Consider the following 56,905-nt stretch of genomic DNA (forward strand, 5'->3'; position numbering starts at 1 on the left):
CGTTCAGGCGAGCCTTGACCAGCTGGAATCCTGCCGGGTGGAAATCGCGGATCTGATTGACGAGGGCTCCGGAACCGGAAACCTTGGTGATGTAGGTGACCGTCTGACCCGCGGCGACCTTGCCATCGCCGACAACCTCCTTGCTGACGGTGTACGGCGTCCCGAGGGAACCGGCCCAACTGTCGGTGACCGACTGGTTGAGCGCGCATGCCGGTGCTGCTTGCGCCACCGAGGCTCCAAGTCCAACAGTGACGCCGGCGGCGATGAGAACGAGGGATGTAGTGGTTGCTACTGCGTGGCGAAGTGAGCGGCGGGCCATGTAGAACTCCATTCAGCGGGGTGCGTGACGGTTTGAGCAAAACTGTAACTAGTTCTACTGGACTTTCGTCCAAATTGTGGGGATTTCAGAAAATTGTCACGGTTCGGGCCGCCGTTGGTGTGTCGCGCTGCCGAATTCCACAGGTTCTGAGTTGTCAACAGGTTGTTTTCGGGTGGCTTGGTTTTGTGGTGGTGGGTCGAGGGTGGTGGTTGGGACGCGATTCGTAGGGGCACAAGAGTCCAGAGACTTTGATGTGCCCCGGAAACTCCGGTGCGATTCACAACGACAGCGGCGAGACGATCAAGAACTGGGGGAGTCCGTTCTTCAGCTGCGAGACACACTGCGATTGGAATGAGATCGAAGACCTCAACGTGCGGCGAGGGGGACCGTTGGCATTCGTTGGTGGTTACGGCAATCTTCTAATCCAAACAGCAGGGACCGGAGCGAACCTTCGTTTCAACGACTGCCCACGTCCTGAGTGCTGGCGATGACTACATCGACCAGCGCAGCGAGAACCCACCTGAGCTAGTCCGTAACGTCTAGATCGAAGACTTCCCTGGATCAGTGCGTCGTTAACACGGTCTGTGTGACGTGCGATACACCAGCATGATCGGAAACGTGGCTGACATTCCCGAAGAAGTCTTGTTTTGGTACCCGTTCCTGAGACCGCTCACAGCATGGTGGAACCCGTTTTGAGGAGATGACGATGATTGGAAGCTTGCCCGACCTAACCAACCCGTTTCTCGATACTTTGCTCTTTCCGGGCTCGTGGTGGATCGAGTTCATCAACTGGTGGAACCCGTTCTGACTCGGTGACTAAAGCCGTTCTTTGCACCGCATTTAAGGCGAAATCCTGTTCGGCGGTACCACTCCGCCTTCAGGCGTTCGGTAACACCGTCAGGCATGGTCGAGCAAGAGTTCTCACGGCGCTCTTTAGCGTGGTCAAGTGCGGAGTCGGTAATCCCCACCGTCGCAACAGTGCTCTTCCAACCGCCGAACGCAGCGATCCGGCCACGGTTGAACCTCGCGGCGATGTCCATCTTGTCAATCGCGAGTTGATCAGCATCGGTCCGCGGTAGATCCCGCCAGCTACTGCACGTTCGATGTACAGCACTAGGCCCAGGCTCAACGAGCGCTCTTGTCTGGTTCCGTCTACAGAGAGGTGTTTGCCTGCTCCACCCAATTACTGCTCACCGCGTTGCTAGCATGATCGCCGCCTTGTCCTCCCGTTCGCACTTGATGACGTAGCCCATCTTCTCTTCCTCTGCGGCACCAAGTACTGAGCAGGTCCACCCGTCGAAACGGTAGGTTCGATCATTTACGTTGGGATCGTTCAGGTATTCACTCATGACAGAGACAGCTTCTGTGCAGTCGATGACCGCGTTGTCGTTCAAGACCGTCGCGGTCTTGCCGCGACGGTCGGTAACGGGACCGCACTCTTTGGGCGCGTAGTCAGCAGCGGGTCCACTACTGCTCGGGGCTGCACTGATTTCGCCTCCATTGGACTCACCTCCGACTCGCGACACTTTCCATGTTGCGCTATTGGGTATGTTGTCCAGCCCGAACTTCGCACTAAAGTCATATATCTTCGACACCGCAACTCTGCTCAGGACGAATGAAATGGCAGTCGATCCGAATTCTTTGCCGCAATTGGCCGCGGTCTGAACTGCGTCGAGAAGATTGTTTATCTCTGAGGAGCAACCGACTAGAACCTTGATCACCTTTGCTGGCGGGAACAGTGCGGAAGAGATATTTTCGAGAGCGTATGCATACCCCCACGACGAGAAAGCAGCGTTATCAAGCTTGGGGTCGCGTGTTAGTGTGCCCGACTTAGGTGAGCCGACGTATTGCTTAAAGTCGAGCGTCAGCGCATCGCCTGGACCGAGGAAACTGACGTCTGAACCCATAAGCTGCTCGTAAGCTATCGAAAGTGAGCGGTTCTGGCTGTCTGTTTTCGTTTTGTTAATAGCAAGCGGGGAAGGATCGCTAGAAATCACCCAAGGCACTGGAGAGTTAGAATGCAGCTCGACTGTTTGAGGGGAGTCGAGCGTGCCTGTCCAGGTTGATCGGAGGCATGTCCACGCTACATCGTCCGCTAGTGCTGATATTTGAACGCTGTACGTCGAATACTTGATCTGATCTCCAACGCAGGCAGGCTTGGTGAACCCGGTTCCCAGGACTTCCTTGATCCCCTGTCCTGCTTTGTTCAAGAATTCATTGGTGTTGAAGATGACAGCTTGGAACCAGCTGAGATGGTCTACCGTTGCCGTCACCGTGGAGTCATTGGGGTTGAACTGTGCATCTACCATCGATGGGGTATCTGCACCTGCTGATTCTGAGAGGACCACCACCTCACCCCCGGAATCTATTGCTCTCTGCACCGCTTCACCATCGACGCGGAAACGCAGGGTGATAGGGGCGTTCGGTTGCCCATCGGAATCCTCGATGACGACCTGGTATCGGTCGCTGATGGTTATGAGCATGTTCTGATCACCCTGGATGGTGCTGACGCCGTCCTGATCAACACTAGCGCTTGCCCCCACATCACCGCTGTTCCCGGTTCCTTCGACAGTCAATTCGTCATACTGTATGTGAAAACCCTCGTCAGATATTTGCGCAGATGCTGGAACCTGCTCATTAGTGCCCGGCGAATCAGTACTACAACTCGGCAATATTATCGTGAGTATGCCGAAAAGAAGGACTAGCCGGAATGTTGTCCTTTTTCGATTCCCAATTCCCATCGGCGGATAGTAGCATCTGTGGGTTGCCTAGACTGTCGTCTATTTGAATGACACTGGATGCTAAATGCGATGTATGTTTAGTCGAGGTCGGATGCGGTGCATTACCACGCCGAACAAGGCAGAGAGTTGAACCCCGCCGAGGCTATGAGGTCCTGGGGCTTCACTGATCCGGTCGCAACGACTGGGAGAGCGGACGGCGGAATTGATGGTCGATCATCACATGCCCTGACACAGGTGAAGTGGAAGGTCGGCGCCGCGGTCCGGACCGAGATGCAGCAGCTTTACGGTGCGCGGGAGACTGACGCCAAGAAGGCATTGTTCTTCTTTGCGGCATCGAGTTGCAGCAAAGCTGCGGTTGCGTATGCCGATGAAGTGGGGATCGGGTTGTTCACGTACGACCCGGTTGGCCTGATGGCAGCAGTGTATGCACACGCAGCATTGGTGTTGAAGCAGCCGAAGGTTTGGTGACAGTTCCAGGGCTGGGTCTCTGGCTTATCGCCGCACTGATCTCCGCCATGATCGTCTTATTAATATTCATTTTCGCAATCTGATATATCTTCAGAAGAGAATATGAGTACGACGCTTCAAGTAGATTTATTCAGTCCAAACAGAATCCGTGAACGCACGTCCTTGGTCGAGGGCGTTCCTGAGGGTGCGACTGGAATCAAGGTCGCAACTGGGTGTGAAATCGGTCCGATTATTTACGTGGGTGAGCTGGCTCGCGAGCAGTGTGAGAAGGCCGTGGTCGAGTCTTTTACTGAAGACATGACTGTCATACGGTTTCTCCACTCGAACCCCCGCACGCCGCGTTAGCTGATGTCGCGGGCGTACTTAGCGACCTGGTTCACTGCTGTCGAGAGGCCGAACGTGGACGGGAAAGTGCCGGCTGACTGGCATTTCCGTGGTTTCGAATTCTTTTGTTGGAGCATGTATTTCAACGCGATGGGGAAGGAGGAGACAACGCACGCTGACGGTGACGCTCGGCGCGGCCGAGACTGGGGCAAAATTGCTCACTCGATGGGATCCGGGCCGAGGCAGGATTCACGACGACTTTCAACCTGAACGACAGCCTGATCTTCCAGTATCGACAATCGGCGCAGAGCGAGTTCAACACTGCGCTTGGCTCAGTCTACGCGGTGCCATTCAAGCCCGTCCCTGAAATCATTCCGCACTCTGACGAAGAAGCTTGTAGCGGGGATGCTGCTTTAAACGACTTGTGGCGAGTTATCTTCGCAGGCCGGCATCAAGCTGAAAGACGTATACACGTGGATCCACGTCTAACAGTACCGAGCAGACAACCTGCGTCGAAGAGGACCACACTTCGGTTGAAGTAGCCGCGAGGCCGGTCTGTGCTCGGTGGCCAGTGCATGTTGAGTTTGTCAACAGGTACGGAGTTGTCAACAGGTGGGTTTTGGGTGGCTTGGTTTTGTGGTGGTGGGTCGAGGGTGGTGGTTGGGACGCGTTTCGTATGGGCGGGCGCGGGGTGTGAGTGGTGGGGGCTGCGATGGCGAGGAATATGGCGTTGGGGGCTCGGGGCGAGGATGTGGCTGTCGAGTTCCTGGTTGATGCGGGTTTGGAGATTGTCGAGCGCAATTGGCGTTGTCGGTACGGCGAGTTGGATGTTGTTGCGACGTCCGGTGATCGGATTGTGTTCGTGGAGGTGAAGACTCGGTCGGGTGTCGGGTACGGGAGTCCGGCGGAGTCGGTGACGTTCGCGAAGCAGCGTCGGATTCGGGTGTTGGCGATGCAGTGGCTCACTGATTCGGGTCGGTCGTGGTCGAGGGTGCGTTTCGATGTGGTGGCGGTGTTGATCGGCCGCGACGGCGTGCCTTCGGTCGAGCATTTTGTGGATGCGTTCTGATGGCGTTGGGGCGGGCGCATTCTGTTGCGGTCAGTGGCGTGGACGGGCAGATCGTGGAGATCGAGGCGGATATCGGGCGCGGGTTGCCTGCGGTGCATTTGGTGGGGCTGCCTGATACGGCGTTGCACGAGTCGCGTGATCGGATTCGGGCCGCGGTGACCAATTCTGGTGAGGAGTGGCCGGACAGCAAGGTGATTTTGGCGTTGTCGCCGGCGACGTTGCCGAAGGTGGGCAGCGTTTACGATTTGGCTCTGTCGTTGTCGGTTCTCGATGCGGCGAAGAAGTTGCCGCGGAAGTTGTTGCGGGAGACTGTCTTTTTGGGGGAGTTGGCACTCGACGGTCGACTGCGGACGGTGCGTGGTGTGTTGCCTGCGGTGCTTGCGGCGAAGCGGGCGGGATGGGGGACTGTGGTGGTTCCAGCTCGGGCGTTGGCTGAGGCGGGCCTGGTGAAGGGGATCGAAGTGCTGGGCGCTGACGATCTGTCCGCGGTGATCGGGTGGTTGCGTGGTGAGTTGGCGCTGGCTGTTCCTGATGTTTTCGAGCGTGCTGACGTGGTGACGGTGCGGGATCTGAGTGAGGTTGTCGGGCAGACGGATGCTCGGTGGGCGATCGAGGTTGCTGCGGCGGGTGCGCATCATTTGATGTTGACGGGTCCGCCGGGGATCGGGAAAACGATGTTGGCGCAGAGGCTTCCGGGGATTCTTCCGCCGTTGACGGAGGGGGAGTCGTTGGAGGTGACGGCGATTCATTCGGTGGCGGGGGTGTTGCCGGAGGATCGGCCGTTGATAGATATGCCGCCTTTCATTGCGCCGCATCACAGTTCGTCGGTCAGTTCGCTGGTGGGTGGTGGTAGTGGGATGGCTCGTCCTGGTGCGGTCAGCCGGGCTCATCGCGGCGTGCTGTTTCTCGACGAATGTGCCGAGATCGGGGTGAAGGTGCTCGAAGCGCTACGCACGCCACTCGAAGACGGGGAAGTGCGAATCGCCCGGCGGGACGGAGTTGCCCGATACCCGGCGCGGTTCCAGCTGATCCTGGCCGCCAATCCCTGCCCATGCGCGCCGCCGCGAGACGCGGACTGCGTCTGCGCACCTGCGGCGCGTCGCCGTTACCTGGGGAAATTGTCCGGTCCACTCTTGGACCGAGTCGACATCAGGGTCCGGATGCAGGCCGTTGCAACCGGAGCGCTGATCGACGAAGTAGGGGAAAGTACCGGCGATGTTCGTGCGCGCGTGGCGGCGGCTCGAGACACTGCAGCCCAGCGGTGGAGTGAGTACGGGTGGCGGACCAACGCGGAAGTACCAGGGCCGGCGTTGAGACAGAAGTTCAGACTCTCGCGTGCGGCGCTGGCGCCGGTGGAACGGGCGCTGCGTAAAGGTGTGATCACTGCTCGTGGGGCGGACCGAGCGTTGCGGGTTGCCTGGAGTGTCGCCGATCTGGCAGGTGAGGCGATGCCCGGACCAGACCAAGTTGTCACCGCACTCGACTTCCGAGACAGGGGATTCCAATGACTGCGCACGATCCGCGACTACTCGCTTGGGCATATCTGTCCCGCGTCGTGCAGGGCCCAAGCGCGTATATGTCCATGTTGATCGACGAGCTCGGGGTCGAAGAAACTGCGAGGGCGGTCCGCAACGGCGATCTGCCACCCGCGATCGAGGAGAAGACGCGAGCCCGCGCTCACATCGACACAGCCCAACGAGACCTCGACCTGATGGAGGCGATGGGTGGCAGACTCGTAACAGCGAACTGCGCCGATTGGCCGGCGTGGCGAATGCTTTCCTTCGACGGACTCGATGCCTCCGGGGGTGAGACGGCGCCATTTGTGTTGTGGGTGTTGGGGTCCGGGGATTTGGTTGATCTGACCGAGAGATCGGTTGGGATTGTCGGTACGCGAGCATCTACTGCGTACGGCGAACACGTGACGGCAGAGATTGCCGGTGACCTCGCTGTCGACGGATGGACCGTGATTTCCGGGGCGGCCTTCGGTATCGACGGGGCCGCGCACCGCGCTGCATTGGGCGTAAGTGGAAACACACTGGCTGTCTTGGCCTGTGGGGTCGATCGAGCGTATCCGTCAGGGCATGCGCGACTACTCAAATAGATAGCGAGTTCGGGTGCAGTGATAAGTGAATATCCACCGGGCACAACACCTGCAAAGTTCCGGTTTCTGGCAAGGAATCGACTGGTAGCTGTGTTGTCGGACGGAGTAGTGGTGGTCGAGGCGGGTTGGCGCAGTGGTGCTCGCAATACCGCCAATTGGGCCCGGAAATTGGGCCGGCCGGTAATGGCGGTGCCCGGGCCGGTTACTTCGGCATCGTCGACCGGATGTCACCGGATGATCCGCGAAGGTGAAGCGCAACTCGTTTCCAATGCCGTGGATGTAGTCGAAGCGTCAGGTCCATTTGGTGTCGGGGAATCCGCGGAGGATGCAGCCGCTACACGTGACATCGATGCATTGCGGGGCAATTCTCGATTGGTATACGAAGCATTGCCGGGAACAGGTTCACGTAGTACGCGTGAGCTGTCCGAGGAATCGGGATTGCTCATAACGCAGGTTCGTGCAACTCTTCCTCTGCTCGAACTCGAGGGGTTTGCGAGTTCGGATTCGAGTGGATGGTTTCGGACGCGGTAGCGCGTGAACTTGATTGTGCTCGTCCGGTGGGCGGGTGGCGATGCCCACTAACCGTTCCGGCGAGAACGAAACTCGAATACCCTCGCGATGCTGGTAATTGCACGTCAGGACTGCTTTTCGTGAACTCGATCGGCCTGTGTGCAGCGTTATTCTCGACCCAGCTTTGCAGACTTGGCCGTGAATTTAACGGGCCTCAGGAAAGTCTCAGGTCAATGTGCTTTGAAGTCTGATTAGTCTGGTTCCCCTGAGTGCGGGTATTGATTGGTTCGTCGTTAACCCGCTGCTAATTCGGACCATTGAGTCTGTTCGGAAATGGCACAGGTTTCCGGACTTCTTTTGTTCATCAACGCTCTATCTGTGTATTGTGAAGGAGAATTGAATCGATCATTGAAAGAGGAGTGCAATGGCTGAGAAGCTGATTCGGCAACTCATCGACGACCTTGACGGTAAGCCGATTGACGATGGATTCGGTGATCGAATTGAGTTCTCTTACCAGGGAACGGATTACGTGATCGATCTGCGCGCCACCAATGCAGAGAAGTTCGACGCTGCGGTGAAGCCGTTCGTCGAGGCGGCGGCGAAGGTGAGCGGGAAGCGTGGCAAGAAGGCGCAGGCTGCATCTCCGCAGGCCACGTCGGGTTCTGGCCGCTCCAAGGAGACGCTCCAGGCCATTCGTGATTGGGCGGGTAAGAACGGTTACGAAGTTGCTCCGCGCGGGCGTATCAAAGCGGAAATCATCGACGCTTTCGACGCTGCACACTAGGTTGAATTAATACCTCCTCTGGCCCCTGGCGAACCTCGCCGGGGGCCAGAGGCGTATTTTACTATTGCTTTGCTGAATTTCTCCGATAGCGATGTGCTGCCTGATCATGCACGAGTCCTGATTCGGAAATTTGGCTGCCACCGACGAATTTACCCGGCAGAGTGGTCGGTTTATTTCGTTGAGCACCGTGGTCTGTCGCGCGCGGGGCGGATGTACCGGGGGAGGCATTTTGTCCATGCGCTGCAATTGTCGTGTACCTTAGTTAGGTAACACTAACTTTTGGAAGGACCTTTCTGTGGCCAAGCCGACAACTGCATTGACGGTTCTGCGGACCGAACAATTGACTCCCCATATGGTGCGAGTGTTTCTCGGGGGACCGGGCTTCGAGTCCTTCACTCCCAGTGAATACAGCGATTCCTATGTAAAGATCGAATTCGGCACTCCTGATCAGCCGATACTGCGCACCTACACGATTCGTTCGTACGATCTTGATGCCAAAGAGATTGCAATCGATTTTGTCGTCCACGGCGACATGGGAGTTGCAGGTCCGTGGGCCGCGTCCGTTCAGCCGGGCGCTGAGATTACCCTGCGTGGACCGGGTGGCGCGTTTTCGCCGTCACCATCTGCTGACTGGTATCTCTTCGTCGGAGACGAGACCGCAATACCTGCTATTACTGCTTCGATAGCGAGATTGGCGCCGGATGCGGTCGGCTACGCCGTCGTCGAAGTCGGGGGGCCGGAAGACGAAATCGCGCTCGATGCCCCAGAAGGTATTGCCGTGACCTGGCTGCATCGCGGAGCATCGTCCGATGCTGTCGGCGAAGAATTAGCTGGCGACAACGCTCCGGTTGTCGCCGCGGTCACGGCACTCGAATGGTTGCCGGGCGAACCGCACGTGTTCATTCACGGTGAAGCACAAGCCGTCATGCACAACCTCCGGCCGTACATTCGCAAGGAACGAAATGTCCCGGCGGCGGCTGCTTCTATTTCCGGCTATTGGCGTCGTGGTCGCACCGAAGAAGGCTTCCGGGTCTGGAAGTCCGAACTCGCCGCGGCCGAAAACTAACTCGCGGCGGCCTTGCCGCGAGTCAGCAACACGAGCGCAACGGCCGCGAGAACTCCGAAGGTGGGAATTGCGATTGCCATCGGCACGGCAGTGTCTTCTCCCGCAATTCCCACCAACGGCGAAACCAGCGCTGCCAAGCCGAACTGGCCCGCTCCCATCAGGGCTGAACCAGTTCCGGCCGCGTTGGTGACCTCTCCTTGGGCGAGAGCGGTTGCATTGCCCATGATGAACCCGATGCTCGAAATCGCCACGAACAGCGGGACCAAGATCAACCACGTATTCGTGGAACTGAAAACCACGCTGGTACAGAACAATACGGCGCCACCAATGAGGAGCAGGCACACCCCGAAACGCAGCAGCGTGCGAGCTCCGACGCGACCGAGCAGGCGAGTGGTGATCATCGCTGCCGTGACCATTCCGGTGGCGTTCACTGCGAACACGATCGAGAATTGTGACGGACTCAGCCCGAGAACATTCTGAACGACGAACGGTGACGCGGAGATGTACGCGAACAAGGCGCCGAATCCGAAGACGAATGCGAGCGCATATCCGAGGTAGTGCCGGTTTCGGACCACGTACTGCAGATTCGAGATCAGGGCCTTCAAACCACCGCCATGGCGTCGCTCGGGTGGAAGTGTCTCGGGAACGAGCAAAACGACACCAGCCACCATCACGGCGCCCGCGACAGCCAGGACCCAGAAGATCCCGCGCCATCCGACGGGGCCGAGAAGTGCGCCGCCGATCAGTGGCGCGACCACGGGAGCGATACCGCCGATGATCATCATGATGCTGAAGAGCTTCGCTGCGTCGTCGCCGCGCGCTCGGTCGGCAATACAGGCGCGGGCGAGGACGATGGCAGCGCCTCCACTCAAGCCCTGGACGAGTCGTGCACCGATGAGAAACGCGATGTTCGGCGCCACCGCGCATGCCGCACCGCTCAGCGCCGTGATGATTGTCGCGGCCAGCAGTATTCGTCGCCTGCCAAGTCCGTCGGAGATCGGACCGATGATCAGCTGGCCGATTCCGAGGCCTGCCATGAAGGTGGTCAGCGTGAGCTGAACGCTGGCCGCAGTAGTGTCGAGTGCATCCGCCATCAAAGGTAGGCCGGGCAGGTACATGTCGATGGACAGTGGAGCGATTGCGGAAATCAGTGCCAGTACACACAACATCTTCAGAGGAATTGCTCGATTCACCGATCAACCCTATCGGCGAGGCAGCTTGCGGTTTCAATCGCGGCGAGCGAGCGTGTGTTCATGACTGACGCATTGCCGGCGAGCTTGAGCGTTCACCTCGATGCGTATGCCGAGCACCTCCGACTGAGCCGAGGCCGGTCGGAACACACGATCCGCGCCTACGTCGGTGACGCGCGGGCGTTGCTGACCCATTTCTCCGCGGGTTCGGAGAATGCAGATCTCGACCGCCTCGACCTAAGTGTCATGCGTTCGTGGTTGGCCGCCCAGAATGCCGTAGGAACAGCCCGTACGACGGTAGCTCGACGGGCTTCTTCGGCGCGTGGTTTCACTGCGTGGCTCGCGCAGACCGGACGTATTTCCGTCGACCCGGGCACACGTCTGGCGGCTCCACCTGCTCGTCGCACGCTGCCGACGGTGCTGCGTCAGAGCCAGGCCCTCGACGCAATGGATGCAGCGGAAAGCGGTGCGCAGCAACAGGAGCCGCTCGCCCTGCGAGACCGACTCATCGTGGAATTGTTGTACTCCACCGGAATTCGCGTCGGCGAGTTGTGTGGACTGGACGTCGAGTCGGTCGATGCTGATCGACGTTTGCTTCGTGTCCTCGGCAAGGGGAACAAGGAGCGATCGGTGCCATACGGCCTGCCCGCAGAATCGGCACTGAACGGGTGGCTCGAGCACGGACGACCCGCGCTGAGTTCGGATAGGTCCGGGCGAGCATTGCTCCTCGGAGTTCGAGGCGGCCGGCTCGATCAGCGTCAGGCGCGTTCGGTGGTCCACGAAACCATGGCTGCAATTCCAGGGGCTCCCGACATGGGTCCGCACGGGCTTCGGCACTCGGCTGCGACACATTTGCTGGAGGGTGGTGCAGACCTTCGTGTGGTCCAAGAACTCCTCGGACATGCGAGTTTGGCGACCACTCAGCTGTACACGCACGTGTCGGTCGAACGCCTTCGATCCGTCCACGATCAGGCCCATCCACGCGCCTAGATTGTGAAGCGACGCGAGTTCTCGGCCGGTATTTGGTAGCGTCGCAGCTCAGAAGAGTGAACAATCGGCAAGTTCGATCGTCGTGTCGAGACACTCGATGACATGCGAAATCCGGGGGATTCGTGAACCGCCAAGATGTGAAGCACCTGCCGAACAGCGGCCAACCGGCCTGGCTGTCCGAAGCGCCACAACCGGCTCCCGAGCCGGCGCCGACGCCGGAGCCTGTGGCACGACTGCAAGAGGTCTGGACCACGCCACCGCCACCGTCGAGCCAACAGCAGGTGACAAACCAGGATCTGGTTGCCGAAGCTTTACTGAAACGCCCTAAACGGACGCCGCGTGGCGGATGGCGTAGAGGATTACATCGTGCGACCGGAGGTGTGGTCAATCTGGGAGATTCGACCAACGAACAGCGCAACCGTGCACTGGCCGCCCGAATCGAGCAGCCGATCCGTAACGACTACCGAGTCGCTTTGCTCTCGCTCAAAGGGGGCGTGGGCAAGACGACGGTCACGGTCGGACTCGGTGCGACATTTGCTTCGCTTCGTGGTGACTGCGTCGTGGCGGTTGACGCCAATCCCGATTTCGGAACTTTGGCGCAACGTGTTCCGCTGCAGACCAATTCGACGGTGCGCGATCTGATTGCTGCTAGACCGGACATAAAGAGCTATTCGGACGTTCGAGTGCACACATCCCAGTCGTCGAGTCGCCTCGAGGTCCTGGCGAGTGAGCAGGATCCGGCGATTTCGGAGGCGTTCAGCGAGGCTGACTATCGCCAGGTCATCGACATCTTGCAGGTCTACTACAACATCATCCTCACTGATTGCGGTACCGGGATCATGCACTCGGCGATGAACGGCGTTCTCGATCTTGCCAATTCGTTGGTTCTCGTCAGTTCGCCGGCAATCGACGGAGCGCGCAGCGCAGCGGCAACGCTCGATTGGCTTCAGTTGCACGGATACGGCCATCTGGTCGAACGGACCGTCGTCGTCATCAGCGCCGCCCGGCCAGGGTCGAGCGTGATCGACATGGACGCTTTGGTGGACTATTTCATGCGTCGATGCCGTGCCGTCGAGGTCATTCCTTTCGACGAGCATCTCGCGGAGGGGTCGGTGATGGACCTCGAGTTGATGCGACCGGCCACCAGACGAGCGTTCATGGAACTGGCAGCGATGGTGGCCGACGACTTCGCGGACGCAGTGGGTCGGCACGCCGTTTCCGAGTGGCACTGATTCTGCGACCGATTTCTGCGACCGATCAGCCTCCTTTCAATGGCTTGAGCCTGAGCGGTTGCGTCCGAACGAGTCCGAGTGGATCGAGATACTCGCGTCCACGGCGCAAGCCCCAGTGCAGACATGCTTCGACAGCACACCCTTCGTGCCCGGTTTCGAGGGTTCCGATCACGGACCTGGCGGCGACGCGTTCACCTGCGCGAACGACTGCCACGACGGGTTCGTAGGTCGTGCGTAGGCCGCCGGAATGATCTATCGACACCGTTGGCTTTCCGGCGACCACTCCCGCGAACACCACAATGCCGTCGCCGGCCGCGAGGACGGATTGGCCGGCACTGCCGCCGAGATCGACCCCGCGATGACCCGGCAGCCAATTCTTGGCCGGTTTGTCGAAAGCGCGTTCCACGTGCGGCCGGGGAGCGAGCGGCCAGTCGAAACGCGCGTCTGCCGACGCCGTGCCTACGGCCACACAGCAGGAGATCACGGCAACGACCACTCCTCGTCGAGCTCCGAGCAACATCGTCATTCCTTGATCTTGCGCGGAGTCACGCGCGCTTCAATGCAGATCAGACGGGTAGTCCACAGGATGACCGCCGATCCACAACCGCCGGTTCGGTCTGTTGCTTCCGGGGTGGTTATGGCATCGGCGGACGAGGACGTACACTTGTCGAGCGGTCTGTGCTCGCACAGTCCGACTTCGCGCGCCCGCGCACGTTTTCCGGCCTCGGCTGGTCCTGGTTCTCACGAAACAGGTCCGACGGCCGTGCGGGTGCCAGGGCAGGGATCACCCGATCGCCTGCATCAACCGGATTGAAAGTTTGAGGTACACAGCCATGGCTGTCGTAACCATGAAGCAGATGCTCGATAGTGGAACCCACTTCGGACATCAGACCCGTCGCTGGAACCCGAAGATGAAGCGATTCATCTTGACCGACCGCAACGGCATCTACATCATCGACCTCCAGCAGACGCTGACGTACATCGACAAGGCGTACGAGTTCGTCAAGGAGACCGTTGCCCACGGCGGCACCGTCCTCTTCGTCGGCACCAAGAAGCAGGCGCAGGAGTCCATCGCTTCCGAAGCGACTCGCGTCGGAATGCCCTACGTCAACCAGCGTTGGCTCGGCGGCATGCTCACCAACTTCACCACCGTTCACAAGCGTCTGCTTCGCCTCAAGGAGCTCGAGGCAATGGAGCAGACCGGTGGATTCGAAGGTCGCACCAAGAAGGAAATCCTCATGCTCACGCGTGAGATGACCAAGCTGGATCGCACCCTCGGTGGTATCCGCGACATGGCCAAGGTTCCTTCCGCGGTGTGGATCGTCGACACCAACAAGGAGCACCTGGCAGTTGCCGAGGCTCGCAAGCTGAACATCCCGGTCATCGCGATCCTGGACACCAACTGCGACCCCGACCTCGTCGACTACCCGATCCCGGGCAACGACGACGCCATCCGTTCCGCAGCACTGCTGACCAAGGTTGTCGCTTCCGCGGTTGCCGAAGGTGTGCAGGCACGTGCAGGACTGAGCGCCGACAAGGACGCGAAGCCCGAAGCCGGCGCAGGCGAGCCCCTCGCCGAGTGGGAGCAGGAACTGCTCTCGCAGGCAGCTCCGGCTGCAGAGGCTGAGGCAGCTCCGGCCGCAGAGGCTGAGGCAGCTCCGGCCGCAGAGGCTGAGGCAGCCCCCGCCGCAGAGGCACCGGCCACCGAGGCCTGATTCGTTGAAACCGGCCCTGACCAAGAGTTCTTTTGGTCAGGGCCGTTTCACCGTTAGGCCCGAGCACCACCGTCAGGCCGTGCTTCACCGCTAGGCCGTGCTTCACCGTTAGTCCTAGGTCCGAAACAGATACATGAGGAGGCTCGCTAATCATGGCGAACTACACCGCCGCTGACGTCAAGCGGCTCCGTGAGCTCACCGGCTCCGGAATGATGGCATGTAAGAACGCACTCGCAGATGCAGACGGCGATTTCGACAAGGCCGTCGAGCAGCTGCGCATCAAGGGCGCGAAGGATGTCGGAAAGCGCGCAGAGCGCACCACCGCTGAGGGTCTCGTCGTCGCCAAGGACGGCGTCATGATCGAGATCAACTGCGAGACCGACTTCGTCGCCAAGAACGACGAGTTCATCAAGCTGGCCGACGAGATCGTGACCGTCGCTGCTGCTGGCAAGCCTGCGGACCTCGACGCTCTCAAGGCGCTCGAGCTCGACGGCAAGACCATCGACACCGTCATTGCGGAGCAGTCCGCGAAGATCGGCGAGAAGCTCGAACTGAGCCGCGTCGCTTCCTTCGACGGCCCCGTTGCCGTTTACCTGCACAAGCGCAGCTCCGACTTGCCGCCCGCTGTCGGCGTTCTCATCGAGTACACCGGCGAAGGCGATGCTGCTGCTGAGGCCGCTCGCGGCGCTGCAATGCAGGTCGCAGCACTCAAGGCAAAGTACGTCACGCGTGACGAGGTTCCCGCTGAAATCGTCGCTTCCGAGCGTCACATCGCCGAGGAGACCGCCCGCGCAGAAGGCAAGCCCGAGCAGGCTCTGCCGAAGATCATCGAAGGCCGCGTAAACGGTTTCTTCAAGGACGTCGTTCTGACCGAGCAGTCTTCGGTCACGGACTCCAAGAAGACCGTCAAGGCGATCCTCGACGAGGCAGGCGTGACCATCAAGCGCTTCGTGCGTTTCGAGGTCGGCGCCTCCGCTTAATTCGGAGCCCGTACACATGGACCCCGCCTGAAGAGCATTTGCTCTACCGGCGGGGTCTACGTGTACCTGGGGCCTCCGATGAGGCAGGATAAGAGTGCTTCGGGACGAGTCCCGGGGGCTTTCCTATGTCGCGGTGTCCGATTCGGCGGCAGAAGAAGAATGAAGGACCTACAAGGTCTTGTATCGAACTGAGGAGAACAATGTCCGAACCAGCCAACGAACGTCCAGGATTCAAGCGGGTCCTGCTCAAACTCGGCGGCGAAATGTTCGGAGGCGGCAAAGTCGGTCTCGATCCCGACGTGGTCACCAAGGTGGCTGAGCAGATCGCAGAGGTCGTTCGATCGGGCGTACAGGTTGCAGTGGTCATCGGCGGCGGAAACTTCTTCCGCGGAGCGGAACTGCAGCAGCGTGGCCTCGATCGCGCGCGCTCCGACTACATGGGCATGCTCGGCACCGTCATGAACTGCCTCGCTCTGCAGGATTTCCTGGAGAAGGCCGGCGTCGATTCTCGAGTGCAGACGGCAATCACCATGGGACAGGTCGCCGAGCCGTACCTTCCGCTTCGCGCACGTAGGCACCTCGAGAAGGGGCGAGTAGTCATCTTCGGTGCCGGGATGGGTATGCCCTACTTCTCCACCGACACCACTGCTGCGCAGCGCGCGCTGGAGATCGGTGCCGAGGTAGTGCTGATGGCCAAGGCCGTCGACGGCGTCTACTCGGCCGACCCGCGTATCGACCCGGACGCGACGATGTACGAACAGATCACGCACCGCGAGGTCATCGAACGTGAGCTCAAGGTCGCGGACGCGACGGCGTTCAGCCTGTGCATGGACAACTCGATGCCGATGATGGTGTTCAACCTCCTCACCGAAGGAAACATCGCTCGCGCGGTGTCCGGTGAGAAGATCGGCACCCTGATCAAGTCGTGAGTGACACCCAAAAAATGATGCAGAACAACATGGAGGAACAGCCGTGATCGATGAAGCGCTCTTCGAGGCAGAAGAGAAGATGGAAAAGGCTGTCACGGTAGCCAAGGACGATCTCGGCTCGGTTCGCACCGGACGCGCGAACCCCGGTATGTTCTCGCGCATCGTGATCGACTACTACGGTTCGATCACGCCGATCACGCAGCTCGCGAGCATCAACGTCCCCGAGGCCCGCATGGTCATCGTCAAGCCGTACGAGGCTTCGCAGCTCAACGCGATCGAGACGGCGATCCGCAACTCGGATCTCGGTGTGAACCCGTCCAACGACGGCAGCATCATCCGCATCTCGGTTCCGCAGCTCACTGAAGAGCGTCGTCGTGAACTGGTGAAGCAGGCCAAGTCCAAGGGCGAGGATTCGAAGGTCACGCTGCGCAACATCCGCCGCAAGGCGATGGACGAACTCGGCCGGATCCAGAAGGACGGTGAAGCCGGCGAGGACGAGGTCGGTCGCGCAGAGAAAGAACTCGACAAGACCACGGCGAAGTACGTGCACGCGGTCGAGGAACTCGTCAAGCACAAGGAAGCAGAGTTGATGGAGGTATAGCCTCCTCATTTGCAGTGTTTGTCGTCGGGAGTAGATCAGGGAGTTTGGGTGCACGCACAAGAGGGAACCGCCGGTGGTCCCGTCACGGACGGGCCTACGGGCGGCGCTGAGGGCGCGCAACCGCCGAAGTCGAAGGCGGGCAGGAACCTACCTGCCGCCATCGGCGTCGGAGCTGGTCTCGGAGCCTTGGTCATCGGCACTTTGATCTTCCTGCCCCCGGGATGGATCGCTGTCGTCGCGATCGCGATGTTCATCGCGACGTGGGAGGTCACAACGCGGCTTCGTGAAGCCGACATCGAGGTGCCGCGAATTCCCCTTCTCGTCGGAGGGCAAGCCACGATCTGGCTCGGCTGGCCGTGGGGACCGGTCGGGGTGCTCAGCGGATTCACCGCAACCGTCCTGGTGTGCATGGTGTGGCGGTTGTTCGACCACGGGCTCAAGGCGACCCCGAAGAACTTCCTGAGAGACACCTCGATCACGGTGTTCGTTCTGGCGTGGATCCCGCTGTTGGCGTCATTCGGTGCATTGATGGTGCTCGAAGACGACGGCCCGGGGCGCGTCTTCGTCCTGATGATCGGTGTCGTGTGCTCCGACATCGGCGGTTACGCGGCCGGAGTGCTGTTCGGGAAGCACCCGATGGTGCCGGCTGTGAGCCCGAAGAAGTCCTGGGAAGGATTTGTCGGCTCCCTCATTTTCTGCGTCATCGGCAGCCTGCTTTCGGTGACGTTGATCCTCGACGCGAATTCGATGATCGGCGTCCTGCTCGGTGTCGTCCTGGTGGTAGTCGCGACGGTCGGAGACCTGATCGAATCGCAGATCAAGCGTGAACTCGGCATCAAGGACATGGGAACCCTGCTTCCCGGCCACGGCGGAATCATGGATCGCCTGGATTCACTCCTGCCGTCGGCATTTGTCACCTGGCTGATTCTGTACGCACTCGTCTGATTTCGCGTGCGTGATTTCTTCTCCGGCCGTTCCAAGCCGATCCCCAGCCCGAACATCTGGCACTGGCCGGGCGTGTACGAAATCGAGAACCGCGCGCAGGACGTCGACGGTTCCATTTGGGCCGCGATGCGAGCCCAGGTCGACTGGTCTGGACGCGACGTCGTCGACGTCGGCTGTGGGGCGGGGTTCCATCTACCGGAGTTCGCTCGTACTGCCCGTCGTGTTGTCGGAGTGGAGCCGCACGCACCGCTGGTGAAGGCCGCGCGGGAACGAACCCGCGATTCGGCGTCGATCGACGTAGTCCAGGGTTCAGCAGAGTCCACGGGTCTGGTGGATGCTTCAGTCGATCTCGTTCATGCCCGTACGGCGTACTTTTTCGGCAAAGGCTGCGGCCCGGGAATTCGTGAAGCCATGCGCATCCTGAGGCCCGGGGGAGCCCTGCTGATCGTGGATCTCGATGTGAGCGCCGGCCCGTACGGAGAGTGGATGAGGGCGGATCTGCCCAAATACGATCCCGCGGCGGTCGAAGGATTCTTCGAGGCTCAAGGGTTCTCGCTCACGCGTGTCGACGCCCGGTGGGAGTTCGAGAATCGAGACGACTTGCGGCGGGTACTCGGAATCGAGTTCACCGAGAAGACTGCCGAGCGTGCGTTCTCGCAAGTAACGGGATTGGGCTTCACGGTGCGATACCGGATCCATGTTCGGTCCAAACCACGATCACTCGAACTTGCGTGAAAGCGGACTCAAAAGACGAACGTCAGGCGCTCCGACTTGAGCGCCTGACGTTTTCTGCACCGATTCAGTAGTAAAAAAATCAGTGATCGGTGGGGATGTGGAACAGGGTGGCCAGCTTGTGAATCTTCTTCGCCTTGGCGAGCTTGGGCAGGTCGCTGCCATCGCGCACGCGTGAGCCGTCTTCGCCGAGATCGTCGATGACATTCTGAGCCCAGATCGCGTCGGCCACGGAGGGACTCAGTCCCGCGTTGACGGGGGCAGTCTGCGCGGTGGTCATGCAGAGTTTGCCGGCCATACCGAGTGACAAGGTGATCGCACAGTCTCGGGCGAGCAGATCCAGATCGGGGCCGAGCGTGGGACCGTCGATCGGCGGAGCGATGCGTGCCGCGCGGCTGGCGATGGTGAGCCGCGAACGCGGGTACGACATCGACGTGGGGGAGTCGTCCATCCCAGTGTCGCGCCGGAAGTCGCCGCTGCCGAATGCGAGACGGAAGATGCCGTCAGTGCGTGCGATCTCGGGCGCAGCCTCGAGTCCTACCGCGGATTCGACGAGAGCAAGAATCTTGGTGCCTTCGGGAAGTCGCTCGGCCGTGGCGTCGGCCTGCTGACCGCTTTCGGTCTTTGCGAGCATGACACCCTCGAGTCCGGGGAGGCCCGCGAGTGCGGCCAGATCCTCTTCCCAGAACGGTGTCGTGGCGTCGTTGATCCGAACCCAGGCGTGATTGTGTTCGCTCAGGAATGCGGCGACATCGCGGCGGGCCGCCGGTTTGTTGGGTGCGGTGACGGCATCCTCGAGGTCGAGAATGACGGCGTCGGCCGCACTCGCGAGTGCGGCGTCGAAGGTGTCCGGTTTGGACGCGGGGACGAGGAGCCAGGATCTTGCCTGTTGCGGGGCAATACGCGAGGTCACAGGTCTCTCCATGTGAGTAGTCACATCGGGGCCTTTCGGGTGATTTCCACGACAACAATGATGCCTGCTTACTCGCGGGTAGACCCAATTGCGTAACTAGATTTCAGTCACATCTGCCGCTTCGCTGCGCGCCGGATCTGAATGATGCGAACCCCGCCTGCCAACGCCATGATCAATGCGCCCGCGATCGCGGAGAGCAGGATCGTGATTCCGAGCGGAAAGTCGATTTGCCAGGCCAGGATCTTGACGGAGACGCTCTCGAGGTTCTGCAGGATGAACACCAGCAGCATGATCAGCACGATTGCGCCGATGACCAGGCCAACCCACGTCGTCGCAGCCCTGGTTCGGTCGGTTACCGCGGTTCCGGTCGGCACCGGTTCAGGCGTCGGGTTCGGTTCGGGATCGTGTTTTTCGACTGCCTTGTCCTCGCCCACCTTCGGAAGTTCCGGGTCGGGACCGAAACCGTCGGCAGGGCCGTACACGGGGGAGTTCGACGGATCCTCTGGTGTGGTTGACATGACATGATCATCACGCAACCTGCGCAAAGTTGCACGGGTAATCCGGCCACAATCGGGTGGCAGTGGGGTAGCACCCCAAAACAATGGGACAATGGTGTAACTATGGCTGCCTCTCTTCCCCTCGTTTTCACTGCACCCAAGCGCGGAATGCCTCCACGGCACCTCGCCGATCTCGATTCCGCCGAGCGCAAAGAAGCGGTGAAAGAGCTCGGCCTTCCGGCTTTCCGGGCCGATCAGCTCGCGCGTCAGTACTACGCGCGTCTCGAAGCCGATCCGGAGAAGATGACCGATCTCCCCGCATCGGTGCGCGAGAAGGTGGGGGAGTCGCTGTTCCCGACCTTGCTGACCCCGATCAAGCACCTCGCGTGCGATTCGGGCGACACTCGCAAGACCCTGTGGAAGGCGCATGACGGAACGCTGCTCGAAAGCGTCCTGATGCGCTATCCCGATCGGGCGACGCTCTGTATCTCGAGTCAGGCAGGCTGCGGAATGGCCTGCCCGTTCTGTGCGACGGGTCAGGGCGGCCTCGACCGCAACCTTTCGACCGCCGAGATCGTCGATCAGGTTCGCGAGGCAGCGGCCGCAATGCGCGACGGTGATGTTGCCGGCGGACCCGGACGCCTCTCGAACGTCGTGTTCATGGGTATGGGCGAGCCTTTGGCGAACTACAAGCGCGTGGTGGCAGCGGTACGACGCATCACTTCGCCCGCACCCGACGGGCTCGGCCTGTCTCAGCGGTCCGTGACGGTCTCGACCGTCGGCCTCGCTCCCGCTATCCGCAAGCTCGCTGACGAAGGCCTGAGCGTCACGCTGGCGGTATCGCTACACACACCGGACGACGAACTGCGCGACACACTTGTGCCGGTCAACAATCGCTGGTCAGTGTCGGAGGTACTTCAGGCTGCCCGGTACTACGCAGACAAGACCGGTCGGCGTGTGTCCATCGAGTACGCGATGATCAAGAACGTCAACGATCAGCCGTGGCGCGCGGACATGCTGGGCAAGAAGCTGAAGAAAGCACTCGGCGGGTTGGTGCACGTCAACCTGATTCCGCTCAACCCGACTCCGGGTAGCGAGTGGGACGCGAGCCCCAAGGACGTCGAGCGTGAGTTCGTGCGTCGGGTCATCGCCCAGGGCGTCTCGTGCACCGTGCGCGATACGCGCGGTCAGGAAATCGCCGCAGCCTGTGGCCAGCTGGCAGCCGAGAACTGAAACCCTCCAGGCCTGAAAAACACATAAAGAGAAGGCCTCCACGAACTTTCGTTCGTGGAGGCCTTCTCTTTGTCAGGTCTCTAGCGCGGGCGGCGACGGATGACGATGTCGCGGACCAGAACGAAGATCATCAATCCGGCGGTGCCGATGAGCCACAGATCCTCGACCTTGCCGTGATGGTTTCCGATCATCATCAGAAGCAGGAATATTGCGAAGAACCATCCGAGGAAACGGAAAAACTTGAGTCCTTCACCACTCCACCCCCATGCGGCAGAGGGAACCTCGGCCTCATCGACGTGCGAGACCACGACGGGGGCGCTGGACTTGACGTCCAACTGGGTATCGGCCACGGTCGATCCTCCTGCTCATTCGGTTGCACTACTGCCCAATATGGTGACATACGACTGCCTGTCGTACGTAGTTGGGCGTCGATAAGGTTGTTCTCAGGTGTTATCAGGAACAATGGGCGAGTGCAGGAAACCACACGTACCCGCGTCCTCCTCCTCGGCAGTACCGGTTCGATCGGTACCCAAGCGCTGGAGGTCATCGCAGCCAACCCCGATCGTTTCGAAGTAGTCGGTCTCGCAGCGGGCGGCAACAACGTCGAGTTGTTGGGCGAACAGATTCGTGCAACCGGCGTCACCGAGGTCGCCGTCGCCGATCCTGCAGCGGCATCGGCGCTGGAATCGGTAACCGCCCGTTCGGGACCGAGCGCCGTGACGGAACTGGTTCGGGACAGCGGTGCCGATGTTGTCCTCAATGCACTCGTCGGTTCGTTGGGACTCGAACCGACTCTGGCGGCGTTGAACTCGGGAGCGCGCCTGGCGCTGGCGAACAAGGAATCGCTTGTCGCCGGCGGAGCGCTGGTGACCAAAGCCGCCGCACCCGGTCAGATCGTGCCGGTCGACTCGGAGCATTCGGCGCTTGCCCAGTGTCTACGTGGTGGAACAGGCGACGAAGTGGCTCGGTTGGTTCTCACCGCTTCGGGTGGACCGTTCCGTGGCTGGAGCGCCGAGGATCTCGAAAGTGTGAATCCAGCTCAGGCAAAAGCGCACCCCACCTGGTCGATGGGGCCCATGAACACCCTCAATTCGGCAACTCTGGTCAACAAGGGCCTCGAGCTGATCGAGACGAACCTGCTGTTCGGGATCGACTACGACCGCATCGACGTCACCGTGCACCCGCAGTCGATCGTGCATTCCATGGTCACCTTCTTCGACGGGTCGACGCTGGCGCAGGCAAGCCCGCCGGACATGAAGCTCCCCATCGCTCTCGCTCTAGGCTGGCCGGACCGCATCGAAGGTGCTGCGTCGGCATGCGACTTCACCACCGCCTCCACCTGGGAATTCGAGCCGCTCGATTCGTCGGTGTTCCCCGCCGTCGATCTGGCGCGAAGCGCGGGCAAATCCGGCGGTTGCTTCACCGCGATCTACAACGCGGCCAACGAAGTGGCGGCTCAGGCATTCCTCGACGGTGTCATTTCCTTCCCGGCGATCGTCCGCACGGTGGCCGCTGTTCTCGACGATGCAGGTCAATGGTCCGCGGAACCGGTTACCGTGGACGACGTTCTGGCCGCAGACGGCTGGGCACGCACACGAGCGCGTCAGCTCGTGAAGCAGGAGGGCTAGAGCTTTCATGGTTTTTGCACTGGGCGTAGTGCTGTTTGCCCTCGGCATCGGCGTGTCCATCGCCCTGCACGAAGCCGGCCACATGTGGACGGCCAAGGCTTTGGGAATGAAGGTTCGCCGCTACTACATCGGCTTCGGACCGAAGATCTTCTCGTTCCGTCGAGGTGAGACCGAGTACGGCCTCAAGGCGCTGCCGCTCGGTGGATTCTGCGACATCGCCGGTATGACGGCTCTCGACGAGATGACACCCGAAGAAGAGCCGCACGCGATGTACAAGAAGGCGGCGTGGAAGCGTGTCGTCGTCATGTCCGGCGGTATCGCGATGAACTTCATTCTCGGCTTTGCGCTGCTCTACGGGCTGGCTCTCGGCTGGGGCCTGCCGGATCGCAGCGGCGATACGTTGGCAAAGGTGGGAAGTCTGTCGTGCGTCGCACCGACGCAGACCGAAGACGGAACTCTGGCGACGTGCTCCGGTGACGGTCCGGCGCAACGGGCTGGGTTGGAGCCGTCGGATGTCATCACAGCCGTTGATGGGCAACCGGTGTCGACGTCGGCCGATGTGGTGGCCAAATTGCAGCCGGTCACCGGTACTGCAGTGCTCAGCGTCGAACGCGATGGGCAGGATCTAACGATTCCAGTCGTCGTAGAACAGGCACAGCGGTGGGTGACGGATCCGGCAACAGGTGATTTGCGTTCGGCGACAGTGGGTGCGGTCGGAATGAGCCTGGGTACCGTGTCTCCACCCCTGCTCCAGTTCAACGCTTTCAGCGCAGTTCCGGGCACCCTGAGTTTCACCGGCTTCACTCTGGTCGAATCGGTCAAGGCCATGGCTGATCTGCCGGCAAAGGTCGGTGCGTTGTGGGAATCGGTGACAGGCGGCGAACGCGCCCAGGACACACCTATCAGCGTGGTTGGTGCCAGCGTTATCGGCGGTGAAGCGGCGGACCGTGCACAGTGGGCGACGTTCGTCGGACTGCTCGCATCGATCAACTTCTTCCTCGGTGTTTTCAACATCCTGCCGCTGTTGCCGCTCGACGGCGGTCACATCGCGGTGGTCTTCTACGAGAAGATCCGCGATTGGTTCCGCGCTCGCCGCGGCTTGATTCCGGGCGGTCCCGTCGACTACACGAGACTCCTTCCGATTACTTACGTATTCATCGTGATCGGTGGCGCGTTCATGTTGCTGACACTCACGGCTGACATCGTCAATCCGATCAAGATCTTCTGACCGTGTGAGCATGGCGACGGTTGCCGCGCGGTAGTGCGGCGATCGCCCGGCTAAACTTGCAGTGAAGCTATGAAAGAAGGCACAGACGTGACCATCCCTATCGGACTGGGAATGCCCTCGGCACCCGCAGCGATTCTTGCTCCTCGACGCAAGACACGGCAGCTGCAGGTCGGCACGGTAGGTGTGGGCAGCGATTTCCCCATCTCGGTGCAGTCCATGTGCACCACGAAGACGCACGATGTCAATGCAACGCTCCAGCAGATCGCGGAGCTGACCGCGTCCGGTTGCGACATCGTCCGTGTCGCCTGCCCGCGTCAGGAAGACGCGGACGCGTTGTCGATCATTGCGAAGAAGAGCCAGATCCCGGTTATCGCCGACATCCACTTCCAGCCGCGCTACATCTTCGCGGCAATCGATGCGGGATGCGCTGCGGTGCGCGTCAATCCGGGCAACATCAAGGAATTCGACGGCCGTGTCAAAGAGGTAGCCAAGGCTGCCGGTGATGCAGGCATTCCGATTCGTATCGGTGTCAACGCGGGATCGCTCGATCCTCGGTTGATGGAGAAGTACGGCAAGGCGACGCCCGAAGCGTTGGTCGAGTCCGCGCTGTGGGAGGCCGGGTTGTTCGAAGAGCACGGCTTCGGTGACATCAAGATCTCCGTCAAGCACAACGATCCGGTGATCATGGTCGAGGCTTACCGCCAACTCGCCGCGAAGTGCGATTACCCGTTGCACCTCGGCGTCACGGAGGCAGGGCCGGCGTTTCAGGGCACGATCAAGTCCGCGGTCGCCTTCGGTGCGCTGCTCGCGGAGGGTATCGGCGACACCATCCGGGTTTCGCTCTCGGCCCCGCCGGCCGAAGAAATCAAGGTCGGTAACCAGATTCTGCAGTCTCTGAACCTGCGTCCCCGCAAGCTCGAGATCGTGTCATGCCCCTCGTGTGGCCGTGCACAGGTCGATGTCTACACACTTGCCGACGAGGTCTCTGCCGGCCTCGAAGGCATGGAGATCCCGCTGCGCGTGGCAGTCATGGGTTGCGTCGTGAACGGACCGGGTGAAGCACGTGAGGCTGACCTCGGTGTGGCGTCCGGCAACGGCAAGGGCCAGATCTTCGTCAAGGGCAAGGTCATCAAGACGGTGCCCGAGGCGCAGATCGTCGAGACTTTGATCGAAGAAGCGATGAAAATCGCCGAAAGCATGGAGGGTGACGCTTCGGAGGGTGCGCCGGTCGTCACCGTGAGTTGAGTGATTGCCGGATGAATCTTCCCCGTCGGTGTCAGGTTCGTGGCAATCTGAGTGCATCATGATCGGGTAGTGATATTCGTGGACGCGCAGTCGAGTCGAGGGGGTTGACGGATGCTCAAACTCCTCGGAGCCAAGCAGGTCGGAAGTCGAGATCTCGAAGACGTCCGACGGGTACTCGACGCCGATCCGGTGGCCGCCTGCATGATTGCCGCGCGCGTCGAAGAATGCGGTGTCGACCCACGAATGATTCACGGCGAGCTGTGGAGTCGAGGCGGGCCGTTGTCCTCGCTGTGCTTTGCCGGGGCAAATCTGGTTCCACTTCGAGGCGATCCGGATGACATTCGGGCATTCGCTGACCGCGCCTGTCGGATTCCGCGCATGTGCTCGTCGGTGGTCGGTCGCGCCGAATTGGCGTTGCCGCTGTGGGAGATGCTCGAGCTCGATTGGGGAACTGCGCGGGAGGTTCGCCCCGAACAGCCGTTGCTCGCGGTATCCGAGCCGCTGGCATGCCCGTCGGACCCACTGGTGCGGCAGGTTCGCTCGGACGAACTCGAGATCTATCTGCCTGCCGCGATCGCGATGTTCATCGAAGAGGTTGGCGTCGATCCGCGTGCAAACGACGGTGGGCGCGGATATCGACATCGTGTGGCAAGCCTGATCGCCGCTGGTCGAGCGTGGGCGCATATCGAGGACGGCCACGTCGTCTTCAAGGCGGAGGTCGGTTCGATGTCTGCTCGCTGTGGCCAGATTCAGGGCGTGTGGGTCAACCCGGAATTTCGTGGGCAGGGCTTCGGCGTGACCGGTACAGCGGCTGTAGCGGAGTCGATCATGGCGACCGGTCGCATTGCGAGCCTGTACGTCAACAGCTTCAATACGATTGCGCGGTCGACCTATTCGCGGGTGGGGTTCCGGCAGGTCGCGACCTTCTCGACGGTGCTGCTCGACTGAGCGTCCAAGCTGCGTGCAATGGTCGCGCCTACGCTGGGTGGAGCATTTGTCGCCCTACTATGGGGCTCGATGAACACTCGGCATTTCTCTCGTAGTCGCTCGGCCCAACTGTTGGCCTCCTGCACCGTGATTTTTTTGGCGGTGGGGATCAGTTCGTGTACTCCGAAACCCGCCGGCCCCGAGCCCGTCGCGCAGCAGTTCCTGAGTGCGTTCGGTGACAGGGACATCGACGAGGCAGCAAAAATGACGGACCGGCCTGATTCCGCGGGTCCTGTATTGAGTGACACCTGGGATGCGCTTCAGGCGGAGTCGATGACTGCCGAGACCACGTCGGTGAAGATGAACGGTGACACTGCGACGGTCGGCTACACCTACGAGTGGCACCTGCCGAAAGACCGCGTCTGGACGTACGACGGCGAGCTGCAGATGGGACGCAAGGACGGCGACTGGTCCGTCCGTTGGAGTTCGACGGACGTTCATCCGCGCCTCGGTGACAAGCAGACGATGTCGTTGCGGGCAACCGCGGCGCCGCGAGCGCGGGTCAACGAGCATTCGGGGACCGACGTCCTGGTGCCGGGAATCGTCTACCGAGTGAAGTTCGATCGCTCCAAGAGCAACGACATCATCGGTTCCGCGAACAGTCTCGCAAGTGTTCTCGGGCGGTTCGATGCGTCGCTGACCGGTCAGTCGATCGCCGAATCCTCGACGGCCGTCAAGGGTGACTATCTGGTGACGCGGCTGCGCAGTGACGACTACGACCAAGTTTCGGCGCAGTTGGGTGCGATATCGGGAGTATCGGTATCGGACGAATCGGATCTCGTGTCGACCGACCCGGAGTTCGCGCCTGACCTTCTCGGGCAGATCAAGAAGACGATCATCGACGAGGTCGACGGCAAAGCCGGCTGGAGTGTCGTCACGGTCAACCAGAACGGCGTCGACACCGACGTGTTGACCGAGACTGCGCCACAACCGGTTCCGTCGTTCAGTATCAGTCTGGACCGCAACATCCAGATCGCTGCTCAGCGCGCGGTGAACGTGAACAAGGATCAGGCGATGATGGTGGTGATCGAACCGTCGAGTGGCGCGATCCTGGCCGTCGCGCAGAACAAGGCAGCTGACCGCGACGGGCCGGTCGCGACGATGGGTCAGTACCCGCCTGGTTCGACCTTCAAGATCATCACTGCAGGGGCGGCAATTTCGACCGGTCAGGCGACCCCCGACACGATGGTGCCATGCCCGGGCCGAATCGAGATCGGCGAGCGCAGCGTCCCCAACTACAACGAGTTCGCACTCGGCACGGTGCCGATGGCAACGGCCTTCGCGCGTTCGTGCAACACGTCCTTCGCCAAGTTGGCCAGCGAGATGCAGGCAGACACGTTGACCACTGCCGCAGCGCAGTTTGGCATCGGCCAGGACTACAACGTGGTGGGATTGCCGATCGATTCCGGTTCGGTGCCGCCGGCGTCGGACCTGGTCCAGCGGACGGAAGACGGGTTCGGTCAGGGCAAGGTCGTGGTCAGTCCGTTCGGAATGGCGATGGCAGCTGCGACGGTCGCGAACGGTTCGACTCCGGTCCCGCAACTGATTTCGGGGCGCGAAACCACCATCGACGGTGAGCGCCCGGCGATCACGCCGGCCATGGTCGACGGCCTGCGCGGCATGATGCGGCTCGTGGTCACGAGCGGTACTGCAGAACGCGTCGAAGATCAGGGTGAGGTGTACGGCAAGACCGGTGAAGCCGAGGTCGACGGGGGATCGCATGCGTGGTTCGTCGGCTATCGCGGCAACCTGGCCTTCGCCACTCTGGTTGTGCGGGGCGGAAGTTCGGACAACGCCGTCGCAGTCACCCGCGACATGCTCACCGCCCTGCCGGAAGGCTACTGACCCCTCAGGGGAGCAGTCCCAACCTGCGAGCGGTAACCACGGCTTCGTGGCGTGAGCTCGCGTCCAGCTTTCCCATCGCGCTTCGCAGATAGCTCTTGACTGTTTCAGGTCGAAGGGAAAGCCGTTGGCCGGCTTCGATGTTGGTGCAGCCGAGTGCGACTTGCGAGAGAACATCCACTTCACGCGGGGTGAGCGCGACGTCGGATTCGGCGTCGGCGGTAGGCCGCAGCAGGTTGGCCAAACGCTGGGAAAGTCCGCGGAGCTTGGTCTGCAAGTCGGTGTCGGTCACGGTCTGGGCGACACTGCGTAGTTCGGCGTGGACTCCGCGGATCTCTTCCGAAGACATACCGTCGGCGGTGGTCGCGGCGGCGGCCTGAAGTAGTTGCAGGCGACGATCGACCTCGTCGCGGATGGCGAACTCCATCCCGAGACGCCGGGATGCGCTGACCATGACGTCTGCTGTGCGATCGCCGAGGGGAGCGGAATCACGGATCGCGGCGTAGAGGACAGCGCGCGATTTGCCGGACACCATGACCGGAACGGCGATGATCGAATGCAGGCCCTCGCTGAGAACAGGCCGGTCGAAATGATGAGTGATGGACTGCGAATTGCCGTAATCGTTGACGGTGATCGGTGAACCCTGGGCGACGACGCGTCCGCCCATGCCCGAGCGCGGCGGGATGGCCACGCCCTTGAGATTGTTGGTGCGGGTGCCGACGAATTCGCTCAGGTGCAGGGTTCCGTCCTGGACCTCGCCTCCGAACAGCACGGGAACAACGCCCTGAGCTGCAATTGTTCGGAGTTCACCTCGCATAGCGTCCCCGTCGCGGGGACGCAGAAGTGACGAAGCATGTCGATTCACGCAGGTACCCCTTTCTGGGGGTAGTGAAGTTCTCTTGTGAGCTAGATCATAGGGGGTGAACAGTACGTATGACGAGCCGCCAACGTAACCGGTCGGGCCAACCATACGACGATCGATAAGGAGCAAGTTGATGAGCACCGATCCCACCGCACGGGTGCGCGAGCTGCTGGACCAGTACGACACCCCGCATGCCAGCGCCGCAGAATTGCTCTGCGATCGGCATCCCGCGGATGGCGTTGCATTCACCGTCGTCGAGGCAGACCTTAGCTCGGTGGATCTCACTTACGGTCATCTACGTGAGCAGTCCGCGCGTTTCGCGGCAGCTCTGGCCGACCTCGGAGTCGAGCCGGGTGACAACGTCGCGACCTTGATGGGCAAGTCTGCGGACCTCGTGGTCGCACTCCTCGGAATCTGGCGCCGCGGCGCGGTCCACGTGCCCTTGTTCACGGCGTTCGCTTCGCCGGCCATCGCTTTCCGCTTGACGGCCAGTGGCGCGAAGGTGGTCATTTCCGACGCCAATCAGCTCGACAAGCTCGCGCCGGGTGAGGACATCCCCGCCAACGCAGCGTGGCAGGTCATCGTCGCGGGCGGCGCGACCGGTGACGAGTTGGACTTCGATGCACTTGTCGCAGCTCAGGATGCCGAAGACCCGAGGGGCGCTGCGCAGGCAGTCGGCGGCAACGCACCGATGGTGCAGTTGTTCACCAGTGGCACCACGGGAACACCCAAGGGCGTGCCGGTTCCGGTGCGCGCGCTCGCGTCATTCCACGCCTACCAGGAGTTCGGCCTCGACGTCCGTCAGGACGACGTGTTCTGGAACGCCGCAGACCCGGGCTGGGCGTACGGGCTGTACTACGCGTTGCTCGGTCCGCTTGCCGCCGGCACGCGAAGCATTCTGCTGCACGCCGGATTCTCCGCGCCGCTGACGTGGCAGATCATCGAGAAGTTCGGTGTCACCAATTTTGCCGCTGCTCCGACCGTGTACCGCAGTCTGCGTGCCGACAAGGCACCCGTTCCGGAAGGCATCTCGCTGCGCCGCGCGTCCTCGGCCGGTGAGCCCTTGACTCCGGATGTTGTTGCGTGGTCGAAGAACTCGTTGGGCGTCGAGGTTCGTGATCACTACGGCCAGACCGAGCACGGCATGTTCATCGTCAACGCCTGGGCCGACGGACTCCGCGAGGACGTCCGCCCCGGATCGATGGGTCGTCCGTTGCCGGGCTGGTCTGCCGCTGTGCTGGAAGACAATTCGGATGACATCGCACCGGCTCGCACTCAGGGGCGCGTGGCGATCGATACTCACAACAGCCCGTTGATGTGGTTCACCGGGTACGTCGATGCGCCGGAGAAGACGAAGCAGCGATTCAGCGAAGACGGTCGCTGGTACATCACCGGTGACGCCGGAATGACGGACGAGGACGGATTCTTCTTCTTCTCCTCGCGCGACGACGACGTCATCATCATGGCGGGCTACCGCATCGGTCCCTTCGACGTCGAGAGCGTGCTGGTCATGCACGAGCATGTCATCGAGGCGGCAGTGGTGGGCATGCCCGACGAGTTGCGCGGTGAGGTTCTCGAGGCGTTCGTCGTACTTCGCGAAGGTGTCGACGGCGACGACGAACTCGAGAAGGAACTGCAAACCCTGGTGAAGAAGAAGTTTGCAGCGCACGCGTACCCGCGCACAGTGCACTTTGTTCCGAACCTGCCCAAGACCCCGAGCGGCAAGGTTCAGCGGTACATCTTGCGGAAGGGATAAACCCCTTGCTGTGCGCCTTTATTAACCCCCGGCGGTTAATAAAGGCGCACAGCAAGGTCAGCGCCGACGGATTCTGCCGACCACCATGAGGGCGATCAGGGTAACTGCAAGCAGCAGTGTCGTATTTGCTGCGGCAAGAAATACCTGGCCGCGGTCGGTGAGTCCGAAGATGCTGACCGGCAAGGTCTTCCATGTCGCCGGGTAGACCATGACCGTTGCGCCCAGCTCACCCATCGACAGTGCGATGGAAAGCCCGGCGGCCGCACCCAACGCTGGGAGCAGCAGCGGTAGCGTCACCCGCGTCAGCACCCGCACTGGGCCGGCGCCGAGTGATTCGGCAGCTTGACGGTAGGCGGGATCGAGCCGTTCGAGCGCGGCCGATACGGAACTGAAGGCAAAGGCAAGCACCAAAACCGTGTGAGCGAGAATCACGATCCATTTGGTGCCGCCGAGCAGTAATGGGCGCTCGTTGAAAGTGATGAGCAGACCCAAGCCGATCGCGACCGACGGAACCGCAATCGGTAAATGGAATACGGCATCGGTGATGCGCCGCAGCCACATCGGTGCCTCACGAGAGGCCAGCGCGGCCCACGTTCCGACGATCAATGCCAGTGCTCCCGAGATGAATGCAGTCTGCAAACTGACGATCAGGCTGGCGAAGTTCTCGTCGGACAGCGCCGTGGAGAAGTTCTTGCCGCCGAGATTCGACGGAAGTGGACCGGTCCACGATCCGGCCAAGGCAGCCGCGACGACGGTGGCGATGGGCGCGACAAAAACCACCGCGACGACCAGGGTGAAGAATCCGAGTACGAGGGCCCTAGAGCTTCGTGTCCACAGCAGCACGGCTGCCTCCCATCAATCTGTTGAAGGTGAATCGGTAGAGGCAGTACAGGCCGAGTGAGAGTGCGACCTGGACCGTCGCGATCACTGCCGCGCCGGGCAAGTCGAAGGTGACAATGCCGCGGGTGTAGATGAGGACCGGAAGAGTTACGACGTCTTTTGCTCCGGTGAAGAGCACAATGCCGAATTCATTCAGTGTCATCAGAAGTACGAGCGATCCACCGCCCAGGAGGGCTGGCCACGCTTCCGGCATCACCACCTGCCGCAGAACTCGGACGGGTGACGCGCCGAGGCTGGCTGCAACGTCGAGCTGTTCACGCGGAATCTGGGTGAACGCGGCCAACAGTGGACGCACGACAAAGGGTGTGAAGAAGGTGATTTCGGCCGCGATGACTCCGAACGGAGTGTTCAGGAAATTCAGCGGGCCGCTCGCGTCGCCGGTGATGCTGATGATCAAGGCGTTGACGGCGCCGGCCGTGCCGTACAGAAACGTGAACGCCAGCGTGATCAGGAATGACGGCAGGGCGAGCACCGTGTCGATCAATCGCCCCACCACCTTGGATCCGGCGAACGGAACGAAGGCAAGCACCAAGGCGAGGAAGGTTCCCAGGATCAGGCACCCCAGGGTCGACGCCACGGCGATCTGGATGGTCCGCCAGAGTGCGGTCCTGAACAGTTCCGAACCGAGCACGGAGGACCACGTGGACAACCCGGTGCCGCTTCCGGTGCTCAGCGATTCCGTGAGGACACGCGCAGTGGGATAGACAGCAAACACGAGGACAAGAAGCAGTGGCGGTAGCGTCCACCCGATCCGGCGCCACGGGATGGGGTCTTTGTGCTGGGGCACAGCGGTTTCAGGGCGTTCCAAGGTAGTGGTCATGGGTGGCGATCCGCCGGAACCAGGACACTGCCGTCCGTGGGCAAGACGACGCCCACTTCGGTGTCGACCGGTCGTTCGTCGTGCCCTGGAACATCCACGTCGACGCGGACGTCGTCGAGGCCACGGACAGCCAGCGTCAGTCGCGTCGTGGAACCGCGCCAGACGCTCGAGACGATGCGCGCCGGGAATGATCCTCGTGCGCCGACGCCGGTTACGCCTACCGCGTGTGGACGAACACACAGGTAGGCGTCTATGTCGGACTCCCATTCGATGTGCCCGATCTCGGGCTGCGGGGCGTGAGCGGTGAACGGCGTGCCACCGATCGAGACCAGTGCGGAGGTGCCGATGACGCGTGTGACGGTGCAGGGCAGCAGGTTCGCACCCCCGAGGAAGGCCGCGGTGAAGCTGGACGGCGGGCGTTTCCACAAGGCCTCGGCGGTGTCGATGTCCGCGAGTCTGGCGTTGCGCATCACTGCGATTCGGTCTGCGAGCGCCAGGGCTTCACTCTGATCGTGCGTCACATAGAGCATGGCTGTGTCAGGTAGTGCGGCGCGCAGTCTCGCCAGTTCGCCGAGCATGCTCTCGCGAAGTTGCGCATCCAGGGCGGCCAGTGGTTCGTCGAGGAGGAGTACTCCAGGGCGAATTGCCAAGGCTCGGGCGATTGCGATTCGCTGCTGTTGACCGCCGGAAAGCTCACGGGGAAGGCGCTTTCCGTACGCCGACATCCCGACCATGTCGAGGGCTTCGGCTACGCGATGGCCGATCTCCGAGCGCGGAACGCGATGGGCTCGGAGTCCGAAGGCTACGTTCTCGGAAACTCGCATGTGCGGGAAAAGAGCGTACGACTGAACGACGACGCCGATACCGCGTTGTGCGGGAGGCAGATTGGTGACGTCTCGGGTGCCGAGCTTGACGGAACCGGACGTGGGGCGGACAAATCCCGCGAGGGCCTTCAGGGCGGTCGACTTGCCGGATCCACTGGGCCCCAGCAGTGCCACAGTTTCACCCGGTGCCACTCGCAGATTGAAATCGACGAGTGCATGGGTTGCGGTCTTCCCGCGGCCGTAGGCGACGTTGACGCGATCGAAGGTGATGGCCGGAGCGGAGTGTTCGATCGCTCCGTGAACACCGACGGTCTCGGGGAGCGTCCGCCCCAGTCTGGTTCTTGCCATGATCAGCTCCCGGTGGCTTTCTGGTAAGCGGCGATGTCGGCGTCGAGCGAGCTGAGGACGTCGTTCCAGTTCGGGGTCCACACGTTGACGCCCTGCAGAACTCCCGAAGGCGTGTTCTTGTCGGTCGATTCACCGGCACTGCTTCGGACGTCCTCGCGGACCGATACGCCGAGTGCATCGGTGGCGACGGTCTTCTGGGATTCTTCGGAGAGCAGGAACTCCATCAACTTCTTGGCTTGTTCGCTGCTCGGTGCGCTCTTGGCGAGGCCCATCACGTAGGGCAGTGCAATGGTGGTGCGAGTGCCGTCGGCTCCCGCGGGGAAGAAGATGTCGAACTTCGAGCCGTCGTCGGCGATGGAGGCGAGGTTCATCTGGACGTCACCGTTGGCGACCAGGAGTTCCCCGTTGCTGACCTTGGGCTGGAGCTTTCCGGTGGAGGACGAGGGACCGACGTTGTTGGCCTGGAGCTTTCCGAGGTAGTCGAGTGCGCCCTCCTTGCCCATCAGATGCTGGAGCAGCAACAACACCGCGGTACCGTCGCCGGCCTGGCCGGGCGTGGAGTACTGCAACTTGCCCTTGAACTGGTCAGTGAGCAGATCGTCCCAAGATTGTGGGGCGGGTGATGCAGTCGGATTGGCGATGAACGAGAGGTAATTCTCGACGACGGGTACGTATTTGCCGGCGTCGTCCTTCTCGTCTGCAGGAACGGCGGAGGTGTCGATTCCGCTGGGCTCGAGCAGACCTTGGGCGTCGGCCTTCTGGATGAATGGCGGCAGCGTGATGATCACGTCTGCCTGTGGGTTGGACTGTTCCTTCTCGACCCGCGAGACGACCTCGCCGGATCCGGCTTCCACGAGGTTGACGGCGATACCGGTCTGCGCGGTGAAGGCGTCGAATCTTCCCTTGTACCAACCGGACAGACCGTCGGCGCTGTAGACGGTGACGGTCTCGGTATCTGATCCGGCAGCAGTGCCGGTGCCACCGCAGGCGGTGGTGAACGAAAGGACGGACACGGCGAGAGCGGCCGCAGCGATGCTCGGGCGTAGACGCATGACGATTCCTTTTTCGGAGGTGAGATCAGGAGTGGGTGAGGAGTTCGGCGAACTCCGTTACGGACGTGACGATGTGGGTGGCTCCGGCGTCGCGAAGCTGTTGCTCGTCGTGTGCGCCGGTCAGAGTTCCGGCGACGATGGATGCGCCGGAGCGAATGCCGCTGAGCACGTCGTTGGACGTGTCGCCGAGTACGGCGATCTGGTGGACGTCGTCGATCGAAAGTTTGAGCAGGGCAGTCAGAATCAGGTCCGGGTACGGTCGACCGCGACCGGCCTCGGCGGGGGAGAGGGTGAGATCGGCGAGGGTTTCCCAGCCGAGTGCGACGAGGAGTTTGTCCTGCGTCGATCGGCTGAAACCGGTGGTCAAGGCAACTTTGATGCCGGCCTCGCGCAGTGTGGTGATCGCCTTCTCCGCGCCAGGGATCGGCTCGGCCAGGCCCTGGTCGATGAGGGAATCGTAAGTGGTTTCGAAGGCGGCGTTCGCGGCCTGGGCGCGGTCTTCGTCACCGAAGATCGCCCGGAACACGACGATCTTCGACTGGCCCATGGTGTCGAGGACGTACTGGCGAGCGGCGTCGGCTTCCGGGCCTTCGGCAGGCAGTCCGCCGGCTTCGGCAGCGGCGGCGAACGCGCGAAGAACCAGTCCGTCGTCGGCGACGGTGGTGCCGGCCATGTCGAGAACGGCAAGGGTGATGGGAGACATGAGAAGTCTTTCTTGTCGGAAGGATTCAGAGACCGAGCTGGTCGGCGGTTTGTTCCGCCAGTGCCGGGCCGAGCGTCATGCCGCGGCCACCGGGACCGGCAACCACCCAGACGTTGTCGGCGGCTTGTGCGCGGTGAACAAGTTGTGAGGGGTCGAGGCACTGGCTGTAGACGCCCGCCCATCGCTTGACGATGGGCGGAAGATCGCGACCCAGAAGTGTTTCCACCACTCCGGACAGATGGCGATAGGGCGCCTCGTCGACGTCGAAGTCGAAGGGCTCCTCGTATTCGTGGGTGTCACCGATGGTCAGACCGCCGTGCAAGCGCTGCACGCACAGGAGTTGCATGCGGTGCTCGTCGGCAGTCGGTTCCTGTGGCTGCACCGAGCGAAGGTGATCGAGGGCAGATCCGGCGAAACCGGGGTAGTAGCGGAAGCTGTCACCGTCAGCGATTGCGGTGGTGAGCTTTTCGCCGAGTGGGGCGGTCTGCATCATCTGCAGGCGCACACGTCGCAACGGGAGATCGCCGGCGAGATCGCGGGCCAATCCGCCGAGTGTTGCTCCGGGGCAGACGATCACGAGATCGGCGTCGAAGTTGCGACCGCGGTCGTCGCGGGTGTGTACGCCGGAGCTGTTCGTCGTGATCTCGCGGGCTTCCGTTCCGGCGTGGAAGGTGTAACGGCCGGTGGATTCGAGGTAAGAACGGATGGCGGGGAGCGCTTGCCGTGACTCGACAGCGGCGTCCAGGGTGCAGTGCAGTCCGCCGAGAAACTTGCCCCGGAGCGCGGGGTTGACGACGCGAACGGCGTCGGGATCGAGAAGTGCGAACCCTCGGTTGTCGGCGTCCGGCCGAGCGAATGCTTCCTGCGCGACCGCGACCTCCTCCTCGGTGCGCATGAGGGTGATGGAGCCGGCCGGGCGGTATCCGACGCCGGGGACACGGGCGGCAAGGTCCGCCCACAGCTCGCGCGAACGCAGCGCGGCTTCGAGTTCGTGCGGAGCGCGCCCGGATACCCAGACCAATCCGAAGTTCCGTACCGTTGCACCGCGGGCTTCGGGCTCGCGTTCGAGATGGATGACGTCGTGTCCCCGGCGGATTGCCTCGTCGGCGTGCGCCGTTCCGAGGATTCCTCCGCCCACAATCAAAATTCGCATGTAGAGATAGTGACGTTTGGTCTAGACCAATAGGGGGAATCGAGACGAACTCCAGGTTAACAATTGGTATAGACCGAATTCTTGTACGCTTGCGCCATGAATCAGCAGACGTCCACCGGGCCGGGGACCTCGAGCGTCGTGATCGAACCGGAGCTGAAGTACTACCGGGTGCGCACCGAGATCGAGACCATTCTCAGTGGGCTCGAGGAGGGCGACGCAGTCCCGTCCGAGCGGGAATTGGCGGCACGGTTCACTGTCGCTCGCGAGACGGTCCGTCAAGCGCTTCGTGATCTGCTTGTCGAAGGACGGATCGAGCGGCGGGGGCGGGGCACTGTCGTCGCGAGTCCGAAGTTGGTTCAGCCTCTCTCGATTCGTTCGTATACCGAAGGCGCGCTGAGTGCTGGGCGAGTGCCCAGTCGTAAGGTTGTGACGTTCGAACGAATGTCAGCCGACGACGGTCTCGCCACGGAGTTGGGTATCGAGTTGGGCGACAGCGTCGTTCATCTCGAGCGTGTCCTCTTCGCCGACGGTGAGAAGATCGGACTCGAGTCAACCTTCCTGCCGGACAGCAGGTTCGGTGAGATGCTCGACGCTTTCGATGCCACGACGTCGCTGTACGCGGCTATCCGTTCCATCGGCGTGGTCTTCGCCTCCGCAACCGAACGGATCGAGACGGTGCTCGCGTCACCGCGTGAGGCAACGCTCGTCGAGTCCACGACCTCGATGCCGATGCTTCTGCTGCACCGGACCTCCGTCGATCCGGAGGGTGTGCCGATCGAGCGGGTTCGCTCGCTTTACCGCGGCGACCGCATTGCCTTCTTGACGACTCTTCGCGAGTAGGAGGGGCGTCGAGGGGGTCTGCCGTAACCGGGAACGGTAGGCACTCCCAGGCCCGTGGAATCTGTTCTGTACTGGACTCCATCAAACGGGAGGACAGTGAACATGGGTGACAAGAAGGTCTGGTTCGTAACCGGCGCAGGCCGGGGCATGGGAGTCGACATTGCTCAGGCGGCTCTTGCCGGCGGGCACGCGGTGGTGGCAATGGGGCGTGATGCGGACCGTGTTTCTGCAGCGATCGGTGAGCATGACGACCTGTTGGTGATTGCCTTGGACATCACCGACGAACAAGCCGCATATGCTGCGGTGGACACGGCAGTTGCACGATTCGGTGGAATCGATGTGCTGGTGAACAACGCCGGAAACTTCTACGCCGAGTTCTTCGAGGTTGTCAGTCCGGCGCAACTTCGCGCTCAGATGGAGACCAACTTTTTCGGGCCGATCAATGTGACACGGGCGGTGTTGCCGGTGATGCGTAGGCAACGGAGTGGACATGTCGTGACTGTCAGTTCGCTTGCGGGCCTGGTTGGTCAGGAGTTTTGCGCAGCCTACGCCGCGTCGAAATTTGCGCTGGAGGGCTGGATGGAATCATTGCGATTCGACGTCGACCCGTACGGAATCGGGACGACGATCGTGGAGCCGGGATTCTTCCGGACCGAACTGCTTGTCGAGGGTGCGTCGTCGATCTGGCCTGAATTGTCGATAGACGACTACGGCGCTCGGACTGGGAAGACCGTCGAAGCGTGGAAGAGCATGAACGGTGCCCAGGGTGGGGATCCGGTGAAACTTGCCGCGGCACTTGTGGCACTTGTCGATTCGCCGCTACCCCCGCGTCGGTGGGTCGCCGGCGCCGATGCACTGTCCGTGGTCGAGCAGAAAGCCCACCAACTGCTCGATGAAGTCGAAGCCCACCGTGGTTTGTCTTCGTCGCTTGGCCCTCGAGGCATGACGACCTGATCCGAATTCGTCAGGTCACGGTTGTGAGTTGAACATGTCCAGGAGCCCCTGGGGTGCGTTCTCGCCGAAGCACACGTCCAGACCGTCAGCCGACTGTTGTGCCGATGCGGCGCTGCGTGGGAAGAGTCGTTCTTCGTAGGCAGCAAGTCCTTCCTCCGTGCCGCTATGTGACGCGATCGCCTGGCCGAGTTCGGCGCCGTCGAGCATTGCCAGGTTCGCGCCCTCTCCGGCAAACGGCGACATGACATGCGCTGCGTCCCCGAGCAGAGTGACCCCGGGAGTACGGCTCCAACTGTGCCCGATGGGAAGAGCATGGATGGGGCGAGGGGTCAGCGAGCTGTCCGCTTCGACGATCAGTGACCGCAGCGACTCGTCCCAGTCCGAGAAGTGTTCCAGCAGAATCTTCTTCGCAATATGATCGTCGGAGAAGTCGACACTCGCTGACCAGTTCTCGGGAACTCGCAGGGCGGCATAGATGTGCAGACTGTTGTCGGTCTCACGGTGGGCAAGGAAGCCCTTGTCGGCACTGAGCGCGAACATCATTCCGCCGCCGACTGTTTCAGCGGCCTTCGCGTGCTGGTTGTCGGCGTCGTGAAGGTCGAACTCCACGAAAGATACTCCGGTATAGGCAGGAGTGGCGTTTGAAACCAGTGGGCGAATTTTCGACCACGCGCCGTCGGCGCCGACCAGGAGATCGGTGGTGAAGTGGGTGCCATCCACGAGGTGGACTTCATGCCGACCGTCCGGCAACGGATGGGCACTGCGGACCTTTGCTCCCCAGCGGATTGTTTCTTTCGGAATTGAGCTGAGCAGTAGGTCACGCAGCTGGCCGCGGTCGATTTCCGGGCGGTCGCCGTCTCCGGTGTCCTGCTCGCTCAGGTGCACGACGGCATTTCGATCGAGGACGCGTGTCTCTTCGCCGCCTTGATGAACGAGTGCGCGGAACTCGTCGTAGAGGCCTGCGGCACGAAGCGCGATCTGGCCCGAATCTTCGTGGATGTCGAGCATCCCGCCTTGGGTCCGAGCTGTTGGTCCGGATTCGAAATCGAATACCGCCGAATCGATTCCGCGGAGATGGAGGACTCGGGCGAGGGTGAGGCCGCCGAGGCCGGCGCCGATGATTGCGATGGGATAGTGGTTCATGGTGGGTTCCTAAGAAGTGAGTGGGGTGTTCTCGATGCCCGTGATGAGCGTGCGGAATCCCCAGGAGAGACGCGCGGTGGGTTCACCGGCAAGTAGAGCTGTTGCATGGCCTGCGACGAGTGGGTGCGTCTGCGGGTTTGCGTTCCGGATTGCGTCGGTCAACGCGCTCCATTGGGCATCCGAGTCGGCGGAATTGTTCGGCGCCGAGTGTTCGGCAGCAGTGGACGTCGCGTACTGCAGCAGCAAGTCCACGCCCCACGCGGCTTGACCTGAAGGGACTTCGCCTTCGTCGAGCAATGCCAGCAGGCGCTCGAGCAGGCGTACGTAGTGAACTCCGCTGGGCCGGGAAATGAGAGCCGACTGGGCAAGGCCGGGATGATCGAACAGTATGGCCGTGTAGGACGTCAGCACCCGTTCGAGGCGCGCCTGCCAAGTGCCGGAGGAATTTTCGGCGAGGTCCACGACTCCGAGCAGTTCGTCCAGAACGGCGGCGTGCAATTCGGCGGTATTTTGAACGTACACGTACAGCGACGCCGGCCCGGTGTCGAGTTCGAGGGCGAGTCGACGCATGGTCAACTTCTGCAACCCCTCCGACCGCAAGATTTCCACCGCGGTACTGACGATGCCCTCGCGTGTCAGGGCGGGTTTGGCCGGACGATTGCGTCGGCTCGATGGACTTGCTGGCTGGTTGGGCATGTTTTCATCGTACACGAACATGTTCGTAACGAACATGTTCGTTGAGTCACGTGAAGATGTCACGAATCACATGCTGATGTTAATGGGCTACATGCCCGCACCGCCGGAGAGCATTGCGATCGTCAGCAGGATGCCGCCGACTATGCCCACGAGCGGGCTGTCGCTGTTGAGTAGCCAGTCGTTCAACGATCCCATGAGCGCCTCTTTCGGGTTTCGATCTGCCGACGGTCGAGCTTATCGACAGATCGAACCCGATATGTCACTTTTGTCTGAATTGTCGATCGGACCTGAGGTGATCAGCCGTAGACGTTGTCGGGGCTGATCAACTTGGTGATCGGTACCATCAACGCGCTGGTCAGATCAGTCTCGCCGTCGATGTCGGTGTTGATGAAGACAACCAGGGTGGTGTCCTTCTCGGGCAAGTAGACCGAGACTGTCTTGTAGCCGGGCAGGCTTCCGTTGTGACCGATCCAGCCACCGCTGTTGAACAATCCGAGACCGTAGCCGGAGCTGTCGTCCCCTTCGCTCAAGTTCACGGTTTGCAGGCGCTGCTTCTGAGTGTCGTCGGTGAGGAGATCGCCCTTGGCCAGCGCCGGAACCCAGATGCGCATGTCGTCCAACGACGAGATCATTGCACCCGCGGCGCCGCCCCACGACGGATTCCAGTCCGTCGCCGCGGTCACGGATTCGTCGAGCGTTTGGTTGGTGTAACCCTGTGCGTGTGGTGTCGGGAACGCGTTGGTCGTGGGAAAGCTGGTGTGCTCCATGCCGAGTGGTGTTGTGATCTTGGTGTCGATGACGTCCGACAGTTTTGAGCCGGAGACCTTTTCGATCACCATTCCCAGCAGAATAGTGTTGGTGTTCGAGTAGTCGACGGTGGTCCCTGGTCGAAGTTGGAGTGGGAGGTCCTTGACGTATCCGACGAGTTCCTCCGGTGTGAAAGTTCGGCGAGGATCCGAAAGATATTCCATCACAAACTGTTCAGACGTCGTGTAGTCCACGAGGCCGCTGCGCATCCCTGCCAGATGACGCAAGCTGATCGCATCACCTTCCATGACCCCGTCGACGTACTGGGAGATCGGATCGTCGAGACCGATCTTTCCCTCGTCGACCAATTGCAGCAGGGCGGTGACGGTAAATGTCTTGGTGACGCTACCGATCCGGTGGTAGAAGTCGGTCTCCATCGGTGCCTTGGTTGCAGTGTCGGCGACTCCTGCAACCTTCACATAGTTGCCGTCGGGTCCCCAAATGCCCACCATCGCACCGGGAATCCCCGTCGAATTCACCGCAGCGTCGATGATCGAATCGAGCTGGCCGGTGATGGCAGAGTCCATGACCTTGTCAGTGGTGGATGTGGGATTGTCTGTGGATTTGTCCGTGCTGCAGCTGATTACAGCGCCGGCAATGATGGCGCTGCACAGGCCGACAAGCATGATGCGTCTTGCTCCGGTTTTCATGAGTCGAACTCTGCCTGTCCGAGGGCACTCACACATCGACCCCGGGTACGGCAGACGCAGTCCCCAGGTACCTCCTCAACCGGTACCGGGGGACTACGGAACCCTGGCCTGAACCCTTGACTTGGGTCAGAGCCCGCCGTCGAAGAACGCCGCCAGCGCCGGTGCGGGGTCTGCCGCGGTGCCCATATTTGCTACGCCGACAACGATCAATCCCAGCGTGAACAGTGCAGTGAGAAGGCCTATCGACCCCGACATGAATCTCGTCCGCCTGTCGGATCGTGCCGTTCTCGCGAAGCGTGCCCACACGACCACAGTCACGGCCAGTGATATTGCTGCCGCGATCAGCGCGATCACCGCCATGGCCAAGTGATACCGCGCGAAGTCGCTGATCATCAGTTCGAGGGCGGGACTTTGCTGATTTCCGGTGCCCGTCGACTGAGCGAGCTGTTGTCGGACCTGCCCGACAGTTTCGGAGAGTGCCCCATCCGTCTGGGCCACGGGCAACATCGAGATCAGCGAAGAGAAGGGTGCGACAACACCTTGGACATTTGCCATCACGAGTACCGAAGAGAACAGCGCGAGGAGCGTGACCAGGCCTCCCGCCGAGACGAATGCGAGTTTCTTTCCAACCGTCAGAGGGCCGGCGTTCACGAACGACGCCTTGACCATGCGGCCGAGTGCGAGCAGAACCGTCAGCAGGATTACCGCAATCACAGCCTTGGCCACGTGGTAGCGCAGCCAGTAGTCGACAGCGGACTCCAAGCTCGGAGAGACGGCTTGGACACCGGAACTCCAGTATTCGACGAACGCGGCGCGGACCGTCTCGACGAGTTCCCCCTGGCCTGCGTACCCATCGCCCGGCCTACTCGTCAGCATGCCCGGGGCGAGAACGAAGGCAGCGGAGAAACCGGCGACCAACGCGATCAACGCGGCGATCTTGCGACCGGAGTGCTGCGTCGAGCGCGACGGCCCCGCAGTGTTGTGCCGTGGAGTGTTGTGCAGTGGGATTCCTCCAGCGTGATGAGCGATCATCTGGTCACCGTCCACAAGGTCATGTCAACGAGTGTAGAAATCGGTACACCGGACTTCATCGTTCGAGAGGGTGATATTTCCGGTGATGGCGTCCGCCCGCCGTCGACATCCCCTCAGCACTCGACGACATTGACGGCGAGTCCGCCTTCACTGGTTTCCTTGTAACGCACGGACATGTCGTTTCCGGTTTGGCGCATGGTTTCGATGACGGTATCGAGGCTCACCACATGCGTCCCGTCACCCAGGTATGCGAGCTGAGCTGCGGTGACTGCAGTCGAGGCGGCTACGGCATTTCGTTCGATGCAGGGGATTTGGACCAGGCCACCAACCGGATCGCAGGTCAGCCCCAGATGGTGTTCCATGGCAATCTCAGCTGCATTCTCGATTTGTCGTGGTGATCCGCCCATGACAGCGCACAAGCCGGCTGCCGCCATCGCGCAGGCAGCTCCGACTTCACCCTGGCACCCCGCCTCCGCACCCGAGATCGAGGCATTCGCCTTGATGATCGATCCGATTGCGGCAGCGGTGAGGAGAAAGGTTCGAACGTCGTGAGCGCCGGCGCCCGTAGCGCGTATGTGGTGATAGAGCACCGCCGGCACGATGCCCGCAGCGCCGTTCGTCGGAGCCGTTACCACGCGGCCACCTGCTGCATTTTCTTCGTTGACCGCCATGGCGTAGACGGTCAGCCACTCGCGTGAGGAGGGGTCGCAGTTACGTTGTTCCAGTTGAGTGTTCGCAGACCGTGCTCGTCGGCGAACTCCGAGACGCCCGGGCAATACACCTTCGGTCTGGGTGCCGCGTTCGATGCATGCGCGCATCGCGGACCAGATCGCGTCGATGCCGGTGAATGCTCGATCCTGGCCATGCATCGCGATTTCGTCCGACAGTGCCAGCTCGGCGATGGTTCCGGAGCCGCATTCCGCCAGTAGCTCTTTCGCGGTTCGATAGCGTGAGTTGATCGAATGCGCGCTTGCTTGCGTCTCCGTTCCGGCGCGCAGTACGAATCCGCCACCGATCGACAGATATGTACTCGTACAGACGATTTCGTTACCCTTGAAGGCTGTCAGTGTCATCGAGTTGGGGTGCCCGTGACGGCGAACGAGTGGCTCGAACACCATGTCCTCGCGAGTGAACACTACGTGTTCGAGTGAGCCACCGACGAGCATCACCGATCCGCCGTCCGACAGTTCGGCCCAGCGCCCGTGAACGTCGGTCGGCTCGCACGTTTCAGGATCCAACCCACGAAGTCCCGCAATCACCGCGTCGGGAGTGCAGTGACCTATTCCGGTGGCGGCGAGAGAGCCGTGCAGGTAGCAGCGAATTCGGTCGACCGACGCGGTCAAGCCGGCGGCGGAGAGCTCGCCGCCGAAAGTGTGGGCGGCGCGCATCGGACCGACCGTGTGTGAACTGGAGGGTCCGATGCCGATGGAGAAGAATTCGAGAGCGGAAACGTAGACGCCGGTGGTGCTCATTTGGCGCTCGTGACGGTGGTCGCTCCTGACTCGCGCTGGGCCGCAATCGTCAGGAGGTTGGAGCGCGAGTCCCCGGTTGCGGCTCGGATCACTGTGCGCGCCATTGCGATTGCTCCGTGCAGAACAGCTTCGTCGCCCGCTGCGGAGCGGGCATCAGCGGCAAACTCGATAGTGTGAGGAACTCCGGTGACGCCGCGCAACGCGATCATCGGGTGGATCGAGGGGACCACCTTCGACACGTTGCCCATGTCCGTCGAGCCGCCGGTCAGGGGAGTTCGGGCGGCCGCGGTGCGGCCCAGGCTCGCGATCTCCTCGTCCCAGATCGTCGCCAGCACGCGATGTTGAACAAGCTCCTCGTAGCGCGGTTCGGCGCGTTCGGTCGACCAGGAGCAGTCGCTGGCCACAGCTGCGCCCTCGAAGCAGGCGAGCATGCGACGCTTGGCGTCCAACAGCACGTCGAGTTCTGCGGCCCGAACTTCCGCTCGCACCAACGTCGAGGCCGGAATGATGTTTGTTGCTTCGCCGCCGTGCTCGACGTAGGCGTTGAGCCTGACGTCGGACGGAAGTTGTTGACGGAGAAGTCCGATGGCGACCAAGGCGATCGTGGCGGCGTCACCTGCGTTGATGCCCTTGTGTGGCGCAGCGGCCGCGTGTGCGGCTCGTCCGGTGTAGGTCACGTCGAACCGGTCGACTGCCTGCGTTCCGGTGACCGTGCAACTGACGTCTTCACCTGGGGGGGGGGGGGGGGGGGGGGGGGGGGGGGGGGGGGGGGGGGGGGGGGGGGGGCAAGACTTTCCCGCCGCCATGTTCTTCGGCCGGCGTACCGAGAAGGACGACGGTCAGGCCGTGTTCCTCCGCGACCTCTCCGAGCGCGATCGCTGCTCCCAGTCCGGCAGCGGCGATGACATTGTGTCCACACGCATGACCGATGTCGGGAAGGGCGTCGTACTCAGCGCAGACTACGACGCGGAAGGGGCCGGAGCCTCGCACAGCTTCGAATGCCGTCTCGAGGCCGTAGGCGGCGCGAGTAACCGTGAAGCCGGCTTCCTGTGCGGCGTCCGCCAAGAGGGCGGACGCCCGATGCTCTTCGAATGCCAGCTCTGGGTGAGCATGGATCGTGTGGCTGACATCGATGAGGCGTGATGCCCACTTCTCGATCGTGCTCGAAACCGAGTCTGTGTGGGTGAGGGTGTCAGCGATGGACATGGGTATTGCTTCCTTTCAACATCTTTGGTTCTCTGTGTCTTCGGATCGCGGTGTCTACGGTTCTCAGCGTCTTCGGGTGCAGTTCTAGTGCCAGAGGCCCAGCGCGAACTCCGCGACGACCACGGAAAGTAGGTAAGAGGCGAGGATCGCGACGATTCCGACGGGCACGATCTTCCAGCCGATCGTCTTGAGCAAGGGAAGGTCCTTGCCGAGGCTGAGACCTGCGACAGTCAAGGTGAGGGTGCAGATCGAGAGAAAGTCGACAGTCCCGACGGTGCTCGAGACGAAATCACCGATGGGGGACCACGGTGTTGTCGCCAAGGCGCCGATGGTGATGATTGCGATCATCGCCGCGATCTTGCCGCGCGTCAGGCGGGCCACGCCGACGCCCAGGAGCAACAATCCGGTGAGGATCAGGTAACCGACGATGATCGATCGAGATACGCCACCCGCTGCGATTGAGGAGACGATGACCCCACCGACGAACAGAATCGGAACGATGGTGGTCAGCGGCACGGTGACGCTCGGCGCAACCGCTCGTGGGGCAGTGTCGGCTTTCCGTTCGCTGGTCGTCTTCGAGCGCTTGGTGAGTGCGCCGTAGATTCGATCGGCAAGGGGGAGTGCGACATACATGCCGACATACACGCCGAGGAGGCCGGTGATGATGTTGGATGTTGCCGCTACGGCGAGTACCTGGTCGGCCATCTCGGGGTGCGCCGAAACGACGCTGGCGGCAGCGGCAGCCATCATCGAGCCGGATCCGACCCCAGCACCCATCGCCAATGCAAGGGGGTCGAAGATGTTGAAGGATGTCGCCAGCGACGCAATCAGGCTGATCAGCACGGCACCGAACAGAGTGCCGAAGACGTACATCGACAGGACACCACGGTACTGGTCGGAATCGGGACCGTAGCGTTCACTGACCATCGCGAAGGACCCCTCGCGGTCGATGGAGAAGGTGGCTCCGACGGTGGCCGGTCCCATCCGAAGGAGTACCGCCAACGGGAGTGCGAGAGCGATAGTGCCGAACAAGTGCCCCAGTTCCTGCAGTAGCAGGGCGGGGCCCGCCTCGAACAACAGTTGGATGTTCGGGCCGATGGTGAAAGACAGTCTCGCGCAAAGCAAGAGAACAGCCAGCCCCATGATTGCCGAGGCTGCGGCCTGAAGATCGAGGCCGAGAGGTTTCCACTTCTGACTCGAGACGGCACCGCCGGCAATCAGTCCCCACACCATGGGCAAGATCGTGATGGCGGCAGCGCCGACAGGAATCACTGCGGGGCCGATCAGTTGAGCGCCTGCCGCAAGCGCGAGGAGCAGAATCGCCACGATCCACAGCCGTGGCGACCTCAAGGCGAAAACGATCTTTTGCGTCGGGGTTTGATCGCTGACCGGAGAATCGTCATGCGAGACAGGGAATGCTTCGGTCATGTCGGTGTCTTTCTCGAGGGGGCGAACGAACGCAAGAAGCAAGCGTTCTCGAGGTTCAGGATTTGGTGGACTATTGATGTGATGAAGTTAGGATCGATGCGTTTCGATCCTGTTTCGGTGCAGCATTCTTTTGAAAGTGAGGTCCTCGGTGCAGGATCAGGTGCTCAAGGACGAAGATCTTCGGCTGTTGAACGCACTGCAGATCAGGCCGCGAGCCTCGTGGTCCGAGCTTTCACGCGCGATCGGTTCCGACCCGGTCACCCTGACCAGGCGTTGGGAGCGTCTGCACTCGCAAGGGATAGCGTGGATCGCTGCGTACCGTGGGGGTCCCATCGTGTCGGCGACCGCACTGCTCGAGATCGAATGCGCACCGGCACAGACCTTGAGCGTGGCCGAACAGATCGCGCACGATCCCGAAGTTCTCACAGTCGATCTCACAACCGGCAATCGGGATCTACTCGTCACGCTCACCTGCACTGACCTCGATCAATTGTCCAGGTATGTCTTGGAACGAACACGATCGCTACCGATGGTCACTGCGATGCGAACTCAGATCGTGTCCTCGGCGAATTCCGACGCACGAAACTGGCGTCTACGTGCTCTCGATGCGGAAGAAATTGCCGCGCTCGACTCGGCCCCGGCGGCGAAGAGTCGTGGGGTACGCGCCAGCGAAGAGGAACAGTCGAAGCTGTTCGACATCCTTTCTCGCGAACCACGAATTACCGTCTCGGCCCTCGCTGCAGCCCTCGGCGTCACGCCGGCTCGCGCCGGGGCGCTCCTTTCTCACGAGCTGTCGACGGGGCGCCTGGTCGTCCGCACGGAGATTGCTCGGCCCTACTCCGGCTGGCCGGCCTACGCCTGGTATTTCTTACGTCTCGAGGGGCGAAAGGAAGCCATTGCTCAGCGCCTTTCCCTCCTGCGTGAGGCGAGGCTTGTTGCTTCGACGATCGGCAGCTACGACATCGCATTGGCGGTGTGGCTGCGCTCGATCGACGACGTGCAGCGTTTGGAAGGTTATCTCGCCGAGCAGTTTCCGGGCGTATCCGTGGTGGACCGGTCGATCGTCCTGCGTACGCCGCATCATCTACATCGAACAATCGATGTGTCGGGTCGAAGCATGCCGAAGCACGGGTGATCCGTAACGCGTTCGCGCGGATCGGGTGCTCTCCGACTACTGGGGGATCGCCACGTCGACGATCAAGCCGTAGTGATCGGAACCTTCGATCTCGATGCGCTCGAGAGTCTTCGCCTGTGCACCCCGCAGAAGTACATGGTCGATGCCGACGATCGCGGGAAATTTTTTGTCCGCCGGGTAGGTGCGAACGATGCCGACTCCCAATTGGTCTGCGGTATCGGAGTAGCCGACGTCGAGAAGCTCACGGAATTGCTTGTGCGTGAAGGTCGTGTTGAAATCGCCACTGACGACGACGGTTCCCTCCGCGGCAGCGGCGTCGAGCGCGTTTCGCAAAGTGCTCAGCTCGGCAGTCCACACGTCGGGCGGGGTCACGTACGCCGGTCCGGGGTGAACCGCCAGAAGGGTGAACGGGGTTGAGAATCCCACTTCGGCAACAAGATTGGTAGGTCCGAAGCCGTTCAATTCCCGAGTTTCCGTCAGCGGATAACGACTGTAAATACCTGCGCCACCCCCGCCGGCCTCGTCCGGTACCAAGTAGTGATGCGGCAGCAGTTGCTCGAGCCCTTGATCTCTCAGAGAGCCTTCGAGTGATGTGGTCAGTTCCTGAACCGTCAGGACATCGACTGCCTTCTCACGCACCGTCGCAGTCAAACTGACGGGGTCTGCCTGCCCGAAGAGAAGGTTCGCTTGCATTACACGCAGAGACGGCCCGTCGATTTCGGAACTGTTTGCTACATACAATGGACTGATCACCGACGCGCCCACCGCTATCAGTACCACCGAAATCGCCAGCAGGATCCAGCGGCGAAAAACCAGGCATATCAGGGACGCTGCGAGTGTGACTGCAAGCAGCATCGGGACAAAGGAGGCCACGGCGATCAACGGGTTGATCGGCTTGGTGGAGTACAACGAGATCAGCGCAATGACACCGACGGCAATCCCACCCACCCCGGCGACCTGAGCGATACGGCGAGCCGGAACGTTGTCCGTCGTGAATCCCATACCAAACGGTACCTAATGCAGCTTAGGCTCCCGATTGCCTGGCGTTGTCAGTCGCCGGTTCGGGTGCGGAATGCGTTCACGGCCGCTTCGATGGTCGGGTAGAAGTGCGTCGAATCGAACCTGTCGCCGACCCCGAATCGGATGAGTCGATCCTTGATCGGACCTTTCATCTCCGCGAATGCCAATCGAATTCCTTTGCCCTCCAAAAATGTATCCAGATCGACGAGTTCGTCGACGGCGGTCGTGTCGAGTCCGGTGATCGGCTCGGCGGCAATGACCACCCATTCGACCGGGTCGGGTGCCTTGGCGACGACGGAGCGAACGTACTCGTCGAAGATCTCGCCGTTCGCGAAAAACAGTGGTGCGTCAAATCTCACCAACACGAGGCCGGGGATGCGATGTCCGTCCGGGTGGCGTTCGACGTCGTGGAATCCCGCGGGTTCGCCCGTCTCGACGAGTTCGGTTCGATGTGGCTGCCATACCTGCGCGATGACCGCTACGAAGGAGAGTCCGATCGCAACAAGGATGCCTTGAAGCACCCCGACCAGGGCAACGCCCAGAAACGCCGCGACGGCGAGGCCGAATTCCACGGTGCTCATGCGCCACATGCGGACCATGCCGCCCACGTCGATCAGTGCACACGCGGCGACGATGACGACGGCGGCCAGTGTTGCATCGGGCAGATATGCCGTCAGTCCGGGAGCGACGAGGACAAACACCAGGACGGCGAGTGCTCCGACGACACCGGCCAATTGTGTATGCGCCCCACTCTGTTCGGCTACCGGCGTCCGTGATCCGCTCGCCGATATCGGAAATCCGCCGAACAGTCCGCCGGCCACGTTCGCGACACCGATCGCCTTCATCTCGGTACTGCCGTTCACGTCCTCGCCGTGTCGGGCGGCGAAGGTGCGCGAGAGAACGCCGGTGTCGGCGAAGGCAATCAGCGCGATACCGGCCGCCGGTCCGATCAGGTGCCCGACGTCTTGCCAGGTGACTCCACCGAGAGAGGGGAGGGGAAGTCCTTCCGGCAGTGCGCCGACCATGCCGATGTCATCGGTGAGACCGGCGGCGGCGGACAAGACTATTGCCGCGACGACGGCGACCAGCACACCGGGTACAACTGGTACCCAGAGCCGGAAGACCACAATGACAATGAGTGAACCCACGCCGACGACGGCAGCGAGGGGATCGACATCTCCACCGGCCAGAGCCTTTCCGATCTCACCGATTTCACCGAGGAGGCCGGACGCGTCGACGGAGAAACCGAGCAGCTTGGGAATCTGACCGATTACGACGACGAGCGCGATGGCGTTGAGGTAGCCGAGGCGGATCGGTTTCGAGAGGAGTTCGGTCACGAAACCCAGACGCAGGAATCCGCCGATCACCAGGATGAGCCCGACAAGGACGGCGAGAACCCCGGCGAGTGCAAGCGCGTTCTCCGAATCGCCGACCACCGCCAGCGGTATGACTGCGGCGGCGATGAGCGGTGCCAGCGACGAATCAGGCCCGAGTACAAGAATCTTCGACGGTCCGACTACCGCGTACGCGAGCAACGGCACGATGGTTGCGTACAGACCGGCGTACGCGGGCAATCCGGCGGCCTCGGCGTAGCCCATCCCCGCCGGGATCAGCAGGGCCGTCAAGACGAGCCCTGCTGTGATGTCGGTTCGCAGCCATTCGCGGCGGTACCCGCGGGCAGTCGCGATCCCCGGTAGCCGACCTAGACCCTCCGTCCACGTCATCGTGTGATTGTCCCTCCCTCAGCGGAGTGACGGGCGCGCTCGGGGGCAACTGCAGTGGTCGCGGTGATGGCGACAGGTGTCGGTGAGAGGCGGCGGCGTCGGATCGCCTTTTCCAACTCGACGACAACCGGGATGATCAGCGACCAGCCTAGGCAGACGAGCCACTGGGCGCCGGTCAGTGAGGTTGTCATGAGGAGATCCTGGAGAACACCCGCCTCGACGGCAAATACGGTCACGACCGTGGGGATGGTCAAGATCTTGATGGCACCGAGAACCGGCGGAACAAGGCCGGACTCGGGATCACGCCGCATGGTCAACCCAGCGAATATCGAACCGAGCGAGAGCACTACGAATGCGGTGGTCATGGGGACATTCGCCTCAGTAGTGCTCATTTCGCCGGGTGCGAGAAGCATCGCTGCGAGTGTCACGGCAAATTGCAAGACGCCGTACGCGAGCCACTGAGCGACTGCGCTTCGATGTGCGATCGGCATCTTGGGATCGCGTGGCGGCTTGTTCATCAGATCCGGTGGCGGCGGGTCGAGCATGATCACGGCGACGGGGAACAGTGTGATGAAGAAGTGCTGGAACAGCACCATCAGCGGTGTCAGTGCCACACCCTCGTTGATGTTGAAGATGCTCGCGGCGAGGAAGAGGAGAACCAACGAGAAGAGTTTCGACATCTGGTAGCGGATGTACGAGACGATCTTCTCGTAGATGTTGCGGCCCAGGGTGATCGCGGTGATGAGGGTTCCGAAGTTGTCGTCGGTGAGCACCATCTTGCCCGCCTGTTTGGTTACCTCACTGCCCGAGCCCATGGCGACGCCGATATCGGCCTTCTTCAACGCGGCGGCGTCGTTGACAGCATCTCCGGTCATCGCGACCACGGCGCCACCGCTCTGCATGACATCGACCAAGCGAAGTTTGTCCTGCGGAGTGACTCGGCCGAACACGTGCAGGTTCGGCAACGCGGCCGAGAGTTCGTCATCGGTCATCGCTTGCAATTCGGCTCCGCCGACCGCGCCCGGGCCGAGTCCGAGTTCGGCACCGATCGCGGCGGCGGTGATGGCATGGTCGCCGGTGATCATGCGGACCTCGATGCCGGCCCGGTGTGCGGTTCGCACCGAATCGACCGCCTCCGGACGCAGCGGGTCGATGATGCCTGCCATACCGACAAACGTCAGGTCCTCGACAAAGGACATAGGGTCCGCCACGACAGCGTCTTCCCGTCCGTCGAGTCGTCTGACCGCGAATGCCAGCACCCGAAGACCCTTCTCGGACATGGACTGATTTGCTGCCGTGAGTTCGTCTCGGACTTCCTCGATCGGGACCTGCCGGCGGCCGGGGAGAAAGGCCGAAGAACAACGAGCGAGGACGACATCGGGTCCGCCCTTGACCAATCCGACGAACTGACTTGAGCCGTCGACTTCGAGATGGTGGTACGTGGCCATGAACTTGTACGCGGAATCGAACGGAACCGTCGCCACCCGCGGGTAGGTCCGTCTGGTGAGTGGGGCGTCGGCACCGATCTTTGCCGCGAGCACCACGAGTGCGGCCTCGGTCGGGTCGCCGACAACTTCCCCGGAATCGGAAACCGTTGCATCGCTGTCGAGACACAGTCCGTATGCGAGAAGGGTGAAGTCGGGCGGTGCCTCGCCGGCAACCTGCGTGATCCTTCCCGCTTTGGCGTAGCCTTCGCCGTCGACTGTGTACCAACGGCCGTGGACGTACAGCGATCGGACGGTCATCTGGTTCATGGTCAGCGTGCCGGTCTTGTCCGAGTTGATTGCACTGGTCGCGCCGAGAGTTTCGACGTCGGTCAGGTTCTTCACGACGGCCTTGGCGTCGGCCAGTTGACGGGCCCCGTAGGCCAGCATTGCCTGGACGAAGGTTGGCAGGCCGGTCGGAATCGCGGACACTCCCATCGCGATACCAAGGAGCAGAAGCGTTGTCAGGTCCTGACCACGAATGAGTCCGATGACGACGATGACGATCACGGCTGTCCACGCGATGATGCCGAGAAGTTTGGTGAGAGAGTCCAATTCTCGTTGCAGTGGCGACTTGCCAGGGGCGACGGCCGACAACATCGACGCGATCTGGCCGATCTGCGTCTGCATTCCGGTCTCGGTGACCACCATGGTCGCTGTGCCGCGGGTGACCGAGGTGTTCTGGAACACCAGATTGCTGCGGTCTCCGAGTGGAATATCCTCATTGCTCAGCGTTTTCGGGTCCTTCGGGATCGGCGCGCTTTCCCCGGTCAATGCGGCTTCCTGTGTCTCCAGGGTGGTCGAGGCGAGCAACCGCCCGTCGGCAGCGATGATGTCTCCTGCCTCGACTTGGACGACGTCACCCGGCACCAGTTCGGTAGCGTCGAGCTGAATCAGGTTCCCGTCACGAATGACACGTGCTTGGGGTGTCTGCATCTTGGCGAGCGCGTCGACGCTGGCCCGTGCCTTCAACTCCTGTCGAGTTCCGAGGACGATGTTGAGCACGACGAGCACCGCCACCACGATCGCTGTCGGCACTTCACCGATGGCGATGCTGACCGCGGCCACGGCGACGAGCATCAAGTTCATCGGATCTTTCAGTTGCAGCAGTGCGATCGACCACGTCGACGGCGGTGGCGTCGAGGTGATTTCGTTCGACCCGTAGCGTTGTCGACGTTGGTCGGCCTCACTCGATTGCAGTCCGCGCTGCTGGTCCGACTGCAGTACGGACACGACTGATTCGCCACTCTGCGCATGCCACGGCGTGGGGCTCATGACCGCACGTCCTTTCCTTGGCGATCGTCAATACCGGGTCGGAATCCAGTGAAGCGGTTGTTTGGGCGTCTGGTAGCCGTGGGCCTTCTGCCGTTTCGGCAGGGTGATGTCAGTGGATTGCACGGGCTCGTAGGGGATCTGACTCAAAATGTGACTGATGATGTTGAGTCGTCCGCGTTTCTTGTCGTCGTTGTTTGCGACATACCAGGGCGCCCAGCCGGTGTCGGTGAAGCGAAACATCTCGTCGCGAGCACGCGAGTAGTCGTACCAATGACTGAACGACTTCAGATCGAGATTCGACAGCTTCCAGATCTTTCGAGGATCGTCGATCCGGCTTTGCAGACGTAAGAGCTGCTGTTCTTCGCTGACCTCGAGCCAGTACTTGAGCAGGATGACTCCCGATTCCACGATCGCGCGTTCGACGGTCGGAATGAGCTGGAGAAATTGATGAGCCTGTTCTTCGGTGCAAAAGCCCATCACTCGTTCGACTCCGGCACGGTTGTACCAACTTCGGTCGAAGATGACGATCTCGCCCGCCGCCGGGAGATGTGGGACGTAACGCTGGACATACATCTGCGAATGCTCTCGCTCGGTCGGCGCCGGTAGAGCAACCACCCGGAACACTCGTGGACTCACGCGTTCGGTGATGGCTTTGATTACTCCGCCCTTCCCCGCGGTATCTCGGCCTTCGAACACGATGCAGACCTTGGCGCCAGACGATTTGACCCACTCCTGCAAAGCCACGAGCTCACCGTGCATCGGCTTGAGTTCGTGGCGGTATACCTTGTTCTTCATCGGTTTTTCTGCGACGAGTGCCGCGTCGTCGTGAAGAATCCGAGCGTTCTTTCCCACTTCCACTCCTTGGAGACGTGAGCGCGCGGGGCATCGTCCGCTCGTATGTGTATGCCCCGTATTCGGTCAACCTATTCTCTCCGTGATCGAGACCCGAATCGTGTTGTTTTCGAACCTGTTTCGAGTCTTGACGCAGTCGCCTGGACGGACGACCATTAATGAATGACTGGCGACGAAGAGTTGCTCCACGTCGAGCGGGTGATCACTCGCCTGATTTCCCGGTATCCGAATGTTCCTCCACCGGAGATCGAAAACAGAGTGCGAACAATTCACCAACGTTTTGCGGGGTGTCGGATACGTGATTTCGTGCCTCTCCTTGTCGAAAAGGCGGCCAGACACGAGATCTCGAACCGGATGATCGTGATTCCGATAATGGATGAACGGTCCGCAGTGCTGAACCCTCTCGAACTGTAGCCGGAACGGACGTCGTCGGCGCATACTGAAATGACCTTGGACCAGGGAGTTTTGGCCGACTGCAGATTTCAGGCGCGGAATGTCAGCCTCCCGAACTCCTTATGTGTAAACCGAGTACAGGGAGCGTTGACATGGAAGGTTTCTGGGAATTCTTCTGGTTCATCTTCGTCTGCTTTGCCTTTGTGGCGTATTTGAGCGTGTTGTTCTCGATCATCACCGACTTGTTCCGTGATCACGAGACTTCGGGTTGGGCCAAGGCGTTGTGGATGATTTTCCTCTTCGTCATTCCATTCTTGTCCGCGATGATCTACGTGGTTGTCAAGAATGACGGAATGACTCGGCGGTCGATGGAGGCCGCTCAACAGCACATACACGCGCAGAGTGACTACATTCGAACCGTCGCCGGCAGGTCTCCGACTCAGCAGATTGCCGACGCCAGAGAGCTTCTCGACTCCGGCGCGATCAACGAAGAGGAATTCCAGGCAATCAAGGCAAAGGCGCTGGCGTAGTTTTTGTATCTTCTGCCCCAGGCCTGGCGTCGTCGGTTCCGGCGTCGTCAGGCCGGGCGTCCTGCGCGGCGGCGCGTGCGGGACGAACCAGCACTTCGAGAGCTACGAGTGCAACCAGCGCAATGATGACGATCCAACCCACGACCAGACCGGTGGGGTAGCGCCAGAAGAGCAGCAACAGTGCGGCGATGCCGATGATGGCGCAGCGCAGCGGAACACGAAGCTGATTGGCCCACCGCTCCACCTGATTCGGCGTACGGCCGCTTGAAGAATGCCGGACGAAGTCCAATGCCTGCCCGTAGCCTCGTCGAACGGCGATCGCCGACGACGACCCACCGACCAGGTAGGCCCCGAGCCCTATCACCACGCCGAGGACCGCGACCGCTCGCAGGCTCGTGCGCAGTGGTACCAGAACTGTGTCGATGACGGCAGTGGCGGCGTCTGGCGAGAGGATATCGGTGGGCACACTGTCGAGGTAGATTGCGCGTCCGATGAGAATTCCGATCGCGAGAACCAGCATTCCCAACGCAATCGACAGGCCGACCAGGGACAGTGCGCGGAGCCTGCGACCGGTTGGCGCAACGGCGACAGCGGCTGCCGCGCAAGCGATTCCCAACCACGGCAGCACCGCTGAGACCTTGTCGAGTGCCGAGACGGCTCGCTGAGCCTTCACCAGCTCGGGGGACTGGAAGAGAACAAATTCCTTGTCCACGGAGGGGATTTTGTCTGCGAAGGCGAAGCCGCGGTCGATCAAAGCTGCTTTGACCCTGTCGATGATCGTACTGAGCGAAATGCTGACGGTTCCGCTCTGATCGACTTCGACGGAATTGGGGCCGTAATCTCCGGTCATGACCGAGACCAGTGCGTTGTGCGCCGATCGGTTCGCTTGAATCCACAAGTCCTCGAACTGTTGTGACCGAACGAGCGAGCCCACCGTGTCGTGAACAAAGCTCTTTGCCTGGCCGGCGATCACCGGTGCCAACCCCACTACGGCTTGATCTAGACGCGGCGCGTTGGCCGCAAGATTCGACACGTCGGTCAGTGCGGTGAGTGCGTCGGTGGTGAGCCCCTCGACGTCGACACGATCGAAGATCTCGTCGGTGATCTGATTCGTGATCTCGGCCTGCACGGCGGGATTCTCGCCCAGTGGCGCGACCGTGCTGACGTAGCGGTCCGTATCGAGTATCTGACTACGGGTGAAGCGGGTGGTCACGGACAAGACTGCAAGGAGGGCGACCAACACCAGCAGTATCGCCACGGCAGTCCACCGGAGTCCGTGTCGAGGTGGCCGGGAGACTTGCTCGACGGTCGTTTCGCGGGCGCTGGGAGTCTGCTCTCGAAGTGTTGCAACCTCTTGCCGCAACCTGGCTAGTTCGGCACGTTCGTCCTCCTGGAGTGGGCCGTCGTTCGTGCCGTTTGCCATCATGTTCCTCTCCGGAGGGAAACTACTGCCGCACAGATGAAAACGCTGAATTCGATGGGTGTATCCGAAGTCGAGACCTCAGATCACGTCGGGATTCCATGTCGCGACAGCCCAGATGACGAATACGTCGAGCGCGATGATGGTGATCGACCAC

Annotated in this window: 53 protein-coding genes and 1 pseudogene (2 of these 54 only partly in view); 27 read left to right on the forward strand and 27 right to left on the reverse strand. The window is 61.5% G+C overall.

What is annotated here, in order from left to right; genetic code table 11:
• Together H7C86_RS10925 and H7C86_RS10930 are read right to left on the reverse strand one after the other, a co-directional pair.
• Positions 1–319, reverse strand: the start of a protein-coding gene (locus H7C86_RS10925) for a hypothetical protein (protein ID WP_003942731.1). It extends 416 nt beyond the left edge of the window; only the first 319 of its 735 coding nucleotides appear in the window; it begins with the start codon at positions 317–319; its stop codon lies off the left edge, out of view.
• A 1,190-nt stretch (positions 320–1,509) separates the two neighbouring features.
• Positions 1,510–2,895: a hypothetical protein gene (locus H7C86_RS10930; RefSeq protein WP_182261090.1), complete on the reverse strand. Its 1,386-nt coding sequence runs from the start codon at positions 2,893–2,895 to the stop codon at positions 1,510–1,512.
• 309 nt (positions 2,896–3,204) lie between these two features.
• On the opposite strand from H7C86_RS10930, the gene H7C86_RS10935 reads away from it, so the two are divergent.
• From H7C86_RS10935 to H7C86_RS10960, 6 genes and pseudogenes are all read left to right on the forward strand, one after another.
• Positions 3,205–3,528 carry a restriction endonuclease gene (locus tag H7C86_RS10935; RefSeq protein WP_235867884.1) on the forward strand — a complete coding sequence of 108 codons (324 nt, stop codon included), beginning with the start codon at positions 3,205–3,207 and terminating at the stop codon, positions 3,526–3,528.
• 1,036 nt (positions 3,529–4,564) lie between these two features.
• The gene (locus H7C86_RS10940; RefSeq protein WP_041815868.1) at positions 4,565–4,921 is read left to right on the forward strand and encodes a YraN family protein; all 357 of its coding nucleotides are present in this window, start codon (positions 4,565–4,567) and stop codon (positions 4,919–4,921) included.
• The gene (locus H7C86_RS10945) at positions 4,921–6,429 is read left to right on the forward strand and encodes a YifB family Mg chelatase-like AAA ATPase (RefSeq protein WP_021333044.1); all 1,509 of its coding nucleotides are present in this window, start codon (positions 4,921–4,923) and stop codon (positions 6,427–6,429) included. Before H7C86_RS10940 ends, H7C86_RS10945 begins: the two co-directional genes overlap by 1 nt.
• Positions 6,426–7,553 (forward strand): annotated as a pseudogene (gene dprA, locus H7C86_RS10950) (DNA-processing protein DprA). The gene H7C86_RS10945 and the pseudogene dprA overlap by 4 nt, the downstream one beginning before the upstream one ends.
• 403 nt (positions 7,554–7,956) lie before the next feature.
• Positions 7,957–8,316: an Lsr2 family protein gene (locus H7C86_RS10955; RefSeq protein WP_003942721.1), complete on the forward strand. Its 360-nt coding sequence runs from the start codon at positions 7,957–7,959 to the stop codon at positions 8,314–8,316.
• A gap of 295 nt (positions 8,317–8,611) precedes the next feature.
• Positions 8,612–9,382, forward strand: coding sequence for a siderophore-interacting protein (locus H7C86_RS10960; protein WP_182261089.1), 771 nt, complete (start codon positions 8,612–8,614; stop codon positions 9,380–9,382).
• Here H7C86_RS10960 and H7C86_RS10965 read toward each other — a convergent pair.
• The gene (locus tag H7C86_RS10965) at positions 9,379–10,551 is read right to left on the reverse strand and encodes a multidrug effflux MFS transporter (protein WP_182261165.1); all 1,173 of its coding nucleotides are present in this window, start codon (positions 10,549–10,551) and stop codon (positions 9,379–9,381) included. The genes H7C86_RS10960 and H7C86_RS10965 overlap by 4 nt on opposite strands.
• Positions 10,552–10,635: 84 nt before the next feature.
• Between H7C86_RS10965 and H7C86_RS10970 the strand changes: the two genes are divergently transcribed.
• Together H7C86_RS10970 and H7C86_RS10975 are read left to right on the forward strand one after the other, a co-directional pair.
• A complete protein-coding gene (locus tag H7C86_RS10970) occupies positions 10,636–11,562 on the forward strand; it encodes a tyrosine recombinase XerC (protein WP_031331262.1) in 927 nt (308 codons plus the stop codon).
• A gap of 122 nt (positions 11,563–11,684) precedes the next feature.
• A complete protein-coding gene (locus H7C86_RS10975; RefSeq protein ID WP_019747985.1) occupies positions 11,685–12,794 on the forward strand; it encodes a MinD/ParA family protein in 1,110 nt (369 codons plus the stop codon).
• Positions 12,795–12,819: 25 nt separating this feature from the next.
• Here the strand turns inward: H7C86_RS10975 and H7C86_RS10980 are convergent, their stop codons facing one another.
• Positions 12,820–13,314: a M23 family metallopeptidase gene (locus tag H7C86_RS10980; protein WP_256279847.1), complete on the reverse strand. Its 495-nt coding sequence runs from the start codon at positions 13,312–13,314 to the stop codon at positions 12,820–12,822.
• A gap of 313 nt (positions 13,315–13,627) precedes the next feature.
• On the opposite strand from H7C86_RS10980, the gene rpsB reads away from it, so the two are divergent.
• From rpsB to H7C86_RS11010, 6 genes are all read left to right on the forward strand, one after another.
• Positions 13,628–14,509, forward strand: coding sequence for a 30S ribosomal protein S2 (gene rpsB, locus H7C86_RS10985; protein WP_113682954.1), 882 nt, complete (start codon positions 13,628–13,630; stop codon positions 14,507–14,509).
• Positions 14,510–14,661: 152 nt separating this feature from the next.
• Entirely contained in the window at positions 14,662–15,489 is an 828-nt protein-coding gene (tsf, locus tag H7C86_RS10990) for a translation elongation factor Ts (protein WP_019747987.1), read from the forward strand.
• 200 nt (positions 15,490–15,689) lie between these two features.
• Complete coding sequence (gene pyrH, locus H7C86_RS10995; protein ID WP_019747988.1) at positions 15,690–16,418, forward strand: UMP kinase; 729 nt, start codon at positions 15,690–15,692, stop codon at positions 16,416–16,418.
• Positions 16,419–16,461: 43 nt separating this feature from the next.
• Positions 16,462–17,019 carry a ribosome recycling factor gene (gene frr / locus H7C86_RS11000; protein WP_182261088.1) on the forward strand — a complete coding sequence of 186 codons (558 nt, stop codon included), beginning with the start codon at positions 16,462–16,464 and terminating at the stop codon, positions 17,017–17,019.
• A 48-nt stretch (positions 17,020–17,067) separates the two neighbouring features.
• Positions 17,068–17,964: a phosphatidate cytidylyltransferase gene (locus tag H7C86_RS11005; RefSeq protein WP_003942673.1), complete on the forward strand. Its 897-nt coding sequence runs from the start codon at positions 17,068–17,070 to the stop codon at positions 17,962–17,964.
• Positions 17,965–17,970: 6 nt separating this feature from the next.
• Positions 17,971–18,699 carry a class I SAM-dependent methyltransferase gene (locus H7C86_RS11010; protein WP_097387486.1) on the forward strand — a complete coding sequence of 243 codons (729 nt, stop codon included), beginning with the start codon at positions 17,971–17,973 and terminating at the stop codon, positions 18,697–18,699.
• 79 nt (positions 18,700–18,778) lie between these two features.
• Here H7C86_RS11010 and H7C86_RS11015 read toward each other — a convergent pair whose 3' ends face one another.
• Complete coding sequence (locus tag H7C86_RS11015) at positions 18,779–19,621, reverse strand: CoA ester lyase (RefSeq protein ID WP_030244636.1); 843 nt, start codon at positions 19,619–19,621, stop codon at positions 18,779–18,781.
• A gap of 95 nt (positions 19,622–19,716) precedes the next feature.
• A complete protein-coding gene (locus H7C86_RS11020; protein ID WP_180279630.1) occupies positions 19,717–20,127 on the reverse strand; it encodes a lipopolysaccharide assembly LapA domain-containing protein in 411 nt (136 codons plus the stop codon).
• A 102-nt stretch (positions 20,128–20,229) separates the two neighbouring features.
• Here H7C86_RS11020 and rlmN point away from each other — a divergent pair, with 102 nt between their 5' ends.
• Positions 20,230–21,339 (forward strand): 23S rRNA (adenine(2503)-C(2))-methyltransferase RlmN, encoded by a 1,110-nt coding sequence (gene rlmN / locus H7C86_RS11025; RefSeq protein ID WP_019747992.1) that lies wholly within the window; start codon positions 20,230–20,232, stop codon positions 21,337–21,339.
• Between the two features lie 80 nt (positions 21,340–21,419).
• Here rlmN and H7C86_RS11030 read toward each other — a convergent pair whose 3' ends face one another.
• A complete protein-coding gene (locus H7C86_RS11030) occupies positions 21,420–21,689 on the reverse strand; it encodes a DUF2631 domain-containing protein (protein ID WP_019747993.1) in 270 nt (89 codons plus the stop codon).
• 120 nt (positions 21,690–21,809) lie between these two features.
• Between H7C86_RS11030 and dxr the strand changes: the two genes are divergently transcribed.
• From dxr to H7C86_RS11055, 5 genes are all read left to right on the forward strand, one after another.
• Positions 21,810–22,967, forward strand: coding sequence for a 1-deoxy-D-xylulose-5-phosphate reductoisomerase (dxr, locus tag H7C86_RS11035; protein WP_080910460.1), 1,158 nt, complete (start codon positions 21,810–21,812; stop codon positions 22,965–22,967).
• Between the two features lie 7 nt (positions 22,968–22,974).
• A complete protein-coding gene (locus H7C86_RS11040; protein ID WP_019747995.1) occupies positions 22,975–24,195 on the forward strand; it encodes an RIP metalloprotease in 1,221 nt (406 codons plus the stop codon).
• 87 nt (positions 24,196–24,282) lie between these two features.
• Positions 24,283–25,440: a flavodoxin-dependent (E)-4-hydroxy-3-methylbut-2-enyl-diphosphate synthase gene (ispG, locus tag H7C86_RS11045; RefSeq protein ID WP_007734888.1), complete on the forward strand. Its 1,158-nt coding sequence runs from the start codon at positions 24,283–24,285 to the stop codon at positions 25,438–25,440.
• A gap of 111 nt (positions 25,441–25,551) precedes the next feature.
• Positions 25,552–26,388: a GNAT family N-acetyltransferase gene (locus H7C86_RS11050; protein WP_182261087.1), complete on the forward strand. Its 837-nt coding sequence runs from the start codon at positions 25,552–25,554 to the stop codon at positions 26,386–26,388.
• A 69-nt stretch (positions 26,389–26,457) separates the two neighbouring features.
• Positions 26,458–28,272 (forward strand): penicillin-binding transpeptidase domain-containing protein, encoded by a 1,815-nt coding sequence (locus H7C86_RS11055; RefSeq protein WP_020907378.1) that lies wholly within the window; start codon positions 26,458–26,460, stop codon positions 28,270–28,272.
• Positions 28,273–28,276: 4 nt separating this feature from the next.
• On the opposite strand, the gene H7C86_RS11060 is transcribed toward H7C86_RS11055, so the two are convergent.
• Positions 28,277–29,086 carry a LuxR C-terminal-related transcriptional regulator gene (locus tag H7C86_RS11060; protein ID WP_182261164.1) on the reverse strand — a complete coding sequence of 270 codons (810 nt, stop codon included), beginning with the start codon at positions 29,084–29,086 and terminating at the stop codon, positions 28,277–28,279.
• A gap of 178 nt (positions 29,087–29,264) precedes the next feature.
• On the opposite strand from H7C86_RS11060, the gene H7C86_RS11065 reads away from it, so the two are divergent.
• On the forward strand, positions 29,265–30,887 hold the full coding sequence (locus H7C86_RS11065; RefSeq protein ID WP_069145989.1) for an AMP-binding protein: 1,623 nt from the start codon (positions 29,265–29,267) through the stop codon (positions 30,885–30,887).
• A gap of 57 nt (positions 30,888–30,944) precedes the next feature.
• Here the strand turns inward: H7C86_RS11065 and H7C86_RS11070 are convergent, their stop codons facing one another.
• The 6 genes from H7C86_RS11070 to H7C86_RS11095 are packed head-to-tail and all read right to left on the reverse strand — an operon-like array spanning position 30,945 to position 36,687.
• Positions 30,945–31,730, reverse strand: coding sequence for an ABC transporter permease (locus H7C86_RS11070; RefSeq protein WP_019747999.1), 786 nt, complete (start codon positions 31,728–31,730; stop codon positions 30,945–30,947).
• Positions 31,705–32,607: a 2-aminoethylphosphonate ABC transporter permease subunit gene (locus H7C86_RS11075; protein WP_182261086.1), complete on the reverse strand. Its 903-nt coding sequence runs from the start codon at positions 32,605–32,607 to the stop codon at positions 31,705–31,707. The genes H7C86_RS11070 and H7C86_RS11075 overlap by 26 nt, the downstream gene beginning before the upstream one ends.
• Positions 32,604–33,779 carry an ABC transporter ATP-binding protein gene (locus tag H7C86_RS11080; protein WP_182261085.1) on the reverse strand — a complete coding sequence of 392 codons (1,176 nt, stop codon included), beginning with the start codon at positions 33,777–33,779 and terminating at the stop codon, positions 32,604–32,606. Before H7C86_RS11080 ends, H7C86_RS11075 begins: the two co-directional genes overlap by 4 nt.
• Positions 33,780–33,781: 2 nt before the next feature.
• Positions 33,782–34,831, reverse strand: a complete 1,050-nt coding sequence (locus H7C86_RS11085; protein ID WP_020969356.1) for a 2-aminoethylphosphonate ABC transporter substrate-binding protein — start codon at positions 34,829–34,831, stop codon at positions 33,782–33,784.
• 25 nt (positions 34,832–34,856) lie between these two features.
• Entirely contained in the window at positions 34,857–35,534 is a 678-nt protein-coding gene (locus tag H7C86_RS11090) for a phosphonatase-like hydrolase (protein WP_069145991.1), read from the reverse strand.
• A 25-nt stretch (positions 35,535–35,559) separates the two neighbouring features.
• Entirely contained in the window at positions 35,560–36,687 is a 1,128-nt protein-coding gene (locus H7C86_RS11095; protein WP_182261084.1) for a TIGR03364 family FAD-dependent oxidoreductase, read from the reverse strand.
• Positions 36,688–36,783: 96 nt separating this feature from the next.
• Between H7C86_RS11095 and H7C86_RS11100 the strand changes: the two genes are divergently transcribed.
• Together H7C86_RS11100 and H7C86_RS11105 are read left to right on the forward strand one after the other, a co-directional pair.
• Positions 36,784–37,527, forward strand: a complete 744-nt coding sequence (locus tag H7C86_RS11100; RefSeq protein ID WP_182261083.1) for a GntR family transcriptional regulator — start codon at positions 36,784–36,786, stop codon at positions 37,525–37,527.
• Between the two features lie 102 nt (positions 37,528–37,629).
• Positions 37,630–38,481: an SDR family NAD(P)-dependent oxidoreductase gene (locus H7C86_RS11105; protein ID WP_182261082.1), complete on the forward strand. Its 852-nt coding sequence runs from the start codon at positions 37,630–37,632 to the stop codon at positions 38,479–38,481.
• Between the two features lie 15 nt (positions 38,482–38,496).
• On the opposite strand, the gene H7C86_RS11110 is transcribed toward H7C86_RS11105, so the two are convergent.
• The 6 genes from H7C86_RS11110 to H7C86_RS37205 form a co-directional block, all read right to left on the reverse strand.
• Positions 38,497–39,624, reverse strand: a complete 1,128-nt coding sequence (locus tag H7C86_RS11110; protein WP_182261081.1) for an NAD(P)/FAD-dependent oxidoreductase — start codon at positions 39,622–39,624, stop codon at positions 38,497–38,499.
• A gap of 9 nt (positions 39,625–39,633) precedes the next feature.
• Positions 39,634–40,320, reverse strand: coding sequence for a TetR/AcrR family transcriptional regulator C-terminal domain-containing protein (locus H7C86_RS11115; protein ID WP_182261080.1), 687 nt, complete (start codon positions 40,318–40,320; stop codon positions 39,634–39,636).
• Positions 40,321–40,616: 296 nt separating this feature from the next.
• Positions 40,617–41,777, reverse strand: a complete 1,161-nt coding sequence (locus tag H7C86_RS11120; protein WP_019748010.1) for a serine hydrolase — start codon at positions 41,775–41,777, stop codon at positions 40,617–40,619.
• A gap of 126 nt (positions 41,778–41,903) precedes the next feature.
• Complete coding sequence (locus H7C86_RS11125; protein ID WP_252858551.1) at positions 41,904–42,809, reverse strand: hypothetical protein; 906 nt, start codon at positions 42,807–42,809, stop codon at positions 41,904–41,906.
• A gap of 113 nt (positions 42,810–42,922) precedes the next feature.
• On the reverse strand, positions 42,923–44,281 hold the full coding sequence (locus H7C86_RS11130) for an L-serine ammonia-lyase (RefSeq protein WP_141487404.1): 1,359 nt from the start codon (positions 44,279–44,281) through the stop codon (positions 42,923–42,925).
• Positions 44,278–44,958 carry a peptidase dimerization domain-containing protein gene (locus H7C86_RS37205; protein ID WP_259349033.1) on the reverse strand — a complete coding sequence of 227 codons (681 nt, stop codon included), beginning with the start codon at positions 44,956–44,958 and terminating at the stop codon, positions 44,278–44,280. The genes H7C86_RS11130 and H7C86_RS37205 overlap by 4 nt, the downstream gene beginning before the upstream one ends.
• A gap of 127 nt (positions 44,959–45,085) precedes the next feature.
• On the opposite strand from H7C86_RS37205, the gene H7C86_RS37210 reads away from it, so the two are divergent.
• Positions 45,086–45,424, forward strand: a complete 339-nt coding sequence (locus H7C86_RS37210; RefSeq protein WP_259349032.1) for a hypothetical protein — start codon at positions 45,086–45,088, stop codon at positions 45,422–45,424.
• Positions 45,425–45,571: 147 nt separating this feature from the next.
• Here the strand turns inward: H7C86_RS37210 and H7C86_RS11140 are convergent, their stop codons facing one another.
• On the reverse strand, positions 45,572–46,915 hold the full coding sequence (locus tag H7C86_RS11140) for a DUF3100 domain-containing protein (protein WP_020969365.1): 1,344 nt from the start codon (positions 46,913–46,915) through the stop codon (positions 45,572–45,574).
• Positions 46,916–47,051: 136 nt separating this feature from the next.
• On the opposite strand from H7C86_RS11140, the gene H7C86_RS11145 reads away from it, so the two are divergent.
• The gene (locus H7C86_RS11145) at positions 47,052–48,050 is read left to right on the forward strand and encodes an Lrp/AsnC family transcriptional regulator (RefSeq protein WP_259349031.1); all 999 of its coding nucleotides are present in this window, start codon (positions 47,052–47,054) and stop codon (positions 48,048–48,050) included.
• A gap of 36 nt (positions 48,051–48,086) precedes the next feature.
• On the opposite strand, the gene H7C86_RS11150 is transcribed toward H7C86_RS11145, so the two are convergent.
• The 4 genes from H7C86_RS11150 to ppk2 are packed head-to-tail and all read right to left on the reverse strand — an operon-like array spanning position 48,087 to position 54,348.
• A complete protein-coding gene (locus H7C86_RS11150; protein ID WP_182261079.1) occupies positions 48,087–49,052 on the reverse strand; it encodes an endonuclease/exonuclease/phosphatase family protein in 966 nt (321 codons plus the stop codon).
• Between the two features lie 47 nt (positions 49,053–49,099).
• Complete coding sequence (locus H7C86_RS11155) at positions 49,100–50,794, reverse strand: SulP family inorganic anion transporter (protein ID WP_021343951.1); 1,695 nt, start codon at positions 50,792–50,794, stop codon at positions 49,100–49,102.
• On the reverse strand, positions 50,791–53,553 hold the full coding sequence (locus H7C86_RS11160) for a cation-transporting P-type ATPase (protein WP_182261078.1): 2,763 nt from the start codon (positions 53,551–53,553) through the stop codon (positions 50,791–50,793). Before H7C86_RS11160 ends, H7C86_RS11155 begins: the two co-directional genes overlap by 4 nt.
• A gap of 27 nt (positions 53,554–53,580) precedes the next feature.
• Entirely contained in the window at positions 53,581–54,348 is a 768-nt protein-coding gene (gene ppk2, locus H7C86_RS11165) for a polyphosphate kinase 2 (protein WP_153212522.1), read from the reverse strand.
• 219 nt (positions 54,349–54,567) lie between these two features.
• Between ppk2 and H7C86_RS37215 the strand changes: the two genes are divergently transcribed.
• Both H7C86_RS37215 and H7C86_RS11170 read left to right on the forward strand, forming a co-directional pair.
• A complete protein-coding gene (locus tag H7C86_RS37215) occupies positions 54,568–54,819 on the forward strand; it encodes a three-helix bundle dimerization domain-containing protein (protein ID WP_019748020.1) in 252 nt (83 codons plus the stop codon).
• A 131-nt stretch (positions 54,820–54,950) separates the two neighbouring features.
• Complete coding sequence (locus H7C86_RS11170; protein ID WP_020969370.1) at positions 54,951–55,328, forward strand: SHOCT domain-containing protein; 378 nt, start codon at positions 54,951–54,953, stop codon at positions 55,326–55,328.
• On the opposite strand, the gene H7C86_RS11175 is transcribed toward H7C86_RS11170, so the two are convergent.
• Both H7C86_RS11175 and H7C86_RS11180 read right to left on the reverse strand, forming a co-directional pair.
• Positions 55,306–56,751 carry an ABC transporter ATP-binding protein gene (locus tag H7C86_RS11175; RefSeq protein WP_182261162.1) on the reverse strand — a complete coding sequence of 482 codons (1,446 nt, stop codon included), beginning with the start codon at positions 56,749–56,751 and terminating at the stop codon, positions 55,306–55,308. The genes H7C86_RS11170 and H7C86_RS11175 overlap by 23 nt on opposite strands.
• 78 nt (positions 56,752–56,829) lie before the next feature.
• Positions 56,830–56,905, reverse strand: partial view of a hypothetical protein gene (locus H7C86_RS11180; RefSeq protein ID WP_019748023.1) — the final stretch only. The gene runs 323 nt beyond the window's last position; only the last 76 of its 399 coding nucleotides appear in the window; its start codon lies off the right edge, out of view; its stop codon occupies positions 56,830–56,832.

It is taken from the genome of Rhodococcus sp. UFZ-B548 (assembly GCF_903819475.1).
GTDB classification, from domain to species: domain Bacteria; phylum Actinomycetota; class Actinomycetes; order Mycobacteriales; family Mycobacteriaceae; genus Rhodococcus_F; species Rhodococcus_F erythropolis.

Bases quoted from the DNA above. Each gene is read 5' to 3' on its own strand.
- H7C86_RS11175 (WP_182261162.1), bottom strand. From the start codon at position 56,751: ATGGCAAACGGCACGAACGACGGCCCACTCCAGGAGGACGAACGTGCC.
- H7C86_RS11040 (WP_019747995.1), top strand. From the start codon at position 22,975: ATGGTTTTTGCACTGGGCGTAGTGCTGTTTGCCCTCGGCATCGGCGTG.
- H7C86_RS11140 (WP_020969365.1), bottom strand. From the start codon at position 46,915: ATGACCGAAGCATTCCCTGTCTCGCATGACGATTCTCCGGTCAGCGAT.
- H7C86_RS11105 (WP_182261082.1), top strand. From the start codon at position 37,630: ATGGGTGACAAGAAGGTCTGGTTCGTAACCGGCGCAGGCCGGGGCATG.
- H7C86_RS10965 (WP_182261165.1), bottom strand. From the start codon at position 10,551: ATGTTGTGTGTACTGGCACTGATTTCCGCAATCGCTCCACTGTCCATC.
- rpsB (WP_113682954.1), top strand. From the start codon at position 13,628: ATGGCTGTCGTAACCATGAAGCAGATGCTCGATAGTGGAACCCACTTC.
- H7C86_RS37210 (WP_259349032.1), top strand. From the start codon at position 45,086: ATGTTCTTCGGCCGGCGTACCGAGAAGGACGACGGTCAGGCCGTGTTC.
- ppk2 (WP_153212522.1), bottom strand. From the start codon at position 54,348: ATGAAGAACAAGGTATACCGCCACGAACTCAAGCCGATGCACGGTGAG.
- H7C86_RS10970 (WP_031331262.1), top strand. From the start codon at position 10,636: ATGACTGACGCATTGCCGGCGAGCTTGAGCGTTCACCTCGATGCGTAT.
- H7C86_RS11095 (WP_182261084.1), bottom strand. From the start codon at position 36,687: ATGCGAATTTTGATTGTGGGCGGAGGAATCCTCGGAACGGCGCACGCC.
- H7C86_RS10935 (WP_235867884.1), top strand. From the start codon at position 3,205: ATGAGGTCCTGGGGCTTCACTGATCCGGTCGCAACGACTGGGAGAGCG.
- H7C86_RS11125 (WP_252858551.1), bottom strand. From the start codon at position 42,809: ATGATCGCTCATCACGCTGGAGGAATCCCACTGCACAACACTCCACGG.
- H7C86_RS11065 (WP_069145989.1), top strand. From the start codon at position 29,265: ATGAGCACCGATCCCACCGCACGGGTGCGCGAGCTGCTGGACCAGTAC.
- H7C86_RS11060 (WP_182261164.1), bottom strand. From the start codon at position 29,086: ATGCGAGGTGAACTCCGAACAATTGCAGCTCAGGGCGTTGTTCCCGTG.
- rlmN (WP_019747992.1), top strand. From the start codon at position 20,230: ATGGCTGCCTCTCTTCCCCTCGTTTTCACTGCACCCAAGCGCGGAATG.
- H7C86_RS11055 (WP_020907378.1), top strand. From the start codon at position 26,458: ATGAACACTCGGCATTTCTCTCGTAGTCGCTCGGCCCAACTGTTGGCC.
- H7C86_RS11115 (WP_182261080.1), bottom strand. From the start codon at position 40,320: ATGCCCAACCAGCCAGCAAGTCCATCGAGCCGACGCAATCGTCCGGCC.
- tsf (WP_019747987.1), top strand. From the start codon at position 14,662: ATGGCGAACTACACCGCCGCTGACGTCAAGCGGCTCCGTGAGCTCACC.
- H7C86_RS11170 (WP_020969370.1), top strand. From the start codon at position 54,951: ATGGAAGGTTTCTGGGAATTCTTCTGGTTCATCTTCGTCTGCTTTGCC.
- H7C86_RS11075 (WP_182261086.1), bottom strand. From the start codon at position 32,607: ATGACCACTACCTTGGAACGCCCTGAAACCGCTGTGCCCCAGCACAAA.
- H7C86_RS37215 (WP_019748020.1), top strand. From the start codon at position 54,568: ATGACTGGCGACGAAGAGTTGCTCCACGTCGAGCGGGTGATCACTCGC.
- H7C86_RS11050 (WP_182261087.1), top strand. From the start codon at position 25,552: ATGCTCAAACTCCTCGGAGCCAAGCAGGTCGGAAGTCGAGATCTCGAA.
- H7C86_RS11020 (WP_180279630.1), bottom strand. From the start codon at position 20,127: ATGTCAACCACACCAGAGGATCCGTCGAACTCCCCCGTGTACGGCCCT.
- H7C86_RS11155 (WP_021343951.1), bottom strand. From the start codon at position 50,794: ATGACGTGGACGGAGGGTCTAGGTCGGCTACCGGGGATCGCGACTGCC.
- H7C86_RS11015 (WP_030244636.1), bottom strand. From the start codon at position 19,621: ATGGAGAGACCTGTGACCTCGCGTATTGCCCCGCAACAGGCAAGATCC.
- H7C86_RS11110 (WP_182261081.1), bottom strand. From the start codon at position 39,624: ATGAACCACTATCCCATCGCAATCATCGGCGCCGGCCTCGGCGGCCTC.
- H7C86_RS11085 (WP_020969356.1), bottom strand. From the start codon at position 34,831: ATGCGTCTACGCCCGAGCATCGCTGCGGCCGCTCTCGCCGTGTCCGTC.
- H7C86_RS11160 (WP_182261078.1), bottom strand. From the start codon at position 53,553: ATGAGCCCCACGCCGTGGCATGCGCAGAGTGGCGAATCAGTCGTGTCC.
- H7C86_RS10955 (WP_003942721.1), top strand. From the start codon at position 7,957: ATGGCTGAGAAGCTGATTCGGCAACTCATCGACGACCTTGACGGTAAG.
- H7C86_RS11100 (WP_182261083.1), top strand. From the start codon at position 36,784: ATGAATCAGCAGACGTCCACCGGGCCGGGGACCTCGAGCGTCGTGATC.
- H7C86_RS11080 (WP_182261085.1), bottom strand. From the start codon at position 33,779: ATGGCAAGAACCAGACTGGGGCGGACGCTCCCCGAGACCGTCGGTGTT.
- H7C86_RS11130 (WP_141487404.1), bottom strand. From the start codon at position 44,281: ATGAGCACCACCGGCGTCTACGTTTCCGCTCTCGAATTCTTCTCCATC.
- H7C86_RS11150 (WP_182261079.1), bottom strand. From the start codon at position 49,052: ATGGGATTCACGACGGACAACGTTCCGGCTCGCCGTATCGCTCAGGTC.
- H7C86_RS10980 (WP_256279847.1), bottom strand. From the start codon at position 13,314: ATGTTGCTCGGAGCTCGACGAGGAGTGGTCGTTGCCGTGATCTCCTGC.
- H7C86_RS10945 (WP_021333044.1), top strand. From the start codon at position 4,921: ATGGCGTTGGGGCGGGCGCATTCTGTTGCGGTCAGTGGCGTGGACGGG.
- H7C86_RS11090 (WP_069145991.1), bottom strand. From the start codon at position 35,534: ATGTCTCCCATCACCCTTGCCGTTCTCGACATGGCCGGCACCACCGTC.
- H7C86_RS11120 (WP_019748010.1), bottom strand. From the start codon at position 41,777: ATGAAAACCGGAGCAAGACGCATCATGCTTGTCGGCCTGTGCAGCGCC.
- H7C86_RS10940 (WP_041815868.1), top strand. From the start codon at position 4,565: ATGGCGAGGAATATGGCGTTGGGGGCTCGGGGCGAGGATGTGGCTGTC.
- pyrH (WP_019747988.1), top strand. From the start codon at position 15,690: ATGTCCGAACCAGCCAACGAACGTCCAGGATTCAAGCGGGTCCTGCTC.